45 protein-coding genes (2 of these 45 only partly in view) are annotated in these 57671 nt (G+C 65.9%); 10 read left to right on the top strand and 35 right to left on the bottom strand.

Annotation, left to right across the window (positions count from 1 at the left end):
* Together BJI69_RS15770 and BJI69_RS15765 are read right to left on the bottom strand one after the other, a co-directional pair.
* Positions 1–479, bottom strand: partial view of a c-type cytochrome gene (locus tag BJI69_RS15770; protein ID WP_052767069.1) — the beginning only. 742 nt of this gene lie to the left of the window's left edge; only the first 479 of its 1221 coding nucleotides appear in the window; the start codon lies at positions 477–479; the stop codon falls past the left edge of the window.
* Positions 476–1186, bottom strand: coding sequence for a c-type cytochrome (locus tag BJI69_RS15765; RefSeq protein WP_046966716.1), 711 nt, complete (start codon positions 1184–1186; stop codon positions 476–478). The genes BJI69_RS15770 and BJI69_RS15765 overlap by 4 nt, the downstream gene beginning before the upstream one ends.
* A gap of 107 nt (positions 1187–1293) precedes the next feature.
* Here BJI69_RS15765 and BJI69_RS15760 point away from each other — a divergent pair, with 107 nt between their 5' ends.
* On the top strand, positions 1294–2877 hold the full coding sequence (locus BJI69_RS15760) for an amidase (RefSeq protein WP_046966715.1): 1584 nt from the start codon (positions 1294–1296) through the stop codon (positions 2875–2877).
* Positions 2878–3028: 151 nt separating this feature from the next.
* On the opposite strand, the gene galU is transcribed toward BJI69_RS15760, so the two are convergent.
* The 8 genes from galU to cmk all read right to left on the bottom strand — a co-directional run bounded on the left by galU (position 3029) and on the right by cmk (position 11343).
* On the bottom strand, positions 3029–3904 hold the full coding sequence (gene galU, locus BJI69_RS15755) for a UTP--glucose-1-phosphate uridylyltransferase GalU (RefSeq protein WP_046966714.1): 876 nt from the start codon (positions 3902–3904) through the stop codon (positions 3029–3031).
* The gene (locus tag BJI69_RS15750) at positions 3901–5802 is read right to left on the bottom strand and encodes a polysaccharide biosynthesis protein (protein WP_046966713.1); all 1902 of its coding nucleotides are present in this window, start codon (positions 5800–5802) and stop codon (positions 3901–3903) included. Before BJI69_RS15750 ends, galU begins: the two co-directional genes overlap by 4 nt.
* On the bottom strand, positions 5789–6817 hold the full coding sequence (locus BJI69_RS15745) for an MraY family glycosyltransferase (protein ID WP_244465226.1): 1029 nt from the start codon (positions 6815–6817) through the stop codon (positions 5789–5791). The genes BJI69_RS15750 and BJI69_RS15745 overlap by 14 nt, the downstream gene beginning before the upstream one ends.
* A 5-nt stretch (positions 6818–6822) precedes the next feature.
* Positions 6823–7998: a lipopolysaccharide assembly protein LapB gene (gene lapB / locus BJI69_RS15740; protein ID WP_046966711.1), complete on the bottom strand. Its 1176-nt coding sequence runs from the start codon at positions 7996–7998 to the stop codon at positions 6823–6825.
* Positions 7995–8255 carry a LapA family protein gene (locus BJI69_RS15735; RefSeq protein ID WP_046966710.1) on the bottom strand — a complete coding sequence of 87 codons (261 nt, stop codon included), beginning with the start codon at positions 8253–8255 and terminating at the stop codon, positions 7995–7997. The genes lapB and BJI69_RS15735 overlap by 4 nt, the downstream gene beginning before the upstream one ends.
* Before the next feature lie 209 nt (positions 8256–8464).
* A complete protein-coding gene (locus BJI69_RS15730; protein ID WP_046966709.1) occupies positions 8465–8764 on the bottom strand; it encodes an integration host factor subunit beta in 300 nt (99 codons plus the stop codon).
* 55 nt (positions 8765–8819) lie between these two features.
* Positions 8820–10493, bottom strand: coding sequence for a 30S ribosomal protein S1 (gene rpsA / locus BJI69_RS15725; RefSeq protein WP_046966708.1), 1674 nt, complete (start codon positions 10491–10493; stop codon positions 8820–8822).
* 169 nt (positions 10494–10662) lie between these two features.
* Entirely contained in the window at positions 10663–11343 is a 681-nt protein-coding gene (gene cmk, locus BJI69_RS15720) for a (d)CMP kinase (protein WP_071925098.1), read from the bottom strand.
* 124 nt (positions 11344–11467) lie between these two features.
* Here cmk and BJI69_RS15715 point away from each other — a divergent pair, with 124 nt between their 5' ends.
* Positions 11468–11728, top strand: coding sequence for an acyl-CoA-binding protein (locus BJI69_RS15715; RefSeq protein WP_046966819.1), 261 nt, complete (start codon positions 11468–11470; stop codon positions 11726–11728).
* A 16-nt stretch (positions 11729–11744) separates the two neighbouring features.
* Here BJI69_RS15715 and treY read toward each other — a convergent pair whose 3' ends face one another.
* The 17 genes from treY to asnB form a co-directional block, all read right to left on the bottom strand.
* The gene (gene treY / locus BJI69_RS15710) at positions 11745–14357 is read right to left on the bottom strand and encodes a malto-oligosyltrehalose synthase (RefSeq protein ID WP_046966707.1); all 2613 of its coding nucleotides are present in this window, start codon (positions 14355–14357) and stop codon (positions 11745–11747) included.
* Positions 14354–16432: a 4-alpha-glucanotransferase gene (gene malQ, locus BJI69_RS15705; protein ID WP_046966706.1), complete on the bottom strand. Its 2079-nt coding sequence runs from the start codon at positions 16430–16432 to the stop codon at positions 14354–14356. The genes treY and malQ overlap by 4 nt, the downstream gene beginning before the upstream one ends.
* A 3-nt stretch (positions 16433–16435) precedes the next feature.
* A complete protein-coding gene (gene treZ, locus BJI69_RS15700; protein WP_046966705.1) occupies positions 16436–18187 on the bottom strand; it encodes a malto-oligosyltrehalose trehalohydrolase in 1752 nt (583 codons plus the stop codon).
* Positions 18184–20292, bottom strand: a complete 2109-nt coding sequence (gene glgX, locus BJI69_RS15695; protein WP_046966704.1) for a glycogen debranching protein GlgX — start codon at positions 20290–20292, stop codon at positions 18184–18186. Before glgX ends, treZ begins: the two co-directional genes overlap by 4 nt.
* Before the next feature lie 11 nt (positions 20293–20303).
* Complete coding sequence (gene glgB, locus BJI69_RS15690; protein WP_425476860.1) at positions 20304–22490, bottom strand: 1,4-alpha-glucan branching protein GlgB; 2187 nt, start codon at positions 22488–22490, stop codon at positions 20304–20306.
* On the bottom strand, positions 22487–25804 hold the full coding sequence (treS, locus tag BJI69_RS15685; protein WP_046966703.1) for a maltose alpha-D-glucosyltransferase: 3318 nt from the start codon (positions 25802–25804) through the stop codon (positions 22487–22489). Before treS ends, glgB begins: the two co-directional genes overlap by 4 nt.
* 3 nt (positions 25805–25807) lie before the next feature.
* Entirely contained in the window at positions 25808–29080 is a 3273-nt protein-coding gene (locus BJI69_RS15680; protein ID WP_046966702.1) for a maltotransferase domain-containing protein, read from the bottom strand.
* A gap of 759 nt (positions 29081–29839) precedes the next feature.
* Complete coding sequence (locus tag BJI69_RS15675; protein ID WP_046980795.1) at positions 29840–30478, bottom strand: FMN-binding negative transcriptional regulator; 639 nt, start codon at positions 30476–30478, stop codon at positions 29840–29842.
* Complete coding sequence (gene zipA / locus BJI69_RS15670; protein ID WP_046980794.1) at positions 30478–31566, bottom strand: cell division protein ZipA; 1089 nt, start codon at positions 31564–31566, stop codon at positions 30478–30480. The genes BJI69_RS15675 and zipA overlap by 1 nt, the downstream gene beginning before the upstream one ends.
* A 22-nt stretch (positions 31567–31588) precedes the next feature.
* Positions 31589–35089, bottom strand: a complete 3501-nt coding sequence (gene smc / locus BJI69_RS15665; RefSeq protein ID WP_046980793.1) for a chromosome segregation protein SMC — start codon at positions 35087–35089, stop codon at positions 31589–31591.
* A gap of 146 nt (positions 35090–35235) precedes the next feature.
* The gene (locus BJI69_RS15660; RefSeq protein WP_046980792.1) at positions 35236–35499 is read right to left on the bottom strand and encodes a BolA family protein; all 264 of its coding nucleotides are present in this window, start codon (positions 35497–35499) and stop codon (positions 35236–35238) included.
* The gene (locus BJI69_RS15655; protein WP_046980791.1) at positions 35496–35795 is read right to left on the bottom strand and encodes a YciI family protein; all 300 of its coding nucleotides are present in this window, start codon (positions 35793–35795) and stop codon (positions 35496–35498) included. Before BJI69_RS15655 ends, BJI69_RS15660 begins: the two co-directional genes overlap by 4 nt.
* 52 nt (positions 35796–35847) lie before the next feature.
* Complete coding sequence (locus BJI69_RS15650) at positions 35848–36582, bottom strand: hypothetical protein (RefSeq protein WP_046980790.1); 735 nt, start codon at positions 36580–36582, stop codon at positions 35848–35850.
* Between the two features lie 49 nt (positions 36583–36631).
* Entirely contained in the window at positions 36632–37327 is a 696-nt protein-coding gene (locus BJI69_RS15645) for a hypothetical protein (protein WP_071925001.1), read from the bottom strand.
* A 79-nt stretch (positions 37328–37406) separates the two neighbouring features.
* Positions 37407–38924 carry a lysine--tRNA ligase gene (gene lysS, locus BJI69_RS15640; protein ID WP_071925000.1) on the bottom strand — a complete coding sequence of 506 codons (1518 nt, stop codon included), beginning with the start codon at positions 38922–38924 and terminating at the stop codon, positions 37407–37409.
* A gap of 57 nt (positions 38925–38981) precedes the next feature.
* Positions 38982–40107 (bottom strand): peptide chain release factor 2 gene (gene prfB / locus BJI69_RS15635; RefSeq protein ID WP_125903080.1). Its coding sequence is split into 2 segments (ribosomal slippage): positions 38982–40031 and positions 40033–40107, totalling 1125 coding nucleotides; the frame shifts between segments, so codons are not numbered across the junction.
* Positions 40108–40312: 205 nt separating this feature from the next.
* Complete coding sequence (gene asnB, locus BJI69_RS15630; protein ID WP_046977553.1) at positions 40313–41983, bottom strand: asparagine synthase B; 1671 nt, start codon at positions 41981–41983, stop codon at positions 40313–40315.
* A 352-nt stretch (positions 41984–42335) separates the two neighbouring features.
* Here asnB and BJI69_RS15625 point away from each other — a divergent pair, with 352 nt between their 5' ends.
* Complete coding sequence (locus BJI69_RS15625; RefSeq protein ID WP_071924999.1) at positions 42336–42764, top strand: hypothetical protein; 429 nt, start codon at positions 42336–42338, stop codon at positions 42762–42764.
* Here the strand turns inward: BJI69_RS15625 and BJI69_RS15620 are convergent.
* Positions 42728–44089 carry a formimidoylglutamate deiminase gene (locus BJI69_RS15620; RefSeq protein ID WP_046977555.1) on the bottom strand — a complete coding sequence of 454 codons (1362 nt, stop codon included), beginning with the start codon at positions 44087–44089 and terminating at the stop codon, positions 42728–42730. The two genes, BJI69_RS15625 and BJI69_RS15620, sit on opposite strands and share 37 nt — an antisense overlap.
* Positions 44090–44144: 55 nt before the next feature.
* On the opposite strand from BJI69_RS15620, the gene BJI69_RS15615 reads away from it, so the two are divergent.
* From BJI69_RS15615 to BJI69_RS15595, 5 genes are all read left to right on the top strand, one after another.
* Entirely contained in the window at positions 44145–45716 is a 1572-nt protein-coding gene (locus BJI69_RS15615) for a bifunctional GNAT family N-acetyltransferase/carbon-nitrogen hydrolase family protein (RefSeq protein WP_046977556.1), read from the top strand.
* The gene (locus BJI69_RS15610; protein WP_046977557.1) at positions 45713–47068 is read left to right on the top strand and encodes a chloride channel protein; all 1356 of its coding nucleotides are present in this window, start codon (positions 45713–45715) and stop codon (positions 47066–47068) included. The genes BJI69_RS15615 and BJI69_RS15610 overlap by 4 nt, the downstream gene beginning before the upstream one ends.
* On the top strand, positions 47065–48303 hold the full coding sequence (hutI, locus tag BJI69_RS15605) for an imidazolonepropionase (protein WP_046977558.1): 1239 nt from the start codon (positions 47065–47067) through the stop codon (positions 48301–48303). The genes BJI69_RS15610 and hutI overlap by 4 nt, the downstream gene beginning before the upstream one ends.
* A gap of 247 nt (positions 48304–48550) precedes the next feature.
* Positions 48551–50191 carry a hypothetical protein gene (locus BJI69_RS15600; protein WP_071924998.1) on the top strand — a complete coding sequence of 547 codons (1641 nt, stop codon included), beginning with the start codon at positions 48551–48553 and terminating at the stop codon, positions 50189–50191.
* A 21-nt stretch (positions 50192–50212) separates the two neighbouring features.
* Positions 50213–50941, top strand: a complete 729-nt coding sequence (locus BJI69_RS15595; RefSeq protein WP_046977560.1) for a class I SAM-dependent methyltransferase — start codon at positions 50213–50215, stop codon at positions 50939–50941.
* Between the two features lie 63 nt (positions 50942–51004).
* Here the strand turns inward: BJI69_RS15595 and BJI69_RS15590 are convergent, their stop codons facing one another.
* The 6 genes from BJI69_RS15590 to gltX all read right to left on the bottom strand — a co-directional run bounded on the left by BJI69_RS15590 (position 51005) and on the right by gltX (position 55118).
* Positions 51005–51169: a 30S ribosomal protein THX gene (locus tag BJI69_RS15590; RefSeq protein WP_071924997.1), complete on the bottom strand. Its 165-nt coding sequence runs from the start codon at positions 51167–51169 to the stop codon at positions 51005–51007.
* A gap of 84 nt (positions 51170–51253) precedes the next feature.
* Positions 51254–52219 carry a cation diffusion facilitator family transporter gene (locus BJI69_RS15585; RefSeq protein WP_046977561.1) on the bottom strand — a complete coding sequence of 322 codons (966 nt, stop codon included), beginning with the start codon at positions 52217–52219 and terminating at the stop codon, positions 51254–51256.
* A gap of 36 nt (positions 52220–52255) precedes the next feature.
* A complete protein-coding gene (locus BJI69_RS15580) occupies positions 52256–52723 on the bottom strand; it encodes a MerC domain-containing protein (RefSeq protein ID WP_244890691.1) in 468 nt (155 codons plus the stop codon).
* Positions 52724–52891: 168 nt separating this feature from the next.
* The gene (locus tag BJI69_RS15575; protein ID WP_046977562.1) at positions 52892–53365 is read right to left on the bottom strand and encodes a transcriptional repressor; all 474 of its coding nucleotides are present in this window, start codon (positions 53363–53365) and stop codon (positions 52892–52894) included.
* Between the two features lie 39 nt (positions 53366–53404).
* Entirely contained in the window at positions 53405–53722 is a 318-nt protein-coding gene (locus tag BJI69_RS15570; RefSeq protein WP_046977563.1) for a hypothetical protein, read from the bottom strand.
* Positions 53715–55118, bottom strand: a complete 1404-nt coding sequence (gltX, locus tag BJI69_RS15565) for a glutamate--tRNA ligase (RefSeq protein WP_046977564.1) — start codon at positions 55116–55118, stop codon at positions 53715–53717. Before gltX ends, BJI69_RS15570 begins: the two co-directional genes overlap by 8 nt.
* A gap of 133 nt (positions 55119–55251) precedes the next feature.
* Between gltX and BJI69_RS15560 the strand changes: the two genes are divergently transcribed.
* Together BJI69_RS15560 and BJI69_RS15555 are read left to right on the top strand one after the other, a co-directional pair.
* Positions 55252–56412, top strand: a complete 1161-nt coding sequence (locus BJI69_RS15560) for a glycosyltransferase family 4 protein (protein ID WP_071924996.1) — start codon at positions 55252–55254, stop codon at positions 56410–56412.
* Positions 56384–56926, top strand: a complete 543-nt coding sequence (locus BJI69_RS15555; protein ID WP_046982049.1) for a phosphatase PAP2 family protein — start codon at positions 56384–56386, stop codon at positions 56924–56926. The genes BJI69_RS15560 and BJI69_RS15555 overlap by 29 nt, the downstream gene beginning before the upstream one ends.
* Positions 56927–57021: 95 nt before the next feature.
* Here BJI69_RS15555 and accD read toward each other — a convergent pair whose 3' ends face one another.
* Positions 57022–57671: the 3' portion of an acetyl-CoA carboxylase, carboxyltransferase subunit beta gene (accD, locus tag BJI69_RS15550; RefSeq protein ID WP_071924995.1), read on the bottom strand. The gene runs 229 nt beyond the window's last position; only the last 650 of its 879 coding nucleotides appear in the window; its start codon lies beyond the right edge, outside the window — the gene reads right to left on this strand; the stop codon is at positions 57022–57024.

Raw genomic sequence — 57671 nt, 5'->3', positions numbered from 1 at the left:
TCACCCTCGTCGAAGTAGAGCAGCCGCCAGGAGCCCATGAGCGAGCGCATGCTGTACGGCCAGCGCAAGGCGGGCTCGGTGTGGGCGAGCTTCACCGGCGGAAGGGTCTTCAGGTAAGCGAAGATCGCATCGGTGTCCGCGCGCGTGACCTTCGTGTACGAGGTGAAGGGAAACGCCGGGTAGAGCGATGTGCCGTCGTGCCCTTTCCCCGCATGCATCGCACGGTAAAAATCCTCGGCCGTCCAGCCGCCCAGGCCCGTTTCATGATCGGGTGTGAGGTTGGGTGCAGTGATCGCGCCGAACGGCGTCGGCACGACGTGACCACCCGCGAACGCCGCGCCGTTACGTGCGGTATGGCAGGAATCGCAATCGCCAGCGACCGTGAGGTAATGGCCGCGCGCGACGAGGTCGTCGGCGCTGGCCGAGCAGGCGGCACTGACCAGGGCGAGTGCGACAAGGAGACGGGTGAAGACACTCATGTCCCGGCTCCCAGTACGCCGCAACGCAGCGGCGGCGAAACGCTTCCCGCCGGCTCCGCATGCGCATCGGCGGGCACCGGGCGTTGGGCCAGCCATGCCGAGACAGCGCTGATATCCGCATCGCTCAGGCGACTGACGATGGTCTTCATGCAGTCCGGTGCCACCGTGTTCCGTGTGTTCGTGCGCCATGAACCCAACTGGGCGCTGATGTAGTCGTAAGGCAGGCCGACAAGCCCGGGGATGTCCGGTTGCACGCCGGTGAGGTTCGGGCCGTGACAGGCCATGCAGGGGGGAATGCCGCGCGCGGTATCGCCCTTGGTGACCAGCTGCTCACCCCGCGCCATGGCCGCCGGCGACGTCGCCGGGACGTCGTGCAAGGTGTAAGGGACGTTCTGAGCCGAGAAGTACTCCGCGATCTCGCGCATGTAGTCGTCGGTAAGCGGGCCGACGGTGTATTCCATGATCGGGTAGTGTCGCAGGCCGCGCTGGAAGTCCCGCATCTGCCGATGCAGGTAGCCCGCTGGCTTGCCGGCCAGGCGCGGATTGAAGCCGTTGCTGCCGCCTTCGCCGTGCTCGCCGTGGCAACTGGTGCAGGCCGCGATGCGCTGGACCAGGGTGTCGGGTACCGGAGGCGTGTCGGCCGCCATGGCCTGCATGGCGAAGAACGCGGCGACCGTGACGGCCAGCCGGCGAAAAAGACGACGCATGTGGCACTCCCTGGCGATCCATTGGCTAGGCCCATGCAGTATAGCCACGCACGGGTATGCGGTAGATTGCATGCAGTCGCCACACCGTAGCCAGGGGGAAAAGACATATGCAGCATGTATGGATCAGGCCGGCCGCACTGACGCTGGCCCTTGCCGTCTCGTTGTCCACCGGCGCCGCGCAGGCGCGCGACGCGAACCAGGACGATGCCTTCGCGTCGATCGCCACCGTTCGCCAGGCCTATGCCTCGGGAGCGCTGACGCCCGAAGGGCTCACTGCCCTCTTCCTCTCGCGCATCGCGACGATCGACAAGGCGGGGCCGACGGTCAACGCCGTGCTCGAAACCAATCCCGATGCCTTGGACATCGCGCGTAAGTCGGGCAAGACCGGCCCACTCGCCGGCATTCCCATCCTGCTCAAGGACAACATCGACACCGGCGACCGCATGCAGACCACGGCCGGATCCCTCGCCTTGGCGGGCAAGCCGGCACCGCACGATTCGGCGGTCGCGGCAAAGCTGCGAAAGGCGGGCGCCATCATCCTCGGCAAGACCAACCTCAGCGAGTGGGCCAACATGCGTAGCAACCACGCCACCAGTGGCTGGACGGGACGCGGCGGGCTCACGGTCAATCCTTACGTGCTCGACCGCAACGCCTGCGGTTCGAGCGCCGGCTCGGGTTCCGCGGTCGCCGCCGGCCTGGCCACCGTGGCGATTGGCAGCGAGACCGATGGCTCGATCATCTGCCCGGCGTCGATGACCGGTCTGGTCGGGATCAAGCCTACCGTCGGGCTGGTCAGCCGCACGGGCATCATCCCCATCTCGCACAGCCAGGACACGGCCGGTCCGATGGCGCGCAGCGTCGCCGATGCGGCCACGGTGCTCAGCGCGATCGCCGGCAGCGATCCGCGCGATCCCGCCACGAAGGACGCCGACAAGCACGCCACTGACTATACGAAGTTCCTCGACCCGAACGCGCTGCGCGGCAAGCATATCGGTGTCGTGCGCGAACTGGCCGGCATCGAACCGAATGCGGATCGCGCCCTGGAGAAAACGATCGCCATCCTCAAGGCGCAGGGTGCGACCGTCGTCGACCCGGTCGAGATTCCGCACCTGAAGGAACTGAGCGAACACGAGCTCGACGTGCTGCTGTACGAATTCAAGCACGACATCAACGCCTACCTTGCCACCCGCCCGGACCAGCCGATGAAGACGCTGGCCGATCTCATCGCTTTCAACGATCGCGAGGCAGCGAGAGAGATGCCGTGGTTCGGCCAGGAGCTGTTCTTGCAGGCACAGGCCAAGGCCGACCTAAGCGACCCGACCTACCTTCAGATCCGCGACCGCAACCAACGCCTCGCCGGCCCCGAGGGGATCGACGCGGCGCTGGCGAAGGATCATCTCGACGCCCTGCTCGCTCCCAGCTGGGGACCGGCGTTCGTCAACGATCTCGTGCTCGGCGATCATGTCGTCAGCGGTGATCCGACCGTCGGCGGCGTGTCGGCACCGGCGGCGATCTCGGGCTATCCGTCGATCACCCTGCCCGTCGACTTCGCCCATGAGTTGCCGGTGGGCGTGGTGTTCTTTAGTGCGAAGTGGAGCGAACCTACGTTGATCGCAATCGCGTATGGTGTCGAGCAAAAAGCCAACGCCTACCGGCGACCGCGGTTCCTGCCGACCTTGCCGATTCGCTGACATGGAAGGGCCCGCATTGCTGCGGGCCCTTCGTGACTTTTTGTGGGAGCCGCTTCAGCGGCGATGGGGCGCTTGCCACAACCTGGCCCGCTGCCGCGGGATCGCCGATGAATCGGCTCCCACAGGTGAATCGGCTCCTACAGGGGGCTGACTAGGCCTTGTTGGCGAACTCGCGGACGATCGGGGCGAGCTTCGGGTCTTCCAGGGCCATGGCCATCGTGGCGCGCACGAGGCCGGCCTTGTTGCCGCAATCGAAGCGCGTGCCTTCGAAGCGATAGGCAAGCACCTTGCCCTTGGCCTTCAACAGGTCTTCGATGGCGTCGGTCAGCTGGATCTCGCCACCGGCGCCTTCGCGCGTGTTGCGCAGGTATTCGAAGATGTTGCCGGGCAGGACGTAGCGACCGACCACGGCGAGCGTCGACGGCGCGTCGGCCGGCTTCGGCTTCTCGACCATGTGCTTGATCACGGTGGAGCGGTCGTCCACCTGCTCGGTCGCATCGACGATGCCGTACTTGTCGGTGTCCTTCTCCGGCACCTCTTCCACCGCGATGACGCCGGCGTCGTATTTGTCGGCCACTTCAGCCATCTGGCGCAGCGCGCCCTTGCCCTTGTTCCAGATCAGGTCGTCCGGAAGCATGACGCCGAAGCGCTCGTCGCCGATCACCGGCGCGGCGCGCAGGACGGCGTCGCCCAGGCCGAGTGCCTCCGGCTGGGTGACGAAGACGCAACGCACGTGACGCGGAAGGATGCCGCGCAGGATCGACAGCAGCTCTTCCTTGTTCTTCTCGGCCAGCTTCTCTTCGAGCTCGTACGCCTTGTCGAAGTAATCCGCGATGGCGTGCTTGTAACGGTTGGTGACGAACACCAGCGTGTCGGCACCCGCGTCGACGGCCTCGTCCACGGCGTACTGGATGAGCGGACGATCGAGCACGGGCAGCATTTCCTTCGCTACTACCTTGGTCGCCGGGAGGAAGCGCGTACCGAGGCCAGCGACGGGAAATACGACCTTGCGCAGGGGTTGGGTCATGATGCGATGTCTCCGTTTTCGTTTCGGCGAAGCGGCACGACGTTGTCGGCCTGCGCGTCGCTCCAGCGGAACGAAGGCAGCAGTTGCGACACGCAGCGACGCAGGGTCTCTTCATCGAACGTGGCCGCGGCCTCTTCGGCGCGAGCCAGCTGGGTCTGCAGCATCTCCCACGACACCTGGCGATGTTGCGCCTGGAAGATCTTGGCGTGGGTGGTGCTCGTGTAGTTTTCCAACGGGTGGAACAGTTCCTCGAACAGCTTCTCGCCCGAGCGCAGGCCGGTATAGACGATCTGGATGTCGGAGCCGGGACGCTTGCCGGCCAGACGGATCATCTGTTCGGCGAGGTCGCGGATCTTGACCGGATCGCCCATGTCGAGCGCAAAGATCTCGCCCCCCTTGCCCAGGCTCGCCGCCTGCAGGATCAACTGGCAGGCTTCGGGAATGGTCATGAAGTAACGCGAAATCTCCGGATGGGTGATCGTCAATGGTCCACCCTGGCGAATCTGCCGGCGGAACAAGGGGACCACCGAACCGGCGGAGTCGAGCACGTTACCGAAACGAACGGTGATGAAACGTGTAGGCGTGTGTGCCGCGAGGTTCTGGCACCAGATTTCCGCCATGCGCTTGCAGGCGCCCATGACCGAGGTCGGGTTCACGGCCTTGTCGGTGGAAATCAGCACGAAGGATTCGACGCCACAACGAACGGCGGCATTGGCGACCACCCGCGTGCCCATGACGTTGTTGCGGAAGGCTTCACGCAACTGGCCCTGGAGCATCGGCACGTGCTTGTACGCGGATGCGTGGAAGACGATCTGCGGCTGGGTCTCTTCAAACAGGCGGTTGATCGCCACCGTCTCGCGCGCATCGGCGAGCACCCCGTTGAAAATCAGCTCCGGGTAGGCCGACGTCAGCTCCTGGCCGATGCGGTAGAGGTTGTACTCGGACATCTCGACCACGGTCAGCGAGCTGGCGCCCAGGCGCGCGACCTGTCGGCAGAGCTCCGAGCCGATCGACCCGCCGCCGCCGGTCACCAGGACGCGACGACCACTGATGTTCTCGCGGATGGCGGTCCAGTCGAGTTCCACGGCATCGCGGCCGAGAAGATCCTCGATCGCCACTTCCTTGATCTCGTTGAACTGGGCGCGCCCGGCGACGACGTCTTCCAGGCGCGGCACGGTACGGAACGGCAGGCCCGTGCTCTCGCAGAAGGCGACGATGCGGCGCATCTGCGCGGTCGTGGCACCGGGCACGGCGATGAGCAGCATCTGCACGGCCACGGCCTTGGACAGCTCGGCCAGCTGATCCACCGTGCCGAGCACGGGGATGCCGCCGATCTGCGCACCACGCAGGGCCATGTTGTCGTCGACGAAACCGATGACGCTGTAACGGCTGTCGCGACGTAGATCGCGCGAGAGCGCCTCACCGGCGCGATCCGCGCCGACGATCAGGACCCGCTTGGTCGGTGCCGACTGGAACAGGTCGATCCGGCTGTCCTTCCAGAACCGGTAGCTCAGGCGCGGCAGGCCCAGCAGGACGACGAGCACGACGGGATAGACCAGGAGCACCGAGCGAGGCACGCCGTCGAGGCGCGCATACATGACCATGGCCAGGCCGATGATCAGCGCGCCGATCACCGTCGCGCGGATGATGTTCCACAGGTCGGGAAGGCTGGCGAATCGCCACACGCCCTTATAGAGACCGGTCCAGTTGAACACCGCGCCCTGGACCAGCAGGACGATCGGGAATTCCATCGGCAGGTAGGTCACCGGCGCCAGATCGGGCATGAGGGCGTAGCGCAGCGTCTTGGCGATCCACCACGCGAGAGCCGCCATGGCAAGGTCGTGCGCGACGACCGCCGTACGTGGATGGATGATGCCTATGAACTTACGCAGAAACATGTCGCTCCCTTCGACGCAAGCCATGCTGCTTGCCAGTACGCCAGACCACCGCTCCCAGCAGGTAGGTTGCCCCGAAACACACGGGCGCAGCCGCCGGCCAGCGGAACGCGATCCATGCGACAGGAACGCAGATGAGTACGTTCCATGCGAAGTAGCCCAGGGCTACCTTTCGGTGTGATGCGCCCCGCCGAACGAGCCACTGGTACAGGTGCTCGCGGTGCGGAGTGTACCAGCGCGCACCGCGCAGCATTCGCACGAGCAGTGTCAAGGTCGCGTCGACAACGAAGGCTGACGAGAGTATCAGCGCCGGCCACAGCAAATTCGTACGAAATGCCCACAACATCGCGGACAGGGCGAAAACGATCAGGCCGACCGTAGCACTGCCCACGTCGCCCATGAAGATCTTCGCCGGCGAGCGGTTGAAGCACCAGAAACCGGTGGCCGCACCCAGGATGGCCAGCCCCGCGCCGGCAAGGGCCGGGCTGCCGGCCGACCAGGCCAGGGCGGCATAGGCTACGCCGAAAAACATGGCCTGCTGGGCCGCCAGGCCGTCGATGCCGTCCATGAAGTTGTGCAGGTTGATGCACCAGACGCCGGCCAGGAGGAGCGGCACGGCCCACCACAAGGACGACGTGCGCGTCGCTACCGCGAGGCACAACAGGAAGGTGGCGGCCAACTGGATCAGCAGGCGCGGCCGGATCGGCAGGGAACCGTGATCGTCCAGCCAGCCGATCGCCGCCACGGCGATGACCGCGAGGCTGAAGGCGGCAGTGATCGCAGGACCCGGTGAGACCGGCAGGAACAACAGGCTGAAAGGTGCCGCCAGCAGCACGCCAAGCACGATCCCTATGCCGCCACCCCGCGGCGTCGGCATGCTGTGCGAGCGACGGTGTCCCGGCGCGTCCAGCATGCCGCGGCGATGGGCATAGGCAATCGCGATACGCACGCTTACATACGAAACGACGAAAGCCAGGACCGCGCTACCGACGATCGTTGCCAGGGAGTTCGCAAGCACGGGCGTCATTCGTTGGCGACGCCGTGGATCGGCCGCACCGTGCCCCAGTTCTTGCAGCTCGGGCACTGCCAGTGGTGGGCCTTGGCGCCAAACCCGCAGCGACTGCAGCGGTACATGGCCTGCCCTTCGAGCAACTTGCGTGTCAGGTCGCGCAGGATGAGGTAGTTCTCACGCGCCTCGCCCGACACCTTGTCCATCGTGGCATCGATCAGCGCCATCAGGCCGCGAACCGACGGCCGCTTGCGCAACTGACCGGTGAGGAAATCGATGGCCGTGCGTTCGCCGTCCCTGCCCTCGTAGAGCCGGGTCAGGGCCAGTACCGGCGAGATGCCGTGGTAACGCTCCATGATGTCGCGCAGGAACGCCTCGGCGCGATCCATCTGTTGCGAACGCGCGTAGCAGTTCAGCAGCGGCGGGAGGATTTCCGGGACGAAGGCGATGTCGGCAGCGATCGCCGATTCATAGGATTCGACCGCGGCCGCCATGTCGTCGTCTTCGAACGACAGGCGCCCGGCGATCATGTGCGCCCGAACGCAGGCCTGCTGGCAGGCGAAAGCCTCGCGCACATACTCGCGCGCTTCGGTGCGGGCACCATGCTGACGGGACTGCTCGGCCAGCTCGCAATAGAACTGCGCGATCATCGCGGACTCGTCCTCGCTGGTCATCGCCTCGAGACGTCGTGCGTGATCGATGGCCTTATGCCATTCGCGCTCGTGCTGGTAGATCGAAATAAGGTGACGCAGGGCGGACGGCGCCAGCGCGTCCATCGCCACGAGGTCGGAGAAGAGGGTCTCCGCGCGGTCCAGCAGACCGGCACGCATATAGTCTTCGCCCAGCTCGAGCAAAGCGACGGTCTTCATTTCCTCGGACAAGCCCTGGCGCGAAACCAGGTGCTGGTGCAACCGGATCGCGCGATCGACTTCGCCGCGCTTGCGGAACAGATTGCCCAACGCGAGGTGGGTCTCGACGGTATCCCGGTTGTATTCGGCCAGGCGCAGGAAGACTTCCAGTGCCTTGTCCTGCTCTTCGTTGAGGAGGTAGTTGAGGCCGCGGAAGTAGTCGGACGAGAGGGCGTTGACCTGCTCGCCGGAACGCCTTGCATGCGTGCGACGGGCCAACCACCAACCGCAGGCGAACGCCGCGGGCGGAACGAGCGCAAGCAACCACCAGATCGGATTCATGCGGTCGTCGCGTTGGCTACCTTGCGATCGCTGCGCTCGCCACGGCGCTTGCGCCGCTGGGCGATGGAGGTGCCGAGCCAGGCGGTGATGCCGCCGAGAACCCAGCCCACCAGGACCGCCGCGAGCATCGCCCCACCCTTGGGCAGGGACAGTCGGGCAAAGCCGAGATCGAACGGAACCAGATCGGCATTCAACGCGCCGAAGACGATACCGGCGGCGACGAACAAGAGGAGAAAGAGGATGGCAATGAGGCGCATAGCCGCGACTGTACCCGAATCCTGAATGCGATGGGGCGCACCGGTTGGCGATTCGTACAGGTTCGCCGGTGGGCTGGGGATGCATCCCATGTAGGAGCCGATTCATCGGCGATGGGTGCTTGCCGCGAGCCTGAAGGTTGCATCGACTGGCCCGCTGCCGCGGGATCGCCGATGAATCGGCTCCTACAACGGCAAAAAAAAACGCCGCGTCAGAGCGCGGCGTCTTCCTCGGCGAGGTTTACGCGTTCGCGTAACTCCTTACCAGGTTTGAAATGCGGTACATGCTTGCCCGGCAGGGCAACAGCCTCGCCGGTCTTGGGGTTACGCCCCATGCGCGGTGGACGGAAGTGCAGAGCAAAGCTTCCGAACCCACGGATCTCGATGCGCTCGCCCGTGGAAAGGGCCTGGCTCATTTGTTCGAGCACGCTCTTGACGGCTAGTTCCACATCGCTGAAGGCAAGGTGGGTCTGGCGCCGCGCCAGCGCCTCGATCAATTCCGACTTTGTCATGGGTCCCCTGTTTTTAGCAAAAGCGAGGGGCGGCGAACCGCCCCTCGCCCGACGGTTAGTCGGCCTTGTTCATCTGCTCTTTGAGGAGCGCACCGAGCTTGGTCGTGCCACCAGCAGCCGAGGCGTAGTCAGCCATGGCATCGGCCACGTCTTCCTCGTCCTTGGCGCGGATGGAAAGCTGCAGCTGACGGCCCTTGCGGTCCATGCCGGTGAACTTCGCCTCGACGGCGTCGCCAACCTTCAGGTACTGCGTGGCGTCGTCGACGCGTTCCTTGGCGATGTCGTTCGCACGGATGTAGCCCTCGACACCTTCGCCGAGATCGATCACCGCACCCTTGGCGTCGACTTCGCGGACGGTACCGTTGAGGATCGTGCCGCGCGGATTCGAGGCCATGAACTGACCGAACGGATCCTGCTCCATCTGCTTGATGCCGAGGGAGATGCGCTCACGCTCCGGATCGACCGCGAGAACCACGGCTTCAACTTCGTCGCCCTTCTTGAAGTTGCGAACGAGGTCTTCACCCGAAGCCTGCCACGAGATGTCGGACAGGTGCACGAGACCGTCGATGCCGCCGTCCAGACCGATGAAGATACCGAAATCGGTGATCGACTTGATCTGGCCGGAAACCTTGTCGCCCTTCTTGTGCATGGCGGCGAACGCTTCCCACGGGTTCGAGCGGGTCTGCTTGATACCGAGGGAGATACGACGACGCTCTTCATCCACGTCGAGGACCATGACTTCCGTCTCGTCACCGACCTGAACCACCTTGGCCGGATTGACGTTCTTGTTGGTCCAATCCATTTCCGACACGTGCACGAGGCCTTCGACGCCCGGCTCGATCTCGACGAAGCAACCGTAGTCGGTCACGTTGGAGACCTTGCCGAACAGACGGCTGCCGACCGGGTAGCGGCGGGCGATGGCGACCCACGGGTCGTCGCCGAGCTGCTTGAGGCCGAGCGAAACGCGGTTGCGCTCGCGGTCGTACTTCAGCACGCGGACGTCCAGCTCGTCGCCGACGTTGACGACTTCGGACGGGTGACGCACGCGCTTCCACGCCATGTCGGTGATGTGCAGCAGGCCATCGATGCCGCCGAGGTCGACGAATGCGCCGTAATCGGTCAGGTTCTTGACGACACCCTTCACGACCGCGCCTTCCGTCAGACGCTCGAGCAGCTTCTCGCGCTCTTCCGAGAACTCGGTCTCGACAACCGCGCGGCGGCTGACGACGACGTTGTTGCGCTTGCGATCGAGCTTGATGATCTTGAACTCGAGGTCCTTGCCCTCGAGGTAGACCGGGTCACGGACCGGACGCACGTCGACCAGGGAGCCCGGCAGGAATGCGCGGACGTCCTTGATGTCGACCGTGAAGCCGCCCTTGACCTTGCCGGAGATCTTGCCGGTGATGGTCTCTTCCTTGTCGAACGCCTGCTCGAGGTCGTCCCACACCATCGAACGCTTGGCCTTCTCACGGGAGAGCTTGGTCTCGCCGAAGCCGTCTTCGAGCGCGTCGAGCGCGACCTTGACCTCGTCGCCCACTTCTACTTCCAGCACGCCTGCTTCGTCCCGGAACTGCTCGATGGGGACGATGCCTTCGCTCTTCAGGCCGGCGTTGATCACCACCACGTCGTTGCGGATTTCCACAACGATACCGGTGACGATGGAGCCGGGCTTCAGCTTGGAAATAGCCTGCTGGCTCTGTTCAAACAGTTCGGCAAAACTTTCAGTCATGTTGATTCCAGGGTTATGAAAGGTCGTACCCGGCGCTTGCGTACATTCTTTAACGCGTGCGGACAGGGGACCCACCGGTTGTGGGCACATCGGGCAATCCCGGTTGGGACCGCCCCGTGCCGTTGCCAAGAACCCGCGCACACTGCGCGAGCGTTGTGCCGGATGCGCTTTAAGGGCGCACCACGGCGAATACTTTTGCCACCACCACGTCGATCGGCATGCCGGTGGTATCGATCACCACGGCGCCTACGGCGGGCTTCAACGGGGCGACGGGGCGCGACGCATCCCGCTCGTCGCGCGCCTCGATTTCTCGCTGGAGGCCTGCAAGTGTAACGCTCAGCCCCTTATCCTTCAACTGCTTATAGCGTCTTTTCGCACGCTCGGACGCGCTGGCGGTCAGGAATACCTTATGGGCGGCGTCGGGGAAAATCACCGTACCCATGTCACGTCCATCGGCAACCAGGCCCGGGCCCTTGCGGAAGCCGAGTTGCATGTCCACCAGGGCCTGGCGCACGGAGGGGATCACGGCGATGGCGGACGCGGCAGCGCCGGCCGTCTCGGTCCGGAGCTCGTCGGTGGCGTCGTGGCCGTTGACCAGGATATGCGTCTCACTCTGGTCCGGACTGGCCCGGAAGCGGATCTTCACGGTCTGCGCGCAGCGGGTCACGGCGTCCACGTCGGAGAGATCGATCCCCTCCTCCGCCGCCGCGTAGCCCACGGCGCGATACAGCGCACCGGAATCGAGCAGGTGCCAGCCCAGCTTCTCGGCGACCAGGCGGCTGATGGTGCCCTTGCCGGAGCCCGAGGGCCCGTCGATGGTCAGGACAGGGGCGACAGCCGAATGGGGCATGGGATAGCTCTCTCGCGAAACGAGCATGATATCTCGTCACGACAGGCGAATTGGTCCCATGGACAGCTTTCCTGACCGCGTGCTACAAGCCCCCAACGTTCCAGACCCGCGGGTTACCAGCTCCATGTCCGACGACCTCCAGAGCCAGTTCGAGCAGGCTTCCCTGGAAATAACCCGCCTCGGCCACCGACCGGACAACGACACCCTTTTGCGGATCTACGCGCTCTACAAGCAGGGGTCCGAGGGTGACTTCCATGGCGAAAAGCCCGGATTCTTCGACTTCGTCGGCACGGCGAAGTACGAAGCGTGGGCAAAACTCGCCGGCACGCCGCAGGATTCGGCGAGGCGCCAGTACATCGACCTGGTGCGCTCGCTCAGGGGCTGAGGGACCTCCCCATCGCCTATGAGGCGCCGTGCGACAGCCACGCGGCGACAGGCAACTCGCCCATTAACACGGCGGCGTCCACCGTCCCGCCCTGCAACTCACCCTCCGCCAACAGCCCCGTCCAGCGTCCGCCGGGCAGAACCAGCGTGGTTCCCGCCCAGTGTTCGGCGGGAATCGCCGGCGCGGAGCTACCCGCCAGCCATGGCGCGGTGTGCCGGGCTACCGCGACGACGAGGCGCTGGCCCCGGTGCTCACGGACGAAGGCGAGTATCCGATCGGATGCGGGGCCCTCGACGGCCAGAGGCCGGTAGCTGCCCCGGGCGAAAAGCTCAGGATGCTCCCGCCGGGCCCAGAGCAGGCGGGAGATCACCGCCTGCTTGACCGTACCGTCCCGCCAGTGCGCCAGGGCGTCCCGCGGCGCGGGGGCGCGATCGAGTGACTCGGCCCGGGCGAGGAAATCGACGGGACGGCGGTTATCCGGGTCGACCAGGCTGAAATCCCAGTACTCGGTTCCCTGGTACAGATCGGGCACGCCCGGAGTACTCAGGCGCAGCACGGTCTGGGCCAGGCCATTGGCGACGCCGGGCGTCGCGATGTAGCCGGCGAAGGCCGCCAGCTCGGCAGCTGTCTCGCCCGACAGCACCGCACGCAGGAAATCCTCGCAAGCGTCTTCATACGGTTCGTTCGGCGAGGTCCAGCGCGTCCAGCGCTTGGCTTCGCGCAGCGCCTTGCGCTGCCAGGCCGCGATGCGCGTGGCGAACCGTTCCAGCCCGTCGACATCGTCCGCCGCCAGGTTCAGCGGCCACGCACCGACGAGCATCTGGTAGAGCATCAGCTCGTCGCCGGCCGACGGCGCCATGCGACCGTCGGCACGCTGGCGGAGGTCGGCGTGGCGGATGCGCCAGCGTTCGACCGTGATCACCCACCTATCAGCCACTTCGGACAGCACCGCGAGCCGCGCGCGCAGGTCCTCACCGCGCTTGTGGTCATGGGTCGCGGTGGCCAGCAGGTTATGCGGCAAGGTGGCGGCGCGGTCGACGCAACGGGCGTGGAAGTCCTCGACAGTCATCGACAGATGGGCCGCGTCGACGCCCACCTCGTTGCGCGAAAGCAGGCGTCCATAGCGATAGCCCGCCGTGTCCTCCACCGCCTTCGCGGCGACCGGCGAAGTAGCCTGCTGGAAGGTCGCCATCGCACGCTCGCGTGCACGTCGCACCGGTCCGGGTGGCAGGCTGCGCGGGGCCACACCGCCGAGCCATTGCGCGACGAGGTGCAACAGGTCCGCATCCTCCATGCGGATCGTGCGCAACGCACCCTCGACGGCCCGCGCGAAGATCGCCTCGTCGTATGCATCGCGTCCCGCACCGCCGGCGTAGGTCCGGTAGACGGGAAAATGCACGAGCAGTTCCACCAGCACACGACGAATGGCGGCCAGCGAGACGTCGCGTGTCGCGACATCGGCACGCGCCGAGGCGAACAGGGCGCGCGCCGTCCGGTCCAGCTCGGCTTCGAAGCTGTCGACAAGGATCTGCCGACGGGCACGCACGGCCTGCGTGGCAAAGTCGGCTGACTCCCCGGTGAGGTTGCGCCAGAGCTCGGTGAGCGGCGCCTCGCCCGCGCCGTCGTGCAGCACGGCAGACACCTGGTCCATGAACTCGTAACCCGTGGTGCCGTCGGTCCGCCAGTCCAGGCGCAACGATTCGTCTTCGGCGAGGATTTTTTCGACAACCAGGTAAGCGCCGTCGCGCGGCGCGCCCGGGGGACGCTGCACGCGCAGCTTGTCCAGCCGATGACGCAGTTGCCGGCAATAGCGTCGCGGGTCGGCGAGGCCATCGACGTGATCGCAACGGAAGCCGTCGATCAGTCCCTCGGCGTAGAGGCGAAACAGGGTCTTGTGCGTGTCTTCGAAGACGGCGGTGCGTTCGATTCGCAGGCCGGCAAGCTCGTTGATGTCGAAGAAGCGCCGGTAATTGACCATGTCGCTGGCCAGTTTCCAGAACGCCAGACGGAAGTGCTGCCGCTCGATCAGCGCATGCAGGGCTGCCCTGCCCTCGTCGTTCGTCGGATCGTGCCCGGCGATGGCATCCTCGGCCAGCCCGGCGATGGACGCCGGTGACAGCGGCAGGTAGTCGTCGTAGAGACGAAGTACCCACGCATCCTTGCGCCGGGCAAGACGGAGATGCCCTTCGCGCAGCGTTTCGTCGTAGCCGGCGCCGAGAATCGGCAACAGTACGCGGCTGCGCAACAGCGGATCCGGTGCCTGCCAGTCGATGTCGAAATAGTTCGCGTAGCGGCTCTCACGGCCGTGGCGCAGCACATCCATCCACCACGCGTTCTGTGTGCCGACACCCATGTGATTGGGAACGATGTCGACGACCAGGCTCATCCCATGCTCGCGCAGGGCGGCGACCAGTCGACGCAGTGCCTCCTCACCACCGAGCTCGGGGTTCACCTCGTGGCAGTCGACCACGTCATAGCCGTGCGTCGAGCCAACGCGTGCCCGCAGGATCGGCGAGGCGTAAAGGTGGCTGATGCCAAGCCGGGCGTAATACGCCACGACCGGCACGGCATCGTCCAGCGTGAAGCCCGCATGGAACTGGACGCGCGCCAAGGCCCTCGGTGGGCTCATGTGCGGTTCCGGGTCTTGTCGATCACGTCGCATACGGCGTGTGCGATGGGGCCGTCGAACAGTCGCGACGACGAGTCGGGCATGCGGCGACGCCAGTTCGGATGGATCGCGTCGGTCGGTCCGGGAAGATTCGGCTGTTCATGCAAGCCCAGGATGTCCTCGACCGGGTAGATCGCCAGCGGCGCGGGCGCCTGCGCCACGTGCTTCGCCGCCGCCACGACCACGGGCGAGATATCGTCCAGCCCGGGCGGGGACTCTTCGTTCCACGCCGAACCGGAAGCACACATGGCGCGCCACAGCAGCACGCGATCGCCTTCGCGTTGCGCGTTCTCGTCCACGGCGGGATCATCAAGACCGGTCTTCTTTCGCCACTCCACGTCGCGGCCACTCCACCAACCGGCTACGGTGGGCACGTCGTGAGTACTGGTCGTGGCCATGGCCTTCGCCGACCAGTCCAGCGGCGAGACGAAGCCGCCGTCGGCGGCGCGTTCGAACCAGAGCACGCGAATGCCGAGCACGCCCTTGTCGCCAATGGCCTGGCGGAAATCGGCGGGCACCGTGCCGAGGTCTTCGCCGATGACGATGGCCCGGTGCAGATGCGACTCCAATGCAATCAGGCGCAGCATGTCCGTCAACGGGTAGCGCACGTAAGCGCCTTCGGTCGCTCCCGCGCCATGCGGCACCATCCACAGGCGTTTCAGGCCCAACACGTGGTCGATACGCACGCCGCCCGCATGAGCCAGCGCGGCGCGGAGCATGCCGATGAAGCCCTTGAAACCGGTGTCGCGCAGGCCGCGAGGCGAGAACGTGGTCAGCCCCCAGTCCTGGCCGAGGCGATTCAGTGCATCCGGAGGCGCGCCCACGGAAAGGCCTTTGAGCACCTCGGCCTGGTGCGCCCAGGCATGACTGCCGCCGGAGTCCGCGCCGACAGCAAGGTCGGCAACGAGACCGATGGACATGCCGGCATCGCGCGCCGCCTTCTGCGCGCCTTCGAGGCCCTGTGTCGCGAGCCATTGCAGCCAGGCATGGAAACCCACCTCGCGCGAATGTTCGCGGGCAAAGGCCGCCACCTCGCGACCCGCCGGGTCGTGAAACTCGGCCGGCCAACCCTGCCAGCCGCCAGGACGACCGTGCGCACTGAAGTCAGCATGCAGCGCCTCGAAGCGCGCATGCCGTTCCAGGGGCTCACCCTGCGCACGGCGGAATGCACCGAACCGCTCGGAGTGGGCCAGATCCACCGATGCCGACTCAAACAGGGAGCGCAGGATGGTCATGCGCGCGCGGGCGGCGCGCGGCCAGTCGATGAGTTCCAGCCATTCGAGCTCGGCAAGCTCCTGGCGCAGGTTGTGCGTGTCGATCACGGCGCGCACGGTTTGCTCGCCACTGGTTGGCACCGGGTCGACGTAAAGACCATTGAGGAAGAGGCGGCTCGACGGTGCGTAAGGGCTGTAGCGTTCGGGTGCCGCGGCAAACAATGCGTGCAACGGACTGATCGCCAACGCGTCGGCGCCCTTCTCCGCCGCCGCCTTCGCGCAGGTCTCGAGGGCGGTGAAATCGCCGATGCCGCCATCGCCCGGTCGACGCAGGCTCGACATCTGGACGGCCATGCCCCAGGGCTTGCGCGCGCCGGCGATGTCACCGATGCCGAAGGTACGCGGCGGCGCGACGGCAAGCGTGACTTCGTCATCATCGAGAAACAGCGTGTAGTAACCCGGAACGGAGGGTGCGTCGAGCTGGCCTTCCCCGGACGGCAACTGCCCTTCGCTGATGAGGGTGTGCTCGTCGTCGAGCAGTTTCCACACACGTCCGCGGGGCGACACAGGCACCACGAAGCGATCGCCGACGTCGGCCGTGACCAGACGCGGAGGTTTCCGGCCACCACGCTCCTGTTCGATACGCTGCAGGCTGGCCTCGATGTCGTCGGCGCTATCCGCCGGGAGGTCGAGCGCGCGCAGTACGGCACGCAGCGTGTCGGCCGGTGTGGACTGCGGACGATCCAGCGCGTCGCGCCAATACACGTCCACGCCGGCCTGTTCCGCGAGCAGGGCGAGACGATCGTCGAGGGGGGCGTTCACGGCTCAGGACTCCAGGCAGGCGACGGCGCGGCGTGCGGGAAGCAGGCCACGCGATACAGAGGCAATCTCGGCGGCATCGCCGTGTAGCCACGCCGCCGACGGCGATGGTGGCTGTGCGATGGTGACGTCGGTGTCACCGAGATTGACGAACAGGGTGAGGGCCTGGCCGCCGAGCGACCACGACGCCCTGAAGGCGCGCTCGCCGAGGGCTTCGGCGCCGAGGCTTCTCGCGTCGTCGATGTAAGGCGCGATGTATTTATGGCGCAGCGAGATCAGGTCACGAATGAAAAGGCGGCGGTGCTCGCCGTTGGTGCCATCGCGCTTCGGGATCGACGTGGTGAACGTGTCGTACTCGTTAGGGTCCGGAATCTCTTCGCCGCCGAAGCTGGTGAACTCGGCGAACTCCTTGCGACGACCTTCGCGAACCGCATCACGCAGTTCCTCGTCGGCGAAGTCGGTGAAGTACAGGAAGGGTGTGCGGCTACCCCACTCCTCGCCCATGAAGAGCATGGGCACAAAGGGCGACAGCAGGAGCAGGGTCAGGGCTGCTTCCATGGTTTCCGGAGCGATCAGGGTGACGAGCCGTTCGCCGAAGGCGCGATTGCCGACCTGATCGTGGTTCTGCAGGAAGTTGACGAAGCGCGCCGGCGCCAGGTGTCCACTGGGTTCACCCCGGCGGCGCGGCCCCATCATCTCGCCCTGGAAAGCGAAGCCCTCACGGAGCGTCCTCAGCAGCTTGTCCATCGGCGAGGCGTAATGGGCGTAGTAGCCCTCGTTCTCGCCGGTGAGCAGCACATGCAATGCATTGTGGAAGTCGTCGTTCCACTGCGCATCGAAGCGGCCACGCCCAAGCAGGTTGGCCTGGTTGCCCTCGTTCTCGAGGATCAGGTGCACGTGGCGGTCCGGTCCCACCGCCGCATGAACGCGACTGGCCAACGAGGCCAGCCACCCGGGATTGCCGATCGCATGCACGGCATCGAAACGGAGGCCGTCGAAACGAAACTCCTGGATCCAGTACAGCGCGTTATGCACGAAGTAGTCGCCCACCTGGGGCGATGACACGCCGATGGCCGCACCCCATGGCGTGTGCGCGCCTTCATCGAAGAACCGCGATGCGTATGCGCCGAGGTAATTGCCGTCGGGGCCGAAGTGGTTGTAGACCACATCCAGGAACACCATCAGGCCGAGATCGTGTGCCGTATCGATCATGGCCTTGAGGTCTTCCGGCGAACCATACGCCGCGGCCGGTGCGTACGGCAGGACACCGTCGTAGCCCCAGTTGCGCTCACCGGGAAACTGCGCGATCGGCATCAACTCGATGGCGGTGACACCGAGTGAGGCCAGATGCGGCAGGATCATCTCCACGCCATGGAAGCCACCGACTGCGCCGACGTGCAGCTCATAGATGACCGTCTCGTGCCACGGTCGGCCGTTCCAGGCCGTATTGCGCCATTCGAACGACAAGGGATCGGTGACGACACTATAGCCATGGACGTCACCGCTGCGCTGGCGACGCGAGGCGGGATCCGGCACGGCAAGCGAACCATCGATGCGAAAGCGGTATCCCACGCCTACCTCGGCGGGACAGATGCACTCGAACCAGCCGTCGTCCAGGGACCGCATGGCGGCGGTATGCCCTGTATCGCATTCGAGCGACACCGACTCGAGGTCGGGTGCCCAGAGCCGGAATCGCGTTCGACCGTCACCGAGCGACCTGGCGCCGTACGGCATCGCGTGCACGTAGCGAGCCGTCATGCCGGTTCCGTCCGGACGATCGTACCCAGCAGGATCACGCTATGGCCCGCCACCGCGATGGTCGGTTCGGTCCAGGGCACCTCGCTCGCCGAGGGCGAGGCGGTGTTGCAGCGCAACCGCCAGCTGACCGCTGGCTGGGGCAGATGAAACACGTGGGTTTCGGGCGTGGCATTGATCAGGACCACGGTCACGTCGGCGCGCTTCTCGCCGTAGGCCTGGGCGCGACGCAGGGCCAGCAACCGGCCCTCCGTATAGCCCCAGGTGGCCTGGGTCATTTCCGCGCCACTTTCGTCGAACCACGCGACCTCGCGCATGCCGGGCGCGACCTCCTTGTCGCCGCGCAGGAAGTGCGCCGCACGCAAAGTGGGATGCTGTTCGCGCAGGCGCGCCAGTCGCGCGACGAAGTCGGTCAGTTCCCTGCCCTGCTCCGAGGTGGCCAGTTTCCAGTCGTACCAGGACAGCTCGTTGTCCTGGCAATACGCATTGTTGTTGCCCTGCTGGGTGCGGCCGAACTCATCGCCGCCCAGGAGCATCGGCGTGCCGTGCGAGAAGAACATCGTCGCCAGCATCGCCCGCTTTACGCGATCGCGTTGCAGGACGATTGCCGAATCGTCAGTTGGACCTTCGACACCGTGGTTGTAGCTTTCGTTGTCGTTGCCGCCGTCGCGATTGTCTTCGCCGTTGGCATCGTTGTGCTTGTCGTTGTAGCTGACCAGATCCTCCAGGGTGAACCCATCGTGCGCGGTGACGAAATTCACCGAGGCCCACGGCTTCCGTCGCTGGTGGTCGAACAGTTCACCCGAGGCCTGGAGCCGGCCGGCAAGGACACCACGCATATTCGAATCGCCTTTCCAGAACTTGCGGATGTCGTCGCGGAACTGGCCGTTCCACTCGGCGAAGCCGGGCGGGTGATTACCCAGCTGGTAGCCCCCGGGACCGATATCCCAGGGTTCCGAAATCAGTTTCACATTGGCCAGCACGGGATCCTGACGCATCGCGTCGAACAGGCCACAGCACGGATCGAACCCATTTTCTTCGCGGCCCAGGCTGACCCCGAGATCGAAACGAAAGCCATCGATATGGAAGGTCTGCACCCAGTAGCGCAGTGAATCCATCACCAGCTGGATGACCCGCGGGTGTGCCGTATTCACCGTGTTGCCGGTGCCGGTATCGTTGATGCAATAACGCGGGTTGTCCGGCATCAGCCGGTAGTAACTCTTGTTGTCCAGGCCGCGGAACGACATGGTCGTGCCCAACTCGCTGCCTTCGCAGGTGTGGTTGTAGACCACATCCAGGATGACCTCGATGCCGGCGGCGTGCAGGGCCTGTACCGCCGCGCGTATCTCGTTGAGTGCGCCCTCGGCCATATAGCCTGGCTCGGGCGCGAAAAAGGCCAGCGTGTTGTAGCCCCAATAGTTACGCAGCTTCATCTCGGTGAGGCGGCGGTCCTGCACGAAGGCATGCACCGGCAAGAGCTCCACCGCGGTAATGCCAAGCTTCACCAGGTAGTCGATCACGTAGGGATCGGCCAGGGCGATGAAGGTGCCACGCTCGTTCTGGCGTATGCGCTTGAGCGTGCGCGTGAAACCGCGCAGATGCGTCTCGTAGATCACCGTCTCGTTCCACGGCGTGTGTGGCCGGTTCCCTCCCGTCCAGTGCATCGGCTCGTCGACCACCACCGCTTTCGGCATGGCCACGGCGCTGTCACGCCGATCGAACGAGAGGTCCGCCCGTGGCGAGGAAACGCGATAGCCATGCAGGGCATCCGACCAGCGCACCTGCCCGTGCAGCAGGCGTGCGTACGGATCGAGCAGGAGTTTGTTCGGATTGAACCGGTGCCCTTCCTCGGGCTGGTAGGGGCCGTAGGCCCGGAAGCCGTATAGCGTCCCACCGCGAACCCGCGGCAGGTAGCCATGCCAGATTTCGTCCGTGCACTCCGGCAACTCGTAGCGCGCGATCTCTCGCTTGCCGGAAGGATCGAACAGACACAGTTCGATGCGCTCCGCGTGCGCGGAGAACACCGCGAAGTTGGTACCCATGCCATCGCAGGTCGCACCCAGGGGATACGGCGTACCGGACTGCATGCGTTCGGGAAGTGCGGGCATCGCGATCCTCGTCAGTCGGCCACGAACATGACCGTCGATAGCGGCGGCAGGCTCAGCACGACCGACTGCTCGAAGCCGTGCGCGGATACCGCCTGGGCGTGGCGCTCGCCTTCATTGCCGCTACCCGAGCCGCCATATTCGACGGCATCGGAGTTCAGCGCTTCGCGCCATCGCCCGCCTTCGGGGACGCCGATACGGAAACTATGCCGCGGGGTCGGCGTCAGGTTGCTCACCACCAATACGGTGCGCCCACCGTCGGCCATGCGCAACCAGGCGAAGACGCTTTGCTCGGCATCGTCGCCGATAACCCAGCGGAAACCGCGCGGATCCGAGTCCCAGGCGTGGAGCGCCGGCGTTGTCGCATAAAGCTGGTTGAGATCGCGCACCAGTTTCTGCACGCCGAGGTGCAAGGGATGGTCCAGCAGTTCCCAGGCGATCTGGGCATCGTGGTTCCACTCGTGCGGCTGGGCGATCTCGCCACCGGTGAACAACAGCTTCTTGCCGGGATGTCCCCACATGAAACCGTAGTAGGCGCGGAGGTTGGCGAACTTCTGCCACTCGTCGCCCGGCATGCGGCCAAGCAGCGAGCGCTTGCCGTGGACCACTTCGTCATGCGAGAGCGGCAGCACGAACTTCTCCGAGTACGCATAGACCATGCTGAAGGTCATCTCGCCATGGTGCCAGCGACGATGGATCGGGTCGTGGGTCATGAAGTCCAGGGAGTCGTGCATCCAGCCCATGTTCCATTTGAAGGTGAAACCGAGCCCACCCTGCTCTACCGGTTGGGTCACGCCTGGCCATGCCGTCGATTCCTCGGCGATCGTCATGCAGTCCGGGTGGCGCTCGGCGACAAGCTGGTTCACGCGACGCAGAAAATCGATGGACTCGAGGTTTTCGCGACCACCGAACTTGTTCGGCACCCATTCGCCGTGCTTGCGGCTGTAATCGCGGTAAAGCATCGATGCGACGGCATCCACGCGCAGGCCATCCACGTGAAAGCGCTCGAGCCACGCCAGCGCACTGGCGACCAGGAAGCCGGAAACCTCGTTGCGCCCGAGGTTGAAGATCAGCGTATTCCAGTCCTGATGAAAACCTTCCCGCGGGTCGGCGTGCTCGTACAGCGGCGTGCCATCGAAGTGCGCGAGACCGTGGATGTCGGTCGGGAAATGCGCCGGCACCCAGTCGACGATGACGCCGACACCTGCCTCATGGCAGCGGTCGACGAAACGCGCAAAGGCTTCGGGCGTACCGAACCGCGAGGTCGGCGCGAACTGGCCGAGCGGCTGGTAGCCCCAGGAGCCGCCGAAGGGATGCTCGGAGACCGGCAGCAGTTCGATATGAGTGAAACCCATCCCAGCGACATACGGAATCAGGCGTTCGCCGATATCGTCCCAGTGCAGCTCCTCATTGTCTTTGCCACGCAGCCACGACCCCGCGTGAAGCTCGTAGATCGACAAGGGGGACCCGGCATGGTGCAGCGCCCCGCGCTTGCGCAGCCACTCACCGTCCGTCCAGTGGAAAGCGGTCGGGTCGGCCACGATGGATGCGGTCGACGGTGGCAGCTCGGCGGCCAGGGCCACGGGGTCGGCACGCTGGGTGAGCGAGCCATCGGCGCCCCAGATCTCGTACTTGTATCGCGCACCGGCAAGCAGGCCGGGGATGAAAAGCTCCCAGACACCCGCTGGAACACGCTTGCGCATCGGGTGACGGCGACCATCCCAACTGTCGAAGTCACCGACGACGCTCACCCGCTGCGCGTTCGGTGCCCAGACGGCGAAGCGAACACCGTGCACACCATCGACCGTGATGGGGTGTGCACCGAGCACGCGGAACAGCTCGACATGCGTGCCGTCCGACATCCGCTGCAGATCCTCGTCGGCCAGCAAGGTCGAGAACGCGTAGGGATCGTGCGTGTCGTGGCTCGCGCCGGGCCAGCGGATGCGGAGGCGATAGGCCGATTCATCAGGCGCCACGCCGGCAAAGAGCCCGTCGTCGTGGACGCGCCGCAGTTCGGCGACCGGCCGCCCCGCGGCATCGATCAGTTCGACGCCCAACGCGCCTGGTTGCAGGGTGCGCACCACGCGCCGTCCGTCGACCGTATGCGGTCCCAGCAAGGCGAAAGGATCGCCGTGGCGACCCTCCACCAGTGCGGCAACGGCAGCGGTATCGCTCAGCCCGTAGCTGCGTGCGTCGGTCACGAATCCTCCTTCAGTTCAGTGGCGGTGTCACCGCGGGCCGCATGGAGCAGACCCCGCAGCGGCACGTCCAGCCAGCCGGGCCGGTTCGCGGCCTCGTAGCTGACCTCGTAGGCCGCCTTTTCGATGATGAAGAGCTCCAGCAGCGGTGCGAGCGCCACGGCATCGACCCAGCGCACAGGGGCCGCATCCAGCACGCTCCGGTAGGCCTCAAGGAACACCTTCGACGAGCGTTCGCGGAAGCGTGCGAGGTAATCGCCGAAGCCCTCGTCTTCCACCGGTGCGAGGCCGTCCTCGCCACGACGGGCCATCGCCGCGGCGTAGTGAAGGGAGCGCAGGAAACCGGCGACGTCGCGCAGCGGCGTGTGTTTGCCACGACGCTCCGCGAGCGACCTGGCCGGCTCGCCTTCGAAGTCGATGATGTACGCATCGTCCTGGACGACGAGGATCTGGCCGAGGTGGAAGTCGCCGTGGGTACGGGTCAGGAGCGCACCCTTGCCCGCCTTTGCCAGCTCGCCGATGTGCTTGTCCAGCGTGGCAACCAGCCCGTGCACAGCCTCGATCTCAGCGTGAATGGCGTCGGAAACGTTCGTGGCATGGTCGAGCGAACCGATGGCGCGCTTCACCTGATCGCGAACACTGTCACGCCATGAACTGGCCGCGGATTCGGGGGCCTTCTCCGGATCGAACGCCGGGAACTCCGAGGGCTTCGCCAGCAGCGCGTGCAGTTCGCCGAGACGCGTGCCGACGGCGGCGGCGAAGGCGTCGTAGCCGCCTTCGATTTCCGCACGGCGCTCTTCGTCGTTGGAGTGGCTGTACTCGTCGTAGCTACGACGCAGGAAGTCCAGCGTCCAGCGCCACGCGTCGCCCTGGTTGCGCAGGAAACCCTGCAGTACGGCGATCGTGGTGCGATCGCCCTGGTCGTCGACCCGCACCACTTCGCCCAGCAGCGGCGAGGTGTTGGCGTAGCCGTTCTCGGTGAGGAAGCGGCCCATCTCGACTTCAGGATTGATCCCCGCCGAGGTGCGGCGGAACAGTTTCAGCACGCCCTGGTCGTGGAGGATCATCGAGCTGTTCGACTGCTCGGTGGTCATCCAGCGGTTTTCGACGTCGCTGGAGAACGCGTCCGCGTCGAAGGCATCGGTCCGTTCGAAGCGAACGAAACCACCGCTGACCGGCAGTTCCACCTCGTTACGCAAGCCGATCAGCAGCCCGGAAGCAAAGGCCTCGAGCGAGAAGCCGTCCGTGAGCAGACCGATACGACGGCCGCGACGCACACGGGCCAACGTAAGCTGCTGGGCACGCGCCGTGGGACTCTCGTCTTCCCAGACGATACCCACCGGCAAGCTGTAACGCTCCTTGCCACCATCGGCCAGGGTCGCTTCGACCTCGGTGAATACGAGGTCGTCGCCACGGTCCGGCCAGGGCACCGCGTAAAGAATTCGCACCGACTCGATGCCACGATCCTTCGCCGCGAACCAGCGGCGCACGCCGAGGTAGGTCGGCAACACCTGCTTTTCGATGACGCCGCGGTGATGCGCCATCACCGGCCCTTCGACCAGGGCGCCGCGAACCACCAGGGTCTCGTAATCGGGCATCGGCTCGGCAGGCACTTCGTGCCACTCGGGCATCTGCGCGTTCGGGCAGATTTGGAAGGCGTAGAAGCCGTACGCCGGCACGGTCAGCAGGTAAGGCAGCTGCCCAACGGGTGGAAACGACGACCCACCCATGATTTCGATCGGCACCTGGCCGTCGAACGCGGCGAGATCCAGTTCCACGGCCTGCAGGGAGCGCGACATGTTCGCCACACAGAGCACGTGTTCGCCATCGAACTCGCGCAGATAGGCCAGCACCTTGCGGTTGCCCGGGTAGAGAAACTTGAGCGTGCCGCGACCGAAGGCCTTGTAGCGCTTGCGCACGGCGAGCATGCGGCGCGTCCAGTTCAGCAGCGAATGGGGATCGCGGGACTGGGCTTCGACATTGATCGCCTGGAAGCCGTAGAGCGGATCCATGATCGGCGGCAGCACGAGGCTGGCTGGATCGGCCCGCGAGAAACCGCCGTTGCGGTCGACCGACCACTGCATCGGCGTACGCACGCCATCGCGATCGCCGAGATGGATGTTGTCGCCCATGCCGATCTCGTCGCCGTAGTAGAGCACCGGCGTGCCGGGCATCGACAGCAGCAAGGCATTCATCAGCTCGATACGACGGCGGTCGCGCTCGAGCAGGGGCGCCAGACGACGACGGATGCCGAGATTGATGCGCGCACGCTTGTCCGCGGCGTAGGTCTGCCACAGGTAGTCGCGCTCATTATCCGTGACCATTTCGAGCGTGAGCTCGTCGTGGTTGCGCAGGAAGATCGCCCACTGGCAGTTCTCCGGAATCGCCGGCGTTTGCCGCATGATGTCGGTGATCGGAAAGCGGTCTTCGCGCGCGATCGCCATGTACATGCGTGGCATCAACGGAAAATGGAAGGCCATGTGGCATTCGTCGCCATTGCCGAAATAATCCTGCGTGTCTTCCGGCCACTGGTTGGCCTCGGCCAGGAGCATGCGGTCGGGATAGTGCTGGTCGATCTCGGCGCGCATCACCTTGAGGATGTCGTGCGTTTCGGGGAGGTTCTCGTTGTTCGTCCCTTCCCGCTCGATCAGGTAAGGCACGGCATCCAGACGCAAGCCGTCCACGCCCATGTCGAGCCAGAAGCGCATGACGTCGAGCACGGCCTTCAGAACAGCCGGGTTGTCGAAGTTCAGATCCGGCTGGTGCGAGAAAAAGCGATGCCAGAAGTACTGCCCGGCGACCGGATCCCAGGTCCAGTTCGACTTCTCGGTATCGAGAAAGATGATGCGCGTGCCGTCATAGGCCTGGTCCGTATCCGACCAGACGTAGAAGTTGCGCGCCGCCGATCCCGCCTTCGCCGCGCGTGCGCGCTGGAACCACGGGTGCTGGTCGGAGGTATGGTTGATGACCAGCTCGGTGATCACGCGCAGGCCGCGCGCATGGGCTTCGTTGATGAAGCGCTTCACATCGGCGAGCTTGCCGTAGTCTTCGTGCACGGCCTTGTATTCGGCGATGTCGTAGCCATCGTCGCGGCGCGGGCTCGGATAGAACGGCAGCAGCCAGAGTGTGTTCACGCCCAGCTCGGCGATGTAGTCGAGCTTCTCGATCAAACCCTGGAAGTCGCCGACACCGTCATCGTTGGAGTCGAAGTACGACTTCAGATGCACCTGATAGATGATGGCGTCCTTGTACCAGAGCGGATCGCTCGAGAAATCGGGAGCGGCTGCCTGTTTCTTTGCTTTGGCGCGTGTAGCCATGGATCAGACTCCGGGTAGCCGCACGTGCCAGATCGCATAGGGCTGGCCGAGGCCTAGCCACACATGCTGATCGGCGCCGCGCCAGGCGATGGGTTGGTTGTGAAGCAGGTCGTGGATATCCAGCTGCGCGTCCGAGGCGTAGCCCCAGTCGCCCAGCGGCAGCGAAAGGTCGGCGGCCTGGGCGTTATGCGGGTCCATGCTGATGGCCACCAGCACGACGTCATCGCCCGAGCGCTTTTCGAAGAACAGCACCTGCGCGTTGTTCGCCGGCAGGAAGCGCACACCCAGGTGACTCTGCAGCGCCGGATGCGCGCGGCGGATCGCGTTGAGCTGGGTGATCTCGGCGACGATGTTGCCTGGCGCACTGAAATCGCGGACGCGGATCTCGTACTTCTCCGAATCCAGGTACTCCTCCTTGCCTGGCATCGGCGCGGCTTCGCAAATCTCGAAGCCGGAATACATGCCCCACAGGCCGGACAGCGTCGTCGCGAGCGCCGCGCGAATGAGGAAGCCCGGTCGACCCGATGTCTGCAGGAAGTAGGGATCGATATCCGGCGTATTGACGAAGAAGTTCGGCCGGAAGAAGTCCTTCGGCGGGGTGGTCGTCAGCTCGGTGAGGTAGTCGACGAACTCCTGCTTCGAGTTTCGCCAGGTGAAGTATGTATACGACTGGCTGAAGCCGACCTTGGCCAGGCGATACATCGGCTTGGGGCGTGTAAACGCCTCGGAGAGGAACAACGCGTCGGGATACTTCGCCCGCACCCGCGCGATCATCCACTCCCAGAACGGGAACGGTTTGGTATGCGGATTGTCCACGCGGAACGTACGGATACCTTCATTGGCCCAGAACAGCACCACGTCACAGAGGGCTTGCCACAGTGACGGGATCGCGCCTTCGGCGTAGAAATCGACGTTGACGATGTCCTGGTATTTCTTCGGCGGATTCTCCGCGTAACGAATACTGCCGTCGGGGCGCCAGTCGAACCACTCCGGGTGCTCTTTCAGCCAGGGATGGTCCTGCGAGCACTGGATCGCGAAGTCGAGTGCGAGTTCCAGGCCGTGTTCGTGCGCGGCATCGCGCAGGGCGCGGAAGTCCTCCATCGTTCCCAGCTGCGGATGGAGCGCGGTGTGACCGCCATCGGGTGAGCCGATCGCATACGGGCTACCGGGGTCATCCGGACCCGGCGTCAAGCTGTTGTTCGGCCCCTTGCGGAACGCCGTACCGATCGGATGGATCGGCGGGAAGTACAGCACGTCGAAGCCCATGTCACGCACAGCCGGCAAGCGCGCGATGGTGCTTCGGAACGTGCCGTGCTTCGCTTTGTCGTCGGTCATCGACCGGGGGAACAATTCATACCAGCTGGCGAACCCCGCCTCGCGGCGATCGACCTCGAGCTGAAAGGACTCGGTGACCGTCGAACGAAGGCGGGGATCCGTCGCCGTCATCAAGGCCAGGGTGCTATCGGCGAGCAGGAGTTCGAGGCGCTCGTCGCCTTCGCTACGCGCGACAGCCGTGGCGAGGCTGCGCAAGCCTTTGGCTTTGGCGCCGGCCGCGTCTTTCGCACGTGCCTCGACGAGCAACCTGCCCTCCTCCAATTCCAGGGCTACGGGCACGTGGGCGGCGTGTTTCACCTCGAGTTCGTGACGATAGGTAGCAAACGGATCGCGCCAGGCCTCGATCTGGAACTCGTATCGACCCATGCGGGTGGGTGTGAAGCGCGCCGCATGGATGTCGTTGTTGACGGGCTCGAGCACGACTTCGCGCCAGGCTTTCTCATCCAGGGCGCGATAGCGCAATCGCGCGGCGAGCACATCGTGACCATCGGCGAAGATATCGGCGGTGACATCGATGGCCTGGCCGACGATGCGTTTGGCGGGGAAGCGACCGCCATCCACGACGGGCTGGACGGCTTCGATGATGATTCGCGGGGCTTTCGTAGCAGACTGCATGAATTCCTTATGGGCGGTCGCGCCGATCTTGCGTTTCACAGGCGCACCCGCATGGGCGGTCAAAGTCAGTACGGCACCCGGATGCAGGACAACCTCATCGCCTTCATCGAAGACCTTGCGGCCATCGGGCGTGGTCCAGGGACCGAAGTGGGATGCGTCGCCGATCAAGGCGTCGGCGGCGGTCAGCGGCGCTTCGCGATCGAGCGAGGCGTTGACCAGGGTGAGCGTGGCACCCGTGGCCGTGCGTGGATCCGCGCCGTCCACGGTGAGGAAGGCGGCGATGCCTTTGCCCGTGACGATCGTCGGCACACCGTGGATGCGCTCACCGACGGCGGCATTGGCCGCCTTGACGGTTGCGGTGACATCCACGACAGCGCCCGCCGCCAGGTCGGCAGGCGTGATCACCGCGCCGCGCCGCGGATCGAGGGCGTCGTGCGCGGCGAATTCGAAGCCCACCGGCATCATCCATCCGCCCGGCGCCGTGGCGGCGAACGCGATCGCACGGCGGTAAGCGTGGTCGAGCTGGTTTTCCTCACCCAGTTCATCGCCCAGGCGAGTGGCGAACGGGGCCTCGGTACAGGCCAGCGCTGGCGCGATCGCCTGCAGGCGGGCCGCCTCCTCGGCGTACCAGGGCGCGCGGAAATCCCACCAGTTGGCCGACGACACCACGGCATCGAAGCCCGCACCCCGCATCGAGGCCAATTCCTCGGGCGTGCTTCCCGGCGTCCAGGCGAGAAAGCCCGCGTCGGGCGAAACGTCGTGGACGGCATCGATCAGGGTTTTCCAAAGCGACGCGGGGAGCCGCTGCGGATGCATCAGGCGGAAGCCGGCAACGCCGGCCGCCGTCCATCGTCGGAGGCGGTCGATCCACCATTGGGTAGCGGCATGGGCCACGGTGGGGTCATTCAATCGCCAGCGGGCGCTGTCGCTTTCGCTCGGCGTCCAACGGGGATCGGGCGTGCCGTGCTGGGCCGCGATCGCCCGGAACCAGTCCGGATGTTCTCCACGCAGCGGCGAATCCGACGCCAGTTCATCCAGCGACACGTCCAGCCACAACTCCATGTGCTGCGCGCGGCACGCCTTGGCGATCTGGCCCAACCGCGTGGTGGCGTCGCCATCGGCGCCCAGCGAGGGATTGAGCCGATCGAAGTCCCGCGTGACGAAAACGTCACCGCAGGCCGAAGGCTCGAACGGCGGCGCAACCAACAGCTGTCGAAAGCCCAGCGAGGCAGCATGCTCGATCCAGGGATTCCACGCGGTCATCGGCCCTGCAAGCAGGGGATGCAGGTAATAGATGCAAAGGGGCGCACGCATGCTTGCCGACATGTCTCTCGTGTTCCTCTGGGGGTGGAACAAGCATGCCGGGTCGGATGTATGCGTCGTGCCAATGAACCCGACATGCGAAGGCATTCACAGTGACGCAGACGGGTGTTGCGGCAGTGTGAATACGTGGGTTTTTGCGGTGTCGGGGAGCCGCGGTCGGGTTGGCCCTTGGGGCCGCCGGCGCAGCTCTTCGAGGCGGGCCGTAGGTGACGCGGTCGCTCCGCCCGTTAACTGAGCGGCCCTCAGCTCATGCGGCCCCAAGGGCCAACCCAACCGCGGCACCGCGCCGTGAAGTTGCGTGAGGTCGAGCGCACCGCCTGCAAACGTCACCGCAGTTGTAGGAGCCGACTATGTCGGCGAACCCTCAGGCTGTCATGCGTGCGAAGGAGGCGTTGCGATGATCTGGGGAGCGGTTGAACCGCCTGCACGATGCAATGCACGGCCTCAGTCGCGATATGACGGTTGAGGGTTCGCCGACATAGTCGGCTTCTAGGCGGTGTGCTCGACCACACGCAGCGTCAGCGTTCGCTGCCGCGAGGGGCAAGGCCCTTGGGGCCGCATGAGCTGAGGGCGGCTCCGACCAGCTAACGGAGCGAGTGACCAGCTACCGCCCGCCTCGAAGAGCTGCGCCGGCGGCCCCAAGGGCCTTGCCCCTCGCGGCTTCCCCGCGGACACCCGCCTGTGGCGGCGCAAGCCGCTGGTCACATGAGTCGCGCAGCGGCTATCCCTTTCGCCGCTGAAGCGGCTCCCACACTATCCGCGTTAGCCCTTGGTGCTGTCGACCATAGCCCGCGCTATGGCCTGCTCGTCGTCGCCGGGACGTTCGGCGAGGAGTGTGGCTGCGCCGAGGCGGTCTTCGACCGGGCGGTTCTGGCCGAGCTTCCACTTGCCTTCGAGACGGTCGATGGGCAGACGGATGCCGATGATGGCGCGCAGGTTGGCCGCGACATAGTCGTCGGGGGCGTCATCGACCTTCCACGGCACGGGCTGCGAAGCAGCGCGCTCCGACTGGTCGGTGAGGCTCACCAGGTGGGCCCGAAGGCGCGCAGGATCGTCGTAGGTTTCCACGCGGCCATAGGCATGGACAGCGATGTAGTTCCAGGTCGGCACTTCGCGGTGATGCGTGGCCTTGCCCGGATAACCGTTCGGCGAGATGTAAGCGTGCGCGCCGGCGAAGATCGCCAACACCTCGCCGCCGTGACGGCCTGCATGATTATTGGGCCGGGCCACATGGGCGTAAAGCGTACCCAGCGGGCCCTCGTCCGGTACCAGCACGAACGGCAGGTGACTCGCCTCGATGCCGCCCTCGCCTGCCGTGACCAGGGTACCGAAGGCGATCGAACGGATCGCCTCGTGCAGGACGGGCAGGCGCGACTCGACGAAGGTCTTCGGTGTGTACATTACTGGCCGAACTTGATCTCTTCGCCTTCGTGCCCGCGGTCCCAACCGCGCAGTTCGTCGCGGATATGCGCGATGCGCTGCCGACCGAGCGCGTTGCGCTCCTCGTCCAGGACCAGGCCGTCGAGCAGTTCGGCCAGGCGCTGCGCGGTCGGCAGCATGGCGTCCCAGGCATCCAGCGCCGGTGCCGGACCCGGCAGCGCCATGAAGAACGACAGGCCCGAGGTCTGCAGCGTGGCGATGCGCCCCATGTCGAAGTTGCCGGGCTTGGTCAGGTTGGCCACGCTGAAGATCGGACCCTGTTCCGGATGACCGTCGACCAGCCGGTGATAGATCCCCATGTCGCCGAATTCGAGGCCAGCCTTTTCCGCGGCGACGACCAGGTCGGAGCCATGGAACTTGCTCCCTTCGCGCGCGACGACGTAGAGGCTGACGATGCGCTCGACCGGCGCGTGCGACGGACGCCGCCCCAGGTCCGAACGCGGCGGCGCCTTCGGCGGCGCGGCAGGTGCCGGAGCCGGAGCCGGAGCCGGCGTGGGCGCCGGTGCGGCCGGCCGGGCGACCGGCGCAGGTGCCGCGGCAACCGGCTCGTCGAGGTCGAACGGGAGATCGAAGCGTGGTTCGACGCGCTGCTGTGGCGAATGCGGCGGCGCGACCGGCGCAGCGGATTCGTCGCGAGCCTGCGGCGGATGGATGGCCCCGCGATCGCCGGACAGCGAAGCGCCCAGGCGCTCCAGCTCGGCGCGCAGGTCCACGTCCAGCTCGCCCTGTTTGGGCGACGGACGGAACAGCGGATCGTTGGCCTCGTCGTCGCGGGCGCTGAATTCACGGTCGCCGCGCGTGTCGTAGGAGCGATCGTCCCGGGCGCTGAAGGATTCACCGCCGTCGCCGACTTCTTCACCCTCGTCGTTGAAGACGGGCTCGCGGCGCTCGCGCGAACGCTCCTGCGCCTCCGGCACGGGTTTGCGACGGCCCTGCTGTTCCTTGCGCGGCTGGCCAAACAGCCAGATGAGCACAAGGACGACGATGCCGACGAAAAGCATCGGGATGCCTACGGCGGGGTTCCAGGCGAGGCCGATGACGGGATGCATGCTTCGATTCCTTGTTTAGTGCTTAAGCCACGCCGACGAGCTTGGACGCTTCGGCGAGGTCGACCTGAACCAGGCGGGACACGCCCGGCTCACGCATGGTAACGCCGCACAGCTGGTACGCGGCCTCCATGGTGGCCTTGTTGTGGCTGACAAAAATGAACTGCACCTTCTCGCTCATCTCACGGACCATGGCCGAGAAGCGGCCGACGTTGGCTTCGTCCAGCGGTGCGTCCACCTCGTCCAGCAGGCAGAACGGTGCAGGATTGAGGCCGAAGATGGCAAAGACCAGCGACACGGCGGTGAGCGCTTTCTCGCCGCCGGACAACAGCGTGATGTTGCTGACACGTTTGCCCGGCGGGCGCGCCATGATCGCCACGCCGGTGTCGAGCAGGTCGTCGCCGGTGAGTTCGAGGTACGCGTGCCCGCCGCCGAACAGGCGCGGGAAGAGTTCCTGCACACCCGCGTTCACGCGATCGAAAGTCTCCTTGAAGCGCTGACGGGTCTCGCGGTCGATCTTCTTGATCGCGCCCTCGAGCGTTTCCATGGCGCTGACCAGATCGGCCAGCTGCGCATCGAGGTATTCCTTGCGCTGCGACTGCTCGGCGTGTTCCTGGATCGCTGCGAGGTTGACTGGTTCGAGGCGGGCGATCTTCTGCGACAGGTCGACGAGCTGCTGTTGCCAGCGCTCGGGCTCGGCATCTTCGGCCAGTTCGGTCAGCAGGGCTTCCAGCTCGAGGCCGGAGGCCTTGATCGCCTGGGCCAGCTGTTCGGCGCGAAGCTGCAGGGCCTGGGCCGCCAGACGTTTCTCGGAGACGTTCTCGCGTACCTGGTTGAGGACGTGTTCGGTGCGCTGCCTTTCCTGCTCGAGACGGCGGAATTCGGCGTCGCAGTCTTCGAGGGCGCGGCGCGCTTCGACCAACTGCTTGTCGACCAGCAGGCGCTGGTCGAGATAGGTCTGCCGCTCTTCCTCGAGTTCGGCGATGGGGTCGGAGCCGGCGGCCAGCTGCTGGTCGATCTCGTCGCGGCGCGCAGTGACCTGGCGCAACTGGGTGTCGAGACGGGCCAGTGCCTGCTCGAGTGAGGTAAGCGCTGCCCGCTTGGACTCCATGCCCAGGGCGAGCTGGTGCGACTGATCGGCCGCTTCGCGTGCATTGATGCGCGCTTCCTCGCGCGCTTCGAGCAGTTCGCGACGCTCGTTCTCCAGGCCACGGCGCTCGTCTTCGCGGTCGCCCATGAGGCCGACCGCCTCGTCCAGGCGCGAGCGCGCATCACGCGTCTGGCCGGCGAGTTCATCCACCTGCTCGAGAATGACGCTGATCTCGCCACCGACTTTTTCGGCGCGGGCGCGAGCGGTTTCCATCTTCCCGCGGTGGCTTTGCAGCTGGCCGGCCAGTTCGGAAAGCCGGCGGTGGGCCGCGTAGAGGTCCCGCTGGGCGTCATCGCGCTGACGTTCGGTCTCGAACTTGCGCGTGCGCAGGGTTTCGAGCTGTTCGGTCCACTCTTCGCTGGAAGCCTCCAGCGTTTCGATCTGCTCGGCGAGCTGGCGGATGTCGCGCTCACGGGCGAGCACGCCGACCTGGTTGCCCTGCGCGCGCAGCACGCGCGCCCAACCCGGGCCCATCCAGGCGCCGTCACGCGTGATTACCGACTGGTGTGCGGCGAGCGCCGAAACGCGCGCCGCCGCATCCTCGACGGAGTCGGCCAGGAAGACATTGCCCAGCAGCGCCATCGCAGCGACCGGGCCACGCACGTAGGCAGCCAGCGTGCCGGCTGCACCGGGGCCGACCTGCTCTTTCGCGAACAGCGCCACATCGGCGTTGCCGAGGGCCTCGAATTCCGGGGTCAAAGCGCCGATGGCATCCACCAGCACGCCATCGAGCACGCCGGCGAGGACGGTTTCCACCGCGGACTCGTAGCCGGCATCGACCTGGAGCGACTCGCCGAGGCGGCGTGAGCGATCGAGGCCCAAACGGGCCAACCAGCCGCTCGCCGCGGTCTCTTCCTGGCCCAGCGCAGCGCTCTGCAGCGCTTCGAGCGAGGCCTGGCGGCCGCGCGCGGTCTGCAATTGCTGGCGGGCCTCGTTGAGCGACGACTGCACCTGGCGCTCTTCGTCGAGGACACGCTCGTACGACACCTTGTGCTGATCGAGCACGCCGCCGAGCGTTTCGACACGCTCGCGTTGCGTATCGTGTTCGATGTCGAGCTGTTCGGACGCCGCGTTGAGCGCGGCAACGTCGGTCGCGCGCTGCTCGGTTTCCAACGCTTCCTTACGGCGCGACAGGTCGACGGTCTGTCGATCCAGGTAGGCCAGCTTGGTCCGCTCGACTTCGGCGGCACGGCTCGATTCCGACGCGCCGCGGGTGTGCGCATCCCAGCGCTGCTGCCAGTCGGCCAGCTTGGTCTCGGTCGCACGCTGTGCTTCGCCGGTCTCGTCCTGGATCTGCTGCAGGGCTTCGAGCTTCGGCTCGCCTTCGGCCAGGGCCATGCGCAGGGTTTCCACCTGCTCGCGGTCGGCCGTGATGTGGCCCTGCAGTTCCTCGAACTCGCGCTCGGTGTCGGCGCGCGAGCGGGTGAGGCGCTCGCTGAGATCGCGGTTGTGGCGCACCTGCTGTTCGACGCGCGCGATCTCGGCGCCGACCTTGTAGACCTCGGCCTGGACCTGGTTCAGGTGCTCGCTGGCGCCCTGGTGACGCTCACGCACGGTTTCCAGCTGCGCTTCGATCTGGCGCTGGCCGGCAAGATGCTTGTCGATCTCCAGCTCGGCCTCACGCAGGCCCGAACCCTCGCCTTCGTGCTGGCGATGCAAGGTGCGATATTCGAGGGCGCGCAGCTCGGCTTCGCGATGGGTGTGCTCTTCCTTGAAAGCCTTCCAGCGCTCGGCCGCACGCGCCTGGCGGTTGAGGTGGTCGAGCTGCTTTTCCACCTCGTCGCGCACGTCGCGGACGCGGTCGAGGTTTTCACGCGTGGCCTTGATGCGGCTCTCGGTTTCCTTGCGGCGCTCCTTGTACTTGGAGATGCCGGCCGCTTCCTCGAGGTGGGTGCGCAGTTCTTCCGGCGCCGCCTCGATGATCTGGCTGATCATGCCCTGCTCGATGATCGAGTAGCTGCGCGGGCCCAGGCCCGTGCCGAGGAACAGGTCGGTGATGTCGCGGCGACGGCAGCGCGCGCCGTTGAGGTGATACGAGGACTGGCCGTCGCGGCTGACGATGCGCTTGACCGAGATTTCCGCGAAGCTCGCGTACTCGCCCTGGATCGTCCCGTCGCTGTTGTCGAAGATGAGCTCGACCGTGGCCTGACCCACCGGCTTACGCGCGCTGGAGCCGGAGAAGATCACGTCGGTGAGCGAATCGCCGCGCAGGCGACTGGCGGCGGACTCACCCATGACCCAGCGAATGGCGTCGATGATGTTCGACTTGCCGCAGCCGTTAGGGCCGACGACGCCGGTCATATTGGTGGGCAGGTGCAGCGTGGTGGGGTCGACGAACGACTTGAATCCCGCCAGCTTGATCGTGGTCAGACGCATTATGGTTTCCGTTGGGACGCGGCCGAGGGCTCCGTTCGGGAGCCACCCCCTGGCTGATCGGTCACTTTGCCAAAGGGGGGCGGGGTGCGCAATACGCGAAGCAGCATGAGGTTAAAGCGCTAACCCGTTGTTTTTCGGCCTAACGATCACTCACCGGGAGCTTTTGCCTCGATCGCGAGGGCGTGGATGCCGTCCGGCATCATGTCGCCCAGTGCAGCGTAGACCATGCGGTGCCGCTCGATCGGGTTTTTTCCGGCAAAGGCGGGACTGACGATGCGGGCGAAGAAATGGCCCTTCCCCTCGCCCGAATGGCCGGCATGCTTATGCCCCTCGTCGATCACGTCCAGCTCGAGCGGGGCCAGGGCCTCGGTCAGCAGCCGGCGGATGCGCTCGACTTTCTCGACTGTCACGGCAGGACGACCTTGAACGGACGAACGGTGACCTCGCGGTAAACGCCCGCGCCGATGTACGGATCGGCGTCTGCCCAGGCCTGGGCGGCCTCGAGGCTTTCGAACTCGGCCACGATCAGGCTGCCGGTGAAGCCGGCCTCACCCGGGTCCTCGGCGTCGATAGCCGGAAACGGGCCCGCCAGCTTAAGGCGGCCTTCTTCCTTGAGCGCCGAGAGCCGGGCCAGGTGCGCCGGACGCGAAGCGCGACGGCCTTCCAGGGAGTTCGGGTGATCGATACCGGTGATGGCGTAGAACATGGGTAGCTCCGCTCTGTAGACCGCGCATTGTATCGGCCGACGGGCGTCGACGTCAGTTCGGTTTTGCCGTCGTGGGAGCCGGCGCCCTGGCGTCGGCCCTGGCGTCGTCGCCCTCGGCCGGCTCCGCATCGACGGGATACAGAGCGAACGACTGGCAGCCGTCGAACGCATGGCTGAACGCGCGCATCGAATATTTGTTCAATGCCTGGCAACGGGGTCCTTTTACGCCGAGCGCGATCAGGTGCCCGATCTCCTGCGCGCCAGTGGGGGCGCCATTCATCGAATACAGCGAGGCCGTGCCGATCTGCTGGCCCGTCGCGGTCGAGAAGACCGCGAAGTCCAGCCATGTCGACACTTCTTTCTCCACCTTGCCGTACTGCTGCACGCCCGGCGTCCGGGTGCGCGAGGCGTAGGCCGGCATCAGGACGATCCGGTATCGGCTGCCGATCGCTGCTTCCGTGGCCTTGTCCGGCTCGACGGCGAATCGGTCAGCATCCTTGGAAGGGGCGTACTGCACGATCCGCACCTTGTCGAAAAGCGGTTCGAGCTCACGGGTCAGGATGAGGCCCATCGCTTCGCAGTTTCCGCGCCCGAACTCGAAGTCCTGGGCAGCGCGGCTGTCGAAAAGCCCGGTGTGTTCGTTCGGTGGACACGTCGGTAGATAGATGGTCGCCGGCGTCAGCGGCTGCTCCAGCGGCACCGGAGCCCGCTTGACGGCTTCGCCACATCCGGCGAGCAGGATCGAGGCGCCAACGAGCAGCGCGGCAAGCAACGAACGGTTTTGCATCGGGAATCCCTTCGGTGAGGCCATGGAATGGGTATACCTCGCGCCTGCGTCAGTTCGCTTTCGCAGGCTTGTTGTCCTTCGCGTCGTCGTCTTCATCCTCATCATCGTCGTCACGATGCGACGGATAGAGCATGAACGTCGTGCACTTCGGTTCGCCCAGGACGTGGAACGCGGTACGCGCCGAAAAGGAATTCAGCACTTCGCAACGAGGTCCGCGAACGCCCGCGATAATCGTCTCCGCCGCCTTCGTGGCGCCGGGCACGCCGCCGGGCGAGGCTTCGACCGTGGCCCAGCCGCGCGTACCGGTAGCGATATCGAGCACGGTGAACATCTCGGTCGCAGCGACGTAGGAAATACGGTCGGTTCGGATGCGAGACGATGAGGCGGGCCTGAGCACGATGCGGTAGCGGCTACCGTTCGACGCTTCCACGCTTGTATCCGGCTCGACGGGCTTGGGCGCCTTGAGGTCCACTTTATAGGCGACGAACTTCACCTTGCCATCCAGACCCTGGGCCTTCTCGACCAGCGCAGCGGCCATCGCGCGGCACGCGCTTTGGCCCATGGCACCGTCGGCCGCGTTCATGAAGCCGCTGAAGCCACCCTCGGAGGGACAATCCGGCACGTAGATGGTGGCCGGAAGCAGCGACTGCTCCAACGGAAACGGCGGCTTGATCACAGCCGGACCGCAGCCGGTGAGGAGAACCACAGCAAACGTGAGTAACGGCACCGCGAAGCGGAGGCGCATGACGAGTCCTTTCGATGATGGGACGGAAACCACCAGGCCACCCCACCCCGGGGCGGCCTGGCTACTTAACAGGCGCCCATCAGACCTCGGGGCGCATGGTCGGGAACAGCAGCACGTCGCGGATCGATGCCGAGCCGGTCAGCAGCATGACGAGGCGATCGATGCCGACGCCGAGACCGCCGGTCGGCGGCAGACCGACCTCGAGGGCGCGGATGTAATCGGCGTCGAAGTGCATGGCCTCGTCGTCACCGGCGTCTTTCGCGTCCACCTGGGCCTGGAAGCGCGCGGCCTGGTCTTCGGAGTCGTTGAGCTCGGAGAAGCCATTGGCGAGCTCCTTACCGTTGATGAACAGCTCGAAGCGGTCGGTGATGCCCTTGTCGGTGTCGCTTTCGCGCGCCAGCGGCGAGACTTCGACCGGGTGGTCGGTGATGAAAGTGGGCTGGATGAGCGTGTGCTCGACCGTCGCCTCGAACACTTCCAGCAGGAGCTTGCCCCAGCCGTAGCCCGGCTTCACGTGGATGCCGAGGCGCTTCGCGTGGGCAGCCATCGATGCACGATCACGGAGGTCGGCCGGCTTGATCTCGGGATTGAGTTCGAGGACGGCGTCTTCCATGCGCCAGCGACGGAAGGCCGGGGCGACATCGATCGTCGCGCCATCCCATTCGATCGTGGTGCTGCCGACCACATCGGCGGCTGCGGTGCGGATCATGCCTTCGGTGATGTCCATGATCTCGTGGTACGTGGCGTACGCCTGGTACAGCTCGAGCATGGTGAACTCGGGATTGTGCCGGGTGGACACGCCCTCGTTACGGAAATTGCGGTTGATCTCGTAGACACGGTCGAAGCCGCCGACGACCAGGCGCTTGAGGTAAAGCTCCGGCGCCACGCGCAGGAACAGCGGGATATCGAGCGCATTGTGGTGCGTGGTGAACGGACGCGCCGTGGCGCCACCCGGGATCACGTGCATCATCGGCGTTTCGACTTCCATGAAGCGACGCGGCTCGGCTTCGAGCCAGCGACGCACATGGCTGATGATCTTCGAACGCAGCGCGAAGGTACGGCGCGATTCTTCGGTGACGATCAGGTCGACATAGCGCTGGCGATAGCGCTGCTCGACATCGGCCAGACCGTGGTGCTTGTCCGGCAAGCCACGCAGCGACTTGGTCAGCAGGCGGATCGCATCGACCTTGACCGACAGTTCGCCGGTCTTGGTGCGCATCAGCACGCCTTCCGCGCCGACGATGTCACCGAGGTCCCAGCGCTTGAACGCGTCGTAGCCTTCCTCGCCCAGGGTGCCCTGGTGAACGAAGAGCTGGATGCGGCCGGTGCCGTCCTGCATCTGCACGAAGCTGACCTTGCCCTGCCCGCGCATCAGGATGATGCGACCGGCGACCGTCACGCGACGCGGCGTGCCCTCGATGGCTTCCGCCGTCCAGGCGTCCTTGTCGGCGAACTCGGCCTGCAGGTCACCCGCGAAGCTGTCCACCTTGAAGTCGTTCGGATAAGCGATGCCCTGCGCACGCAGCGATTTCAGTTTCTCGCGACGCTCGGCGATGAGGCGGTTTTCGTCGATCGGCGGCAGGTCATCATCGGTCATGGTGTGCTTCTGGCTTCATGGATAGAGAACGGGGGCGCCCATGCGCCCCCGGGAACATCAGGCATCGAGTCGCTTGGAGCCGGCCTCGAGGCCGGACTTCAGGCTGGCCTCGACGAATCCGTCGAGATCGCCGTCGAGCACCTTTTGCGTGTCGGTGCGTTCAAGGCCGGTGCGAAGATCCTTGATCCGCGACTGGTCGAGCACGTAGTTGCGGATCTGGCTGCCCCAGCCGATGTCGGACTTGGTCGCTTCCAGCGCATCACGCTCGACATTGCGCTTCTGCACTTCCAGCTCGTACAGCTTGGCTTTGAGCATCTTCATCGCGCGGTCGCGGTTGGCATGCTGGCTGCGTTCGGTCTGGCAGGCGACGACCGTGTTGGTCGGGACATGCGTGATACGCACGGCCGACTCGGTCTTGTTGACGTGCTGGCCGCCGGCGCCCGACGAACGGTACACGTCGGTACGCAGGTCCGCCGGGTTGATGTCGATCTCGATGTTGTCGTCGACTTCAGGCGAGACGAACACCGAGGTGAAGCTGGTGTGCCTGCGGTTGTCGGAGTCGAACGGGCTCTTGCGGACCAGGCGATGCACGCCGATCTCGGTCTTCAGCCAGCCATAGGCGTAGTCGCCTTCCACGCGGAAGGTGGCCGATTTGATGCCGGCAACATCGCCTGCGCTGACTTCCATCATCTCGGTCTTCCAGCCGCGCGATTCCGCCCAGCGCAGGTACATGCGCAGGAGGATTTCGGCCCAGTCCTGGGCTTCGGTGCCACCGGCACCGGCCTGGACATCGACGAAGGCGGCGGCGGAGTCGAGCTCGCCCGAGAACATGCGCTGGAATTCCAGCTTGCTCACGCGGGCGTCGATCTTGCCCAGATCGCCGACGATCGACTGCACGGTGTCGTCGTCGCCGTCGGCAGCGGCCATCTCGAGCAGTTCTTTCGAATCGGCCAGCGAGCCGGACATCTCGTCGATACCGGTGACGATGCCGTCGAGCTGCGAACGCTCGCGGCCCAGCTCCTGGGCGCGCTTGGGGTCATCCCATACCTTGGGATTCTCCAGCTCGCGGGTTACTTCTTCGAGGCGTTCTTTCTTGACGGCGTAGTCAAAGATACCCCCTAAGCGACTCGACGCGGCCCGTGAGGTCCGCAATCTGCGCGAGGATCGGATTGGTCTCGATCATGGTTGGCTTGCCTGCTGGTGCGGCGCGGGACGCGCCGGCTAAAGCGTCCAATCCTAACAAATCCCGCCATCCGCCGCACCGCAGCACACTGTGGGAGCCGACTTGTCGGCGAATGGGTGCTCGCGGCAGCCCGGCCCGCTGCCGCGGGATCGCCGATGAATCGGCTCCCACAATCGCCGATGAATCGGCTCCTACCCGAGCGGGGCTATGCCGGGAGTGCCTCCTGGTGAATACCGCGCACGGCACGCCCCGACGGATCGGCTGCTGCGGCAAAGGCCGGGTCCCACTCCAGCGCTGCCGGTGACGAGCAGGCGATCGACTTGCCGCCCGGCACGGTGGCCGCGCAGGCCTCGCCGGGGAAGTGCTTTTCGAACAGGGTCCGATAGAAGAACGCTTCCTTGGTCGCGGGGGTGTTGTGGGGGAACCGGGCGCCTGCCGCGGCGAACTCGCGGTCGGAGACCATCGCCTCGGCATGCGCCTTGAGTCCGTCGATCCAGCCGTAGCCCACCCCGTCGCTGAACTGCTCCTTCTGCCGCCAGAGGATTTCCTCGGGAAGCGCGCCCTCGAAGGCTTCGCGCAGGATGCCTTTCTCGATGCCCTTGCGCGCGACCATTTTCGACTCGGCGTCGAAGGCCATCGCGATGTCCAGGAACTCGGTATCCAGGAAGGGCACGCGCGCCTCGACCCCCCAGGCCGACATGGACTTGTTCGCGCGCAGGCAGTCGTAATAGTGCAGCGCATCCAGCTTGCGGATCGTCTCCTCGTGGAACGCGCGGGCCGAAGGCGCCTTGTGGAAATACAGGTAGCCGCCAAAAATCTCGTCCGAGCCCTCGCCGGACAGCACCATCTTCACGCCCATCGCCTTGATCCGCCGGGCAAGCAGGAACATCGGGGTGGAGGCGCGGATCGTGGTGACGTCGTAGGTTTCGATATGCCGGATGACTTCGGGCAAGGCGTCGAGGCCTTCGTCGAAGGTGTAACGGAAGCCGTGGTGCACGGTACCCAGAGCCTCGGCAGCGACCTCGGCGGCCTTGAGGTCGGGCGAGCCCTCCAGACCGATGGCGAACGAATGCAGCCGTGGCCACCAGGCCTCGCCGCGATCGTCTTCCTCGATGCGGCGCCGCGCAAAGCTCGCGGCAACGGCGGCGACCAGGGAGGAATCGAGGCCGCCGGAAAGGAGCACGCCATACGGCACGTCCGTCATCATCTGCCGATGCACGGCGGCTTCGAACGCGGCGCGCAGGTCCTTCGGCTCGATCGTTCGCCCCGCGGTGGCGTCGTAATCGCGCCATGCCGGCGTCCAGTAACGCACGGCCTCGCCCGTCTCGCTGTCGTAGACGTGGCCCGGCGGAAACGGCGCGACGTCGGCGCACACGCCGACCAGCGACTTCATCTCCGAGGCGACGCAGAGGCGCCCTGCCCGGTCGTGGCCCCAGTAGAGCGGGCACACACCGAGCGCATCGCGTGCGATCAGGAAGCGACGGCGACCGGCGTCCCAGAGCGCGAAGGCGAAGATGCCGCTGAGTTTGCCGAGGAACCCGGCGCCCTCGGCGCGGTAGAGGGCATTGATGACTTCGCAATCGGAACCCGTGGTGAAAGCGTACTCACTGGCGGCACGCAGTTCGCGGTGGTTGTAGATCTCGCCGTTCACCGCCAGCGCCAGATCGCCTTCAGGCGAACGAAGCGGCTGGGCACCGCTCGCCGGGTCGACGATGGCGAGGCGCTCGTGCACGAGGATCGCCCCCTGGTCGACGTAGACCCCGCTCCAGTCCGGACCGCGATGGCGCTGCCGCTGGGAAAGCTCCATTGCCTGCGTACGCAGGGCAATCAGGTCGTCGCCGGCCGCGAGGCCGAACATACCGAAGATCGAACACATGGCCTTGTCACTCCTGGTCGGTCACTGGAAATCGCTGATGGAAGCGGCGCAAAGAAAAAGGCCCGCCTGGTGAGGGCGGGCCTTTCGTGTGTGGGGTGCTTTCGCTGAAACCGCCTACACGCCGACCCTCCCGAGGTTCCGGGGATTATTGGTATTGGCGTTATTGGCGGTGAGGCGAGTCATGGGTCGAATAAAGCATGATTGGGAAGGTGATGCAAGCACCCATTCGCCGATGAATCGGCTCCCACAAGGAGCATCGCCGATGAATCGGCTCCTACCGGGCGGGCCGCGTTTGCTTGGTAGGAGCCGATTCATCGGCGATCCTTGCGAAGCCCTATGCGAAGGATCTCCCATGCATCCCCTCCTTGCCCTAGCGATGCTCTCGACCGCCCAGCCAGCACCTAACTGGCTCGCCGGCGACTGGGAGCCCTACAGCAATGCCTTCATCGGCCTGCACATGCTCAGCGTCGGCAAGAACACGCTGAGCTGGAAAGGCTGCGTCAACGCGGGTTTCGACATCGTCGATAGCAGCGACAACAGCGTGACGATACGACTGGCGAAAGGCAGCACGTGCGCGCTCGACGACGCGCCACCGACACGCATGGACACGGTCCGCTTCACCCTTCGCGAAAACCGCTGCGATCTGGGTGTCACCGTCTACGCCTCACCCGATGCAGCGAAGCGCAACGAACCTTCCGCCGAAGGTCTTTACGGCAAGTCGAAGTGCCCGTCAGGCCCTGCGTCTCAGGCCGCGGCCAACCTCTCGACCACGACGCGGTAGGCCTCGGCCGCCGACTGTTCGGCAGCGTGCGAGAAGTCGCGCACGCGCCACTGCCCGCCGACCATCACGTCGCGCACGAGCGGCGTGTTGCCGGCGAACAGGAAGCTGTCGATCACGTCGGCTTCGTCGCGCGCCGCGAGCAGCGGTGAACGATCGTCGAGCACGAGGAGATCGGCACGGGCTCCGTCCGCCAGCCGCGCGATATCCGTGGCGGCGGCAAGCGCGCCGCCTTCCAGGGCGCGCTGCCAGAGCGCCGTGCCCACGCTCTCTTCCGGTCGTCGCGCGGCCACGTTGCGATGACGCGTAATCAGGCGCTGGCCGTACTCGAGCCAGCGCAGTTCTTCCACCGGCGATACGGAAATATGCGAGTCCGAGCCGATGCCGAGCGTGCCGCCCGCATCGATGAAAGTGGCGAGCGGGAACAGTCCATCGCCGAGGTTCGCCTCCGTGGTCGGGCACAGGCCGGCAACAGCGCCGCTCCTGGCAAGGCGATCGGTTTCGTGCGGCGTGAGATGCGTGGCGTGGATGAGGGTCCAGCGCGAATTCACCTCGGCGTGGTCGAGAAGCCACTCGACCGGGCGGGCGCCGCGCACGGCAAGGCAGTCCTGCACTTCACCCAGCTGTTCGGCGATATGGATATGAATCGGCAGCTCACGGCATACGCCGCTGGCAAGCAGGGCGCGCATGGCATCTTCGGGTACCGCGCGCAGCGAGTGCAAAGCGATGCCCAGGCGCAGCATGTCGTTCTGCAACGGGGCGAGACGCTCGAGCAAGGCCACGTACTGGCCGACATCGTGACGGAAGCGCTGCTGGCGCTCGTTCAGCGGGCGGCCGTCGAAGCCACCTGTCATGTAGAGCACCGGCAGCAGGGTCAGGCCGATGCCGGCCTCCCTGGCCGCCTCGATCAGCGCCAGCGACATCGCCGCAGGCTCGGCGTAATGCACGCCACGCGGCCCGTGGTGCAGATAATGAAATTCACAGACCTGCGTGTAGCCCGCTTTCACCATCTCGATGTAGAGCTGGGTGGCGATCGCCTTGAGGTCGTCCGGATCGATCGCCTCGGCGAAGGCGTACATCGTCTCGCGCCAGGTCCAGAAGCTGTCTTCTCCAGGTCCGCGCCGCTCGGCCAGGCCGGCCATCGCCCGCTGGAAGGCGTGCGAGTGCAGATTGGGCATGCCCGGCAGAACGAAGCGGCCGACGCGTTCGCCGCCAGCCAGGCCGGACGCCGGAGCGAAACGCGCGCCGGAAACCGACAGGCCTGCCCCGCCCGCATGCCAGCTACCGTCCTGCCAGAGGAAATCCGCGGTCAAGGGGGTCGGTGACATGGGGGCTGTCCTGTGGGATCCAGCGGGCATGGTAACCGACGGGCATAATGCGGGAATGACCGAGATCATCGCCGCTCAATCGCCGAAGCTGCTGCTTCGTCTGGCGCGTCCGACCGACGTGCCCGAACTGGTCGCCCTCACCGCCCGTGTCTACACGCCCGAATGGGGCCACTCGGCGGAAATGCTGCAGGGCCAGCAGACCCACTTCCCCGAAGGCCAGTTCGTGGTCGAGTACGAGGGGAAGATCGTCGGGTTCTGCGCCACCTTCCGCATCAACGAAGCCGTGGCGCTGGCACCGCACACCTGGATGCAGATCACCGGTGGCGGATTCGCCTCGCGTCACGATCCCAAGGGCGACTGGCTCTACGGGATGGAGATCGTGGTCCACCCCGATTACCGCGGCATGCGCATCGGGCAGCGCCTGTACATGGCGCGCAAGCGACTGTGTACCGACCTGAAACTTCGCGGCATTGTCTTCGGCGGCCGCATGCCGGGGCTGGCCCGGGCGATCAGCCGCTACGGCAGCGCGGAAGGCTACGTGCAGGCCGTGGTCGACGGCAGTCGCCGCGACGCCACGCTGAGCTTCCAGTTGCGCAACGGATTCGAAGTCATCGGGCTGCTGCGCGAATATGTCCCCTCCGACCATGAATCGCTCGGTTATGCGGCGCACCTGATCTGGCGCAACCCGCAACTGCACGATCATCCGGATACGCCGAAGGTATCGCAAAGCCATCGCCTGCCGGACTCGGTGCGTGTGGCGTCGGTGCAGTACCAGCAGCGACGCATCGGCTCGTTTGCCGAGTTCGCCACCCAGGTCGAATACTTCGTCGATATCGCCGCCGATTACGATGCCGACTTCGTCGCCTTTCCCGAGCTGATCACGCTGCAGCTGCTGTCGATCGAGAACGCCGAACTGTCGCCGGTGGATTCGATACGGCGCCTGTCCGAGTACACCGACGAGGTCAAGGCGCTGTTCCATCGCCTGGCCGTGCACTACAACATCAATATCGTCGGCGGCTCCCATCCGACGCGCCAGCCCAACGGCGACATCCATAACGTCTGCTACGTCTGCCTGCGTGACGGTTCGATCCACGAGCGCGAGAAGCTGCATCCCACACCGAGCGAGCGCAACGTCTGGAACATCACCGGCGGCGATACGGCGGCGACGATCCAGACCGACTGCGGCCCGATCGGCGTCATGATCTGCTATGACTCGGAGTTTCCCGAGGTCGCGCGGCACCTGACCGACCAGGGTGCGCTGATCCTGTTCGTTCCGTTCTGCACCGACGTGCGCGAAGGCTACCTGCGCGTGCGCTATTGCTCGCAGGCACGGGCCATCGAAAACCAGTGCTACGTGGTGCTCTCGGGCAACGTCGGCAACCTGCCCGGCGTGAACAATTTCGACATCCAGTACGCGCAGAGCTGCATTCTCACGCCGAGCGACCTGCCCTTCGCGCGGGATGGCATCGCCGCCGATTCCACACCCAACATCGAGACCGTCTTGTTCGCCGACCTTCGCCTGGAAAACCTCGCCCGCGCGCGCAACTCCGGAGCGGTGCAGAACCTCAAGGATCGTCGTTTCGACCTCTACCAGGTGCGCTGGTCGCGCATGCCGGAGGGCAAATGAACCTCGACCGGCTCCGGGCCTTCGGCCAGCACGACTGGCTGTCGCCCGAGCAGTGGCGTCGCCGCATCCTCTTCTGGTCGGGTGCCATCGTCGTCGGCCTGGCCGCCGTGCTCTTCGCGAAGGCCGCGGACTTCGCCTTCGACATGTTCCACGCCGTTGCCGCGCACGGCTGGTGGGTGCCACTGATCATTACGCCGGCGATGTTCGCCCTGCTCTGCTGGCTTACCCAGGGCGCCCTGAAGGCGACCCGCGGGTCCGGCATCCCGCAAGCCATTGCCGCGTTGAAAGTCGAAGACGAGGATTTCCGTACGCGCCTCCTCTCGCTCAAGGTGGCTGCCGGCAAGATGGCGCTGACGCTCGCCGCCTTGCTCGGCGGCGCTTCGGTCGGCCGCGAAGGCCCGACCGTGCACATTGGCGCAGGCCTGCTGTATTCCATGGGCCGGCGATTCGGCTTCGACGATCCCACGGCGGCAGGCCGGTTCATCCTTGCCGGTTCCGCCGCCGGCCTTGCCGCGGCGTTCAATACCCCCCTGGCCGGTGTCGTCTTCGCCATCGAGGAAATGTCCGGCACGTTCGAGCACCGCATCAGCGGCACGCTGCTCACCGCCATCGTCGTGGCGGGCGTCGTTTCACTCGGCCTCGTCGGCAACTACGCGTACTTCGGCGACATCACCGCCGCGCTGCCGCTGGGCCGGGCCTGGATCGCCGTGCTACTTACCGGCGTCGTCGGCGGGCTGGCCGGCGGCCTGTTCGCACGCCTGATCATTCCGTCGGTGACGGGGTTTCGTGGTGCGATGGGCCGGTTGCGCGCCCGCCAGCCCGTGGTGTTCGCGGCCGTCTGCGGCCTGGCGCTGGTGCTACTGAGCCTGCTAAGCGCGAACGGGCTATACGGCACGGGTTATGCGCAGGCGCGCGACATCCTGCAAGGCCACAGCGACACCGGCCCGCTGTTCGGCGTACTGAAGTTCCTCGGCAACATCGCGTCCTCGTGGGCCGGCATTCCTGGCGGGATCTTCTCGCCGGCACTCGCTGTCGGCGCCGGGCTCGGCGGCAATATCGCCCAGCTCCTGCCCAGTGCGGATACCTCGGCGGTCGTCCTGCTGGGCATGGCGGCGTATCTTGCCGGCGTGACGCAGGCACCGCTGACCGCCGTGGTGATTTCGCTGGAACTCACGGCCAATCACCAGATGGCCCTGCCGATCATGGCGGCGTGCCTGCTGGCGCGCGCCGTCTCCGGCCTGGTCTGCCGGGTTCCCGTGTACAAGGCACTGGCCGACGTACTCATCGTCCGCTACGAGGAGGAGCGCGTGCGCCGCGAATCCCCCATCACCGAAGGAGCGCCACCCGCATGACCACCGATGACCGCTGGGACGGCCTGCTGCTGGACGTCGGCCTCGCCACCCTCGTCGACAACGGCGTGCCCTACGGAGCCATCGCGGATGGCGCGATCGGCTGGCGCGATGGCGTCATCACGTTTGCCGGTCCCCGCAGCGAGCTGGCGGGCGATCCCCATGCACTGGCGCATCGGGTCGAATCCCTGCCCGGCACCTGGGTGACACCCGGCCTGATCGACTGCCATACCCATCTGGTGTTCGGCGGCGACCGCGCACAGGAGTTCGAGCAGCGCCTCGAGGGCGCCTCGTACGAAGAGATCGCGCGCGCCGGCGGCGGAATCGTCTCCAGCGTACGCGCGACCCGCGCTGCGAGCGAGGACGACTTGCTGCGGCAGTCCCTGCCACGCGCAAAGGCCTTGTTGGCGGACGGCGTGACCACGCTGGAAATCAAGTCCGGCTACGGCCTCGAGCCCGACGCCGAGCGCCGCATGCTCCGCGTCGCGCGACGCATCGGCGTCGAACTGGGTATCGACGTGCGCACCAGTTTCCTGGGCATGCACGCGCTGCCGCCGGAATACGCGGGACGACGCGACGAGTACGTCGCCCTGGTCTGCGACACGATGTTGCCCTCCCTGGCCGGCGAGGAACTGGTCGATGCGGTCGATGCGTTTTGCGAGGGCATCGGCTTCACCCACGACGAGACCGAACGGCTCTTCCGCAAGGCGAGCGAACTGGGCCTGCCGGTGAAGCTCCACGCCGAACAGCTATCCGACCTGGGCGGTGCGGCCCTGGTCGCCCGCTACAGCGGCCTCTCTGCCGACCACCTCGAATGGACCAGCGAAGAAGGCGTGCGCGCCATGGCCGAAGCAGGGACCGTGGCGGTGCTCCTGCCCGGCGCCTACTACGCGCTGCGCGACACGCGACCGCCGCCCATCGAGGCCTTTCGTCGCCACGGCGTCGCCATGGCGGTGGCCACCGATCTCAATCCCGGCACCTCGCCCCTGCTGTCTCTTCGCCTTGCCATGGGCATGGCCTGCACACTATTCCGGCTGACGCCCGAAGAAGCGCTGCGCGGCGCCACGGTCCATGCCGCGCACGCCCTTGGGCTCGACGACCGCGGCATCCTCGCACCCGGCCGTCGTGCCGATCTCGCGATCTGGAACATCCGTCACTTACCGGAACTCTGCTACTGGATCGGCGGTGATCTGTTACGCGAGGTCCGGGTGGCAGGCGAGCGCCCCCATGAAACGTAATCCGCACGATTTTTCCGAATTGTTCCATCGATAGGCAGGAAGGTCTGACCTAAGATCGGTGATGTCGATCTCGCACGGCACGCGCTGCGCGTTGTAAGGAACATCGTTGATTGCACCACCGCCAGCGCGCCGCGGGGCACGCGCCACGTCTCGCCGCATCGCAAGCCTGATAGTTACCCTGGCGCTGCTCGTTGCGTGCGCCGATCCAGGGGAGACCACCGCTGAACGCGCCACACGCGCACGGCAGATGCGAGACGTCTCGCGCATGCTCGATGCGATGGAAGCACCGCCGTTGCCTGGTGGTGCGGACGCCGGATTCACCGGCGTCCCTGGTGCGGCTCCATCGCCCTCCGACTCGGCGCCTCACAAGAAGCCTGCATCGGCGCCGCTCCGCGACGGGCCTGGCTGGGCGCTGGCCATCGGTGCGATCGCCACCGCCATCAGCATCGCCGCCGGTTTGCGATGGCGCCGTCGACGACGGGTACGCACGCCGAACGATCGGCGGCCGTCGATCGCGCATGCCTTTGCTGCCGACGCACCAGTGCAGCCTCCCAGGGCCGCCGCACTGAAATCACCTGAATGGGTCTATGTCGACTCGCCGTATGCCACGCCCTTGCTCTACATGGTCCCCGAGCCGGTCGACCTGCTCCTGCCGGTGGCAACGGTGTCCGAACCAGCGACCGCGACACCGACATCGTCGCGGCGACGTCAGGCGCTGCTGATGGAACTCCAGGCCATCGACACCAGTCCGGCCCTGCACCTGATCGGCGACAGGCAATTTCCGGAGATTCGGCGCGTCGGCGAAGGCAGCGCCAGCGCCGACGCGTGGCAAGCCATTCTTGAAGACACCAGCAAGGGCGATGACGATGACGCCCGGCTGGCTCGTTGGCTTTCACCCGCCATCCTCGTGCTTCGCTCGCGTGATCACCGTCGGCGATGTGCCGAGGCCTTGCTGGAGGATGCGGCGCAGCGCACCCGCGACGGCATGAATCGAGCCACGGAAGACGAGCGTCCGCATTGGGTAGGCCGCGCCATCCGTGTAGAACTGGCCCGCATCGAACGCTTATCCGGTGCCACACGCCTGTTCGCCCTGCGCGCCCTGCAGTCACGCCAGCTTATCGACCTCGGCGCCGAAGAAGCGCCGGTGCTCGATGCCTGGATCGACGTGCAGCTGGCCTGGGCGGGATGGTTGCTCGGCGGCGGCGCGACCGCACGCCAGGCCGAAGCCGAGGCCCTGTGCGATCGCCTTGCGGCCATCGGGCCAGAAGCGGCGACACGCGCCCTGCGTCGGCGCGCGGAGGTCTTCCTCCAGCGCGCGGAGAACGAGAAAGCCGCGGCGCGCCTGGCCAACCTGGGCTGCGCGCAAGCGCTGCTTGAAGACGCCTATACGCGCGACCACGATGCAGGTAACGCCTTGCTGCTCGCGCGTTGCGCTCGACTACGCGCCATGACGCTACCGCCCACGGACGCCGTCGACGCCTGCGCCGTGGCACTCACCCATGCCTTCCTCGCCGAACAGGATCCGGCCTGGCGAATGGACGCTCTCGAATGCCGCCTGGCGGTCCAGCTGACCTACGAATCGCTGCCCGGACGGGCCATCCAGGGTGAAGTGGCGGCCTCGTTGGGACGCGAACTCGCGTCGATGGCCGCCGATTCCGTCGGCGCGCGCACCGCCATGGCGGCGACACGCCTGCGCGAGGGCGATTTCGCCGGCGCCAGCGCGCTGTGCGAGGCCGCGTGGCGCAGCGGTGGTGGCGACACCCACCTGCTCAATCTCTGGCGCGACGCCTGTCGCGGCTGGACGCAGACCGCCGACACCACCGGCCACGATCGCCATGCACTCGCCCAGGCGGTGCGCCAGCTGGCCATCGCGCGCGCCACTCTCTAAGACCAGGAACGCTGCAGACCCATGAGTTCTCACCCAGCCCCCAAAGACACGCCTGCCCCGCTCTGGCATACGCGATACGGCATCACCGCGGCGGTCGCCACCGACCATGTCGTCGCCCGCTCGCTCCAGCTCTATGGCGAATGGGCCGAGCACGAGACCAACCTGCTCAGCGGACTCGTCGAAGAAGGCCAGACCCTTCTCGAGGTCGGCGGTGATTTCGCGGCGCACACCTTGTGGATGGCGCATGCGGTCGGCCCGCTCGGACAAGTCCATGTCGTGGAACCTCGCCGCCTGCGCTTTCAGCAACTCTGCGCCAACATCGCGCTCAATCAGCTCGATAACGTCTTCACCCATCCGGTCTGGCTGGACCGCAACCCCGGGCAGCGCACGCTGGACGCCAGGGAATCGGTGCGCGCTGTGACCATCGACAGCCTCCAGCTCGAAGCCATCCACTTGATGAAGTTCAATCTGGCCGACACCCTGGTCGACGCACTCGCCGGTGCCAGGGAGACCCTACGCGAGCACCGGCCCCTGCTCTACGTGCGGCTGTCGGGCATGGAGCAGGCCGCACAGGAAGTCGCCACGATCAAGGCGCTCGGCTACCGCGTGTGGTCACACGTGCCCTATCTCTACAACAGCGACAACCATGCCGGTGTCGAGAACAACATCTTCCCAGGCATCGTCCAGCAGAACGCCATCGCGGCGCCGGCGGACAGTCACTTCGAGTTTGGTGATCGGCTCGAGCTCTGAACGGCACCGCTGAAAACAAAAAGCCCCGCTTATGCGGGGCTTCTCATCTCACGCAGTGAAGGCTTAGGCCTTCTTGCGCGGGGCCGCCTTCTTGGCGGCGGCGGCCGGCTTTGCAGCGGCCGGCTTTGCCACGGCTGCACCGCTGACGACGTCAACGTGCGGACGAGCATTGCCATAGCTGGAACGGTTGATCTTGCCGCGACGGGTGCGGCGATCGCCCTTGCCCATGGGAAACTCCTTGATTCGGAATGATGAAGAGGAACGGCCGGCCATCGTATCAGCGGCGGCGTAAATGGCAAGCCTGACGGCCGTTCAGTGAACGTGCTGGCTGCCCTTTCCGCAGCCCTCCAGCTCATCCGGACAGCGACCCGGGTCGAACTGGACCGTCGCATGACCCACCTGCCAGCGCTCCACGAGCATGGTCTTGATGGCTGTGAGACAGCGAGCCGGATCGGCGCCAGGCCGCAATTCGGCGTGCAAGGTGGCCATGCGTGCACCGGCGGTGACCTGCCATACGTGCACGTGATGGATATCCAGGATGTTTTCGTCGGCCTCGCGCAGGCCTTTCTCGATGTCGGCCAGATGGATGCCCTCCGGCGTGCCCTCGAGCAGGATGTGCCCCGAACGGCGCAGCAAGGACCACGCACTGCGCAGGATCAGCAGCGACACCAGGATCGACAGCACCGGATCCGCCCACAGCCAGCCAGCCCAACGCACGGCCAGCGCAGCGAGCACGGCAGCGACCGAGCCGAGCAGATCGCCCAGGACATGCAGGCTCGCGCCCGCGATGTTGACGTCGTCAGGGTCGTGCCCATGCAGGGTACGAAGGACCACGACGTTGGCGATCAGGCCGATCACCGCCACCACCAGCATCACGCCGGAGAGGATCGGCTGGGGATCGAACAGCCGCTGCACCGCTTCCACGATGATGAAGGCGACCAGGGCGAACTGGGTCAACGCGTTGACGAAGCCGGCCAGCACCTCGATGCGGCCGTAACCGAAGCTTCGCCGTGCGTCGGCGGGACGGGCCGCGAATCGCGCGCCGAGGAAGGCCAGCAGCAGGGCCAATGCATCGACCAGCATATGGCCGGCATCCGCCAGCAGGGCCAGCGATCCGGAGACCAGGCCGCCGGCCGCCTCGACCACCAACATGATCAGGGTCAGGACGAACGCGAACAGCAGCTTCTTCTCGCTGCTCCCTTCGAAGTGGCTGTGGTCGTGCGAGTGCGCCTCACCGTGCGAATGGCCGGCGTGGTCGTGGGAGTGGTCGTGTGCCATGCGCGAAGGCTAGGGAATCGTGCCGCGGTTACACAATCACGGGTGGGCGCAGGACGGACCATGGATGTGGCCGGCGTGCTCGCTGCGGTCGACGCGCAAATTGACGAAATGCGCCGAGGCCAGCAGGAAACCACCACAGGTGACGAGCACGCTATGAACGATCAGCGAGTCGCTGTGCAGGAAGGTCACGCCCAGGATCAGCAGCATCAGGCCGGGAGTCGCCAGGATCAGCGGCAAGCGGCGGCGATGCCGGCGGAAGCCCGAGATCAGCGCAGCACTGGCAAGGACGCAGGCGAATGCGACGAATCCGGCTTCGAAACGGTGATCGGCGAGAAAGGAAAGACCCAGTACCGGCAGCAGGGCCAGCACGAAAGGCAGCGCCGCGCAGTGGATGGCGCACAGGAACGAGGCCAGGGCGCCGACGCGGTCGGCGGCATGCCACCAACGCCGTGGTGCTTCGGAATCGACGGGGGATTCGACGGGGAAATCGGTCATGAGATGCATAGCGTGACTTCTTGCTCAGACACAGGCAAGGGATGATACTTTATAACATTGCGGAAGCCAAGAAAATCAATCCTTTCCGTCTGACCGGACAATCACTCTTTCCTGTGGGAGCCGATTCAACGGCGATAACCAGACTGCCGAGCCCCTTCACGGACCAGGCGACATGCCTCAACGGCAGTTCTTGCAGATGCCGTGCACTTCCAGCGTCTGCGCCTGCGGACGGAACCCGAACGCCTTGGCCTGTGCCTCGATCAGGTCGGCCACGCGCTCGTCGCACACTTCCTGGGCGCACTGGCACTTGTCGCAGATCAGGAAGGGCACCTGATGCGACTCGGCCGGATGGTGGCAGGACACGTAGGCGTTGATCGACTCCAGCTTGTGAATAAAGCTGTTCTCGAGCAGGAAATCGAGTGCCCGATAGACCGTCGGCGGCGCCGCATTGCCGTGCTTCTCGCGAAGACGGTCCAGCAGGTCGTAGGCCTTGACGGGTTTGCCTGCGCTGGCGACCAGCTCGAGGACTTCACGACGTAACGGCGTCAGCCGCAGGCCACGCTCGTTCGAGGCGTGCTCGACCGCCGCGACGAAGCTGCGTGCGTCGTCGTGGTGCTCATGATCGTGTCGGTGGGCGGCTTGCGTGGTCACATCGAATCCTCGTGTCCGTCAGTCTAACATGAGGCCACGTCAGCGTTTTTTCGAGCCCGGTAACGGTGGGGGCTGCGGGCCGCCGACCGGCGATGACGGCGGCAGCGGCGGCGGGCCCCGCTTCGGTATGAAGGGGATGACCCAGCCAAAGGGACCCAGGACGAGCGCCCCGACGATGCCTGCCATGGTCCTCCCCCGCCACCAGCCCAGTAAGGCGCCGACGGCGATAAAGAAGACCTGCCAGGCAATCAGGTTCCACCAGGGGACCAGGCCCATCAGGTTGCTGAAGATGCGCAGCGACGCACCGGGGTCGTCGGGATCGACCCCTTGCATCGCCCGCGCGAGAAGCTCATCCACGCGAGCGGGCGAGCGCCTCGTCGATGCGCGAGATGGCACCCTCGCGACCGGCGAGGTAAATGGTGTGCTCGATCGACGGCGACACCTGGGTGCCCGTCATCGCCACGCGCAGCGGCGCGGCGACTTTGCCCATGCCCAGCTCCAGCGACGCCGCCACGCGCTCGACCGCGCCGTGAATGGCCTCGGGCGTCCACGCCGGCAGCGCGGCCATTTCGGCCTTTGCCGCTTCGAGCGCGGCCGGCGCCGTCTCGGTGCGCAGGTGCTTCTCGATGGCTTTGTCGTCCCAGGCCAGGATCGGGCCGTACCAGATCGTCGCGCGCTCGGCCATTTCCTTGAAGGTCTGCACGCGGTCACGCAAGGCGACGACGACATCGGCCGGATTCGGGCCCTTCGCCGGATCGATGCCGATCTTCTCCAGATGCCAGGCCAGCTCGAGACCGAGCACGGCCGGATCGTCCGTCTTCAGATAGTGCTGGTTGAGCCAGGACAGCTTGTTGACGTCGAAGCGCGACGCCGCCTTGTTGACATCGGCGACGTCGAACAGGGTCTTCATATCGTCGACCGAGAAGATCTCCTGGTCGCCGTGCGACCAGCCGAGTCGAACCAGGTAGTTGAGCAGCGCATGCGGCAGGAAGCCATCGTCGCGATACTGCATGACGCTCACCGCGCCGTGGCGCTTGGACAGCTTCTGGCCGTCCGGGCCCAGGATCATCGGCAGGTGCGCGAACTCGGGCACGGGTGCACCCAGCGCCTTGTAGATGTTGATCTGGCGCGGCGTGTTGTTGACGTGGTCGTCGCCGCGAATCACTTCCGTGATGCCCATGTCGATGTCGTCCACGACGACGGCGAAGTTGTAGGTCGGGAAGCCGTCCGAGCGGAAGATGACGAGATCGTCGAGCTCTTCATTGGACCACTCGATGCGCCCCTTCACCTTGTCGTCGAAAACAACGCTGCCGGTGGCCGGGTTCTTGAAACGGATGACGCGGTTCGGATCGTCACGCATCGGCTCGTCGCGATCGCGGTAGTAGCCGTTGTAACGCGGCTTCACGCCTGCAGCCATCGCCGCGTTGCGCATCGCCTCGATCTCTTCCTTGGTCTCGTACGCGTAGTAGGCCTTGCCCTCACGCAGCAGCTGCTCGGCGACCTCGCGGTAACGATCCATACGCAGGGTCTGGTAGTACGGGCCTTCGTCGTGCACGAGGCCAAGCCAGGACATGCCGTCGAGGATGGCCTGTACGGCCTCCTGCGTGGACCGCTCACGGTCGGTGTCCTCGATTCGCAGCACGAACTCGCCGCCGCGGCGGCGGGATTCCAGCCAGCAATACAACGCGGTGCGGGCACCACCAATATGCAGGTAGCCGGTGGGACTGGGAGCGAAGCGGGTACGGACGGTCATCGTGTGGGTCGTTCGGCAGGCAAGACCGCGATTTTAACCCAGCCATGCTGTCATATGCCGGTCATGCCCCGATAACCGCCCGGACACGCCATTGCGCGAGCATGCGTCAAGCCAGGCCAGAAGGGGCACCGCCATGCGAGTCGGCATCGTCACCGAGACCTACGCACCGGAGGTCAACGGCGTAGCCCTTACCGTCCAGGCGCTCGCCCGCGGGCTCGTCCGGCGGGGTCACTCCGTCGACCTCATCCGGCCGATCCATCCGGAGACGCCGCCACTGAGCGATGCCGGCATGGAGGTTCTGGCCGTCGAAGGCGCCGCCCTGCCTCGCTACGCCGGGCTCCGCTTCGGCCTGCCCGCCCGCTTCCGCATCGAACGCCGCTGGCGCGCGGACCGCCCCGATGCGATCTACGTGGCGACGGAAGGCCCGCTGGGCTGGACCGCTGTCAGCGCCGCTCGTCGGCTCGGCATCCCTGTCGCCACGGGGTTCCACACGCGATTCGACTTCTACGTCGGCCATTATGGCTTCAGCGCCCTGACACCCATCGTCCGCCGCTACCTGGCCCGCTTCCATCGCCGGGCGCAGACGACCCTCGTACCGACGGGCCAACTCGCCAGCGAGCTCAACGATCTCGGCGTCCACGACGTGCGTGTCCTTCGACGCGGCGTCGATACCGCGCGCTTTCATCCGGAGCATCGCGATGAAGCCCTGCGCGACAGCTGGGGTGCCGGTCCCGACACGCCGGTAGTACTCAGCGTCGGGCGCGTGGCACCGGAAAAAAACCTGCACGTGGTCATCGAGGCCTATCGCGCACTCGCACGTCGGGTACCTCACGCACGCTGCGTCATCGTCGGCGACGGCCCGGGCCGGGCAGCGCTCGAAGCGGCTAACCCGGATGTGATCTTCGCCGGCACGCGCCGCGGCGATGAACTGGCTGCGTTCTACGCCAGCGCCGATCTCTTCGTCTTTCCCAGCCTCACCGAAACCTTCGGCAACGTCGTGCTCGAGGCGATGGCCTCCGGCATCCCGGTCGTCGCCTACGCCGAAGCCGCCGCGCGTGAGTTCATCCGCAACGGCCAGAACGGCATTCGCGTCGCGCCAGGTAACGAAGGCGGTCTGATCGAACGCGCGGCCACCCTGGGTGCCGATGCCACGGTGCGTACGGCCATGGGGCATGCCGCACGCGTTTCTGTCGCCAACCTCTCGCCCGAGTCGGTCGTCAACGACTTCGAAGCCATCATGCGATCCCTGTCCGAGGAGAATGTCCATGAACGGAGCACCGCCGTCGCCGCGTAGGGCGAGCCTCGATCGCCGCATGTGCGTCGCCGCCAATCGCTGGGGAGCACGCCGGGCCATCGGGATCTTCTTCGGCGCCATCAGCCGGCTCGGCGATGGCGTTTTCTGGTATTCGCTGATGACGGTCATCGCGCTCGTCGGCGGCTGGCACGGTGTCGCTGTGGCCGTCCAGATGGCCGTCACCGGTCTGACCGCACTGATGCTTTATCGCGTACTCAAGCGCTGGACGCGCCGTCCGCGACCGTTCCGCACCTGTCCCGGCGTCATCGCCCACGTACCGCCGCTCGACGAATTCAGTTTTCCGTCCGGGCATACGCTGCAGGCCGTGGCGTTCACCGTTGTCGCGGTGGCGCACTACCCGATCCTCGCGCCTTTCCTGATCGGCTTTGCGGCGCTGATCGGAGCGTCTCGTGTCGTTCTTGGACTGCACTATCCGAGCGATGTGCTTGCCGCGACCGTGATCGGCGCGGGTCTTGGCAGCTTGTCGCTGTGGGCGGAGCGCGTGCTGGTGTGACGCCATGTGGCGCGCTAGCCAGACCAAAAACACAAAAAGCCCGACCGAGTCGGGCTTTTTGCTATCGCCGCTGAAGCGGCTCCCACACCCTCACATCACGCGGCGGCGCGCGGCGCCTTCTGCATGATGCCGAGCATCGCGCCGAGCTTGTCGCGCATTTCGCGGCGATCGACGATGACGTCGATGGCGCCGTGTTCGACCAGGAAGTCGGGACGCTGGAAGCCTTCCGGAAGGGTCTCGCGCACGGTCTGTTCGATGACGCGAGGTCCAGCGAAGCCGATCAGGGCTTTCGGCTCGGCGACATTGATGTCACCCAGCATGCCCAGGCTCGCCGAGACACCACCGGTGGTCGGGTGGGTGAGCACGGAGATGTACGGCACGCCGGCGTCGCGCATGCGTGCCAGCGCAGCCGAGGTCTTCGCCATCTGCATCAGCGAAAACAGGCCTTCCTGCATGCGGGCGCCACCCGTGGCGGCAAAGCACACCAGGGCACTCTTGTCGGCCAGGGCGCGCTCGGCGGCCCGGGCGAACTTCTCGCCGACCACCGAGCCCATCGAGCCGCCCATGAAGGCGAACTCGAAGGCGACCGAGACCACCGGACGATCCAGCAGACGGCCGGACATCGCGATCAGCGCGTCCTTCTCGCCCGTGGCTTTCTGCGCCGCGGTGACGCGGTCCTTGTACTTCTTCTGGTCCTTGAACTTCAGTGCGTCGACCGCTTCCATCTTCGCCCAGAGCTCGGTGG

It is taken from the genome of Luteibacter rhizovicinus DSM 16549 (genome assembly GCF_001887595.1).
Lineage (GTDB): Bacteria > Pseudomonadota > Gammaproteobacteria > Xanthomonadales > Rhodanobacteraceae > Luteibacter > Luteibacter rhizovicinus.
This window is presented reverse-complemented; position numbering and strand designations above follow the sequence as displayed.

Coding starts and splice junctions, on each gene's coding strand:
- BJI69_RS15760 (WP_046966715.1), top strand. CDS start 1,294: ATGCAGCATGTATGGATCAGGCCGGCCGCACTGACGCTGGCCCTTGCC.
- BJI69_RS15625 (WP_071924999.1), top strand. CDS start 42,336: ATGCATCCCCTCCTTGCCCTAGCGATGCTCTCGACCGCCCAGCCAGCA.
- BJI69_RS15580 (WP_244890691.1), bottom strand. CDS start 52,723: ATGCATCTCATGACCGATTTCCCCGTCGAATCCCCCGTCGATTCCGAA.
- BJI69_RS15555 (WP_046982049.1), top strand. CDS start 56,384: ATGAACGGAGCACCGCCGTCGCCGCGTAGGGCGAGCCTCGATCGCCGC.
- treZ (WP_046966705.1), bottom strand. CDS start 18,187: ATGACGGCTCGCTACGTGCACGCGATGCCGTACGGCGCCAGGTCGCTC.
- BJI69_RS15585 (WP_046977561.1), bottom strand. CDS start 52,219: ATGGCACACGACCACTCCCACGACCACGCCGGCCATTCGCACGGTGAG.
- treY (WP_046966707.1), bottom strand. CDS start 14,357: ATGAGCCCACCGAGGGCCTTGGCGCGCGTCCAGTTCCATGCGGGCTTC.
- BJI69_RS15655 (WP_046980791.1), bottom strand. CDS start 35,795: ATGTTCTACGCCATCACCGGTATCGATCACCCGAACTCCCTGGAAGGC.
- smc (WP_046980793.1), bottom strand. CDS start 35,089: ATGCGTCTGACCACGATCAAGCTGGCGGGATTCAAGTCGTTCGTCGAC.
- BJI69_RS15680 (WP_046966702.1), bottom strand. CDS start 29,080: ATGTCGGCAAGCATGCGTGCGCCCCTTTGCATCTATTACCTGCATCCC.
- BJI69_RS15600 (WP_071924998.1), top strand. CDS start 48,551: ATGCGAGACGTCTCGCGCATGCTCGATGCGATGGAAGCACCGCCGTTG.
- asnB (WP_046977553.1), bottom strand. CDS start 41,983: ATGTGTTCGATCTTCGGTATGTTCGGCCTCGCGGCCGGCGACGACCTG.
- BJI69_RS15620 (WP_046977555.1), bottom strand. CDS start 44,089: ATGTCACCGACCCCCTTGACCGCGGATTTCCTCTGGCAGGACGGTAGC.
- lysS (WP_071925000.1), bottom strand. CDS start 38,924: ATGACCGATGATGACCTGCCGCCGATCGACGAAAACCGCCTCATCGCC.
- BJI69_RS15715 (WP_046966819.1), top strand. CDS start 11,468: ATGTCCGACGACCTCCAGAGCCAGTTCGAGCAGGCTTCCCTGGAAATA.
- treS (WP_046966703.1), bottom strand. CDS start 25,804: ATGGCTACACGCGCCAAAGCAAAGAAACAGGCAGCCGCTCCCGATTTC.
- BJI69_RS15750 (WP_046966713.1), bottom strand. CDS start 5,802: ATGTTTCTGCGTAAGTTCATAGGCATCATCCATCCACGTACGGCGGTC.
- BJI69_RS15765 (WP_046966716.1), bottom strand. CDS start 1,186: ATGCGTCGTCTTTTTCGCCGGCTGGCCGTCACGGTCGCCGCGTTCTTC.
- zipA (WP_046980794.1), bottom strand. CDS start 31,566: ATGCATCCCGTCATCGGCCTCGCCTGGAACCCCGCCGTAGGCATCCCG.
- glgX (WP_046966704.1), bottom strand. CDS start 20,292: ATGCCCGCACTTCCCGAACGCATGCAGTCCGGTACGCCGTATCCCCTG.
- gltX (WP_046977564.1), bottom strand. CDS start 55,118: ATGACCGTCCGTACCCGCTTCGCTCCCAGTCCCACCGGCTACCTGCAT.
- BJI69_RS15735 (WP_046966710.1), bottom strand. CDS start 8,255: ATGCGCCTCATTGCCATCCTCTTTCTCCTCTTGTTCGTCGCCGCCGGT.
- BJI69_RS15560 (WP_071924996.1), top strand. CDS start 55,252: ATGCGAGTCGGCATCGTCACCGAGACCTACGCACCGGAGGTCAACGGC.
- BJI69_RS15675 (WP_046980795.1), bottom strand. CDS start 30,478: ATGTACACACCGAAGACCTTCGTCGAGTCGCGCCTGCCCGTCCTGCAC.
- BJI69_RS15645 (WP_071925001.1), bottom strand. CDS start 37,327: ATGCGCCTCCGCTTCGCGGTGCCGTTACTCACGTTTGCTGTGGTTCTC.
- hutI (WP_046977558.1), top strand. CDS start 47,065: ATGACCACCGATGACCGCTGGGACGGCCTGCTGCTGGACGTCGGCCTC.
- BJI69_RS15610 (WP_046977557.1), top strand. CDS start 45,713: ATGAACCTCGACCGGCTCCGGGCCTTCGGCCAGCACGACTGGCTGTCG.
- BJI69_RS15590 (WP_071924997.1), bottom strand. CDS start 51,169: ATGGGCAAGGGCGATCGCCGCACCCGTCGCGGCAAGATCAACCGTTCC.
- BJI69_RS15595 (WP_046977560.1), top strand. CDS start 50,213: ATGAGTTCTCACCCAGCCCCCAAAGACACGCCTGCCCCGCTCTGGCAT.
- BJI69_RS15650 (WP_046980790.1), bottom strand. CDS start 36,582: ATGCAAAACCGTTCGTTGCTTGCCGCGCTGCTCGTTGGCGCCTCGATC.
- BJI69_RS15730 (WP_046966709.1), bottom strand. CDS start 8,764: ATGACAAAGTCGGAATTGATCGAGGCGCTGGCGCGGCGCCAGACCCAC.
- galU (WP_046966714.1), bottom strand. CDS start 3,904: ATGACCCAACCCCTGCGCAAGGTCGTATTTCCCGTCGCTGGCCTCGGT.
- BJI69_RS15615 (WP_046977556.1), top strand. CDS start 44,145: ATGACCGAGATCATCGCCGCTCAATCGCCGAAGCTGCTGCTTCGTCTG.
- rpsA (WP_046966708.1), bottom strand. CDS start 10,493: ATGACTGAAAGTTTTGCCGAACTGTTTGAACAGAGCCAGCAGGCTATT.
- cmk (WP_071925098.1), bottom strand. CDS start 11,343: ATGCCCCATTCGGCTGTCGCCCCTGTCCTGACCATCGACGGGCCCTCG.
- lapB (WP_046966711.1), bottom strand. CDS start 7,998: ATGAATCCGATCTGGTGGTTGCTTGCGCTCGTTCCGCCCGCGGCGTTC.